The sequence below is a fragment of the Streptomyces sp. NPDC039430 genome, assembly GCF_055639435.1.
This window is the reverse complement of record NZ_JBVKAK010000002.1, coordinates 224,313-279,657: the sequence shown is the minus strand read 5'-3', so window position 1 is coordinate 279,657 and position 55,345 is coordinate 224,313. Positions and strand designations below refer to the sequence as shown.

54 protein-coding genes and 1 pseudogene (1 of these 55 running past the window's edge) are annotated in these 55,345 nt (G+C 70.0%); 21 read left to right on the top strand and 34 right to left on the bottom strand.

Annotation, left to right across the window (positions count from 1 at the left end; all coding sequences use genetic code 11):
* From ACZ7LS_RS06245 to ACZ7LS_RS06210, 8 genes are all read right to left on the bottom strand, one after another.
* On the bottom strand, nt 1-465 hold the start of the coding sequence (locus ACZ7LS_RS06245; RefSeq protein WP_385132190.1) for an ABC transporter ATP-binding protein. Its footprint begins 1,182 nt before the window's first position; the window shows 465 of its 1,647 coding nt (coding positions 1-465); its start codon is at nt 463-465; the stop codon falls past the left edge of the window.
* A gap of 307 nt (nt 466-772) precedes the next feature.
* Nucleotides 773-1,822 carry a BMP family lipoprotein gene (locus ACZ7LS_RS06240; protein WP_382520677.1) on the bottom strand — a complete coding sequence of 350 codons (1,050 nt, stop codon included), beginning with the start codon at nt 1,820-1,822 and terminating at the stop codon, nt 773-775.
* 147 nt (nt 1,823-1,969) lie between these two features.
* A complete protein-coding gene (locus ACZ7LS_RS06235) occupies nt 1,970-3,199 on the bottom strand; it encodes an amidohydrolase (RefSeq protein ID WP_382520734.1) in 1,230 nt (409 codons plus the stop codon).
* Between the two features lie 202 nt (nt 3,200-3,401).
* Nucleotides 3,402-3,530: a hypothetical protein gene (locus tag ACZ7LS_RS06230; RefSeq protein ID WP_382520676.1), complete on the bottom strand. Its 129-nt coding sequence runs from the start codon at nt 3,528-3,530 to the stop codon at nt 3,402-3,404.
* Between the two features lie 84 nt (nt 3,531-3,614).
* A complete protein-coding gene (locus ACZ7LS_RS06225) occupies nt 3,615-4,721 on the bottom strand; it encodes a hypothetical protein (protein WP_382669295.1) in 1,107 nt (368 codons plus the stop codon).
* Between the two features lie 4 nt (nt 4,722-4,725).
* Nucleotides 4,726-5,652 carry an N-acetylneuraminate synthase family protein gene (locus ACZ7LS_RS06220; RefSeq protein ID WP_382520672.1) on the bottom strand — a complete coding sequence of 309 codons (927 nt, stop codon included), beginning with the start codon at nt 5,650-5,652 and terminating at the stop codon, nt 4,726-4,728.
* A gap of 9 nt (nt 5,653-5,661) precedes the next feature.
* On the bottom strand, nt 5,662-6,876 hold the full coding sequence (locus tag ACZ7LS_RS06215) for an acylneuraminate cytidylyltransferase (RefSeq protein WP_129770713.1): 1,215 nt from the start codon (nt 6,874-6,876) through the stop codon (nt 5,662-5,664).
* A 119-nt stretch (nt 6,877-6,995) separates the two neighbouring features.
* On the bottom strand, nt 6,996-8,318 hold the full coding sequence (locus ACZ7LS_RS06210; RefSeq protein WP_382520670.1) for a DUF6716 putative glycosyltransferase: 1,323 nt from the start codon (nt 8,316-8,318) through the stop codon (nt 6,996-6,998).
* Nucleotides 8,319-8,526: 208 nt separating this feature from the next.
* Here ACZ7LS_RS06210 and ACZ7LS_RS06205 point away from each other — a divergent pair, with 208 nt between their 5' ends.
* Nucleotides 8,527-9,507 carry a glycosyltransferase family 2 protein gene (locus ACZ7LS_RS06205; protein ID WP_382520669.1) on the top strand — a complete coding sequence of 327 codons (981 nt, stop codon included), beginning with the start codon at nt 8,527-8,529 and terminating at the stop codon, nt 9,505-9,507.
* Nucleotides 9,507-10,874, top strand: coding sequence for an alpha-2,8-polysialyltransferase family protein (locus ACZ7LS_RS06200; RefSeq protein WP_382520667.1), 1,368 nt, complete (start codon nt 9,507-9,509; stop codon nt 10,872-10,874). The genes ACZ7LS_RS06205 and ACZ7LS_RS06200 overlap by 1 nt, the downstream gene beginning before the upstream one ends.
* Before the next feature lie 91 nt (nt 10,875-10,965).
* Here ACZ7LS_RS06200 and ACZ7LS_RS06195 read toward each other — a convergent pair whose 3' ends face one another.
* The 3 genes from ACZ7LS_RS06195 to ACZ7LS_RS06185 form a co-directional block, all read right to left on the bottom strand.
* Entirely contained in the window at nt 10,966-13,131 is a 2,166-nt protein-coding gene (locus ACZ7LS_RS06195) for a polysaccharide pyruvyl transferase family protein (RefSeq protein ID WP_385131998.1), read from the bottom strand.
* Nucleotides 13,128-14,690: a hypothetical protein gene (locus tag ACZ7LS_RS06190; protein WP_382669281.1), complete on the bottom strand. Its 1,563-nt coding sequence runs from the start codon at nt 14,688-14,690 to the stop codon at nt 13,128-13,130. The genes ACZ7LS_RS06195 and ACZ7LS_RS06190 overlap by 4 nt, the downstream gene beginning before the upstream one ends.
* A 168-nt stretch (nt 14,691-14,858) precedes the next feature.
* Entirely contained in the window at nt 14,859-15,533 is a 675-nt protein-coding gene (locus tag ACZ7LS_RS06185) for a TetR/AcrR family transcriptional regulator C-terminal domain-containing protein (protein WP_382520732.1), read from the bottom strand.
* A 29-nt stretch (nt 15,534-15,562) separates the two neighbouring features.
* Between ACZ7LS_RS06185 and ACZ7LS_RS06180 the strand changes: the two genes are divergently transcribed.
* A complete protein-coding gene (locus tag ACZ7LS_RS06180; RefSeq protein WP_385131995.1) occupies nt 15,563-17,110 on the top strand; it encodes an FAD-dependent monooxygenase in 1,548 nt (515 codons plus the stop codon).
* 119 nt (nt 17,111-17,229) lie between these two features.
* Nucleotides 17,230-18,183 carry a helix-turn-helix transcriptional regulator gene (locus ACZ7LS_RS06175; protein WP_385131992.1) on the top strand — a complete coding sequence of 318 codons (954 nt, stop codon included), beginning with the start codon at nt 17,230-17,232 and terminating at the stop codon, nt 18,181-18,183.
* A 98-nt stretch (nt 18,184-18,281) separates the two neighbouring features.
* Here the strand turns inward: ACZ7LS_RS06175 and ACZ7LS_RS06170 are convergent, their stop codons facing one another.
* From ACZ7LS_RS06170 to ACZ7LS_RS06155, 4 genes are all read right to left on the bottom strand, one after another.
* Nucleotides 18,282-18,794: a hypothetical protein gene (locus tag ACZ7LS_RS06170; RefSeq protein ID WP_382520657.1), complete on the bottom strand. Its 513-nt coding sequence runs from the start codon at nt 18,792-18,794 to the stop codon at nt 18,282-18,284.
* Nucleotides 18,795-18,932: 138 nt separating this feature from the next.
* Entirely contained in the window at nt 18,933-19,427 is a 495-nt protein-coding gene (locus ACZ7LS_RS06165; protein ID WP_385131989.1) for a hypothetical protein, read from the bottom strand.
* Nucleotides 19,428-19,469: 42 nt separating this feature from the next.
* Entirely contained in the window at nt 19,470-20,825 is a 1,356-nt protein-coding gene (locus tag ACZ7LS_RS06160; protein ID WP_382520654.1) for a putative sodium/potassium/calcium exchanger, read from the bottom strand.
* A 13-nt stretch (nt 20,826-20,838) separates the two neighbouring features.
* Complete coding sequence (locus ACZ7LS_RS06155) at nt 20,839-21,243, bottom strand: hypothetical protein (protein WP_382520653.1); 405 nt, start codon at nt 21,241-21,243, stop codon at nt 20,839-20,841.
* A gap of 288 nt (nt 21,244-21,531) precedes the next feature.
* Here ACZ7LS_RS06155 and ACZ7LS_RS06150 point away from each other — a divergent pair, with 288 nt between their 5' ends.
* On the top strand, nt 21,532-21,885 hold the full coding sequence (locus tag ACZ7LS_RS06150; protein WP_382520651.1) for a DUF4333 domain-containing protein: 354 nt from the start codon (nt 21,532-21,534) through the stop codon (nt 21,883-21,885).
* Here the strand turns inward: ACZ7LS_RS06150 and ACZ7LS_RS06145 are convergent.
* From ACZ7LS_RS06145 to ACZ7LS_RS06130, 4 genes are read right to left on the bottom strand one after another with little or no spacing between them, the layout of a single operon-like run.
* The gene (locus ACZ7LS_RS06145; RefSeq protein WP_382669264.1) at nt 21,848-22,063 is read right to left on the bottom strand and encodes a DUF397 domain-containing protein; all 216 of its coding nucleotides are present in this window, start codon (nt 22,061-22,063) and stop codon (nt 21,848-21,850) included. The two genes, ACZ7LS_RS06150 and ACZ7LS_RS06145, sit on opposite strands and share 38 nt — an antisense overlap.
* Nucleotides 22,064-22,116: 53 nt before the next feature.
* On the bottom strand, nt 22,117-22,320 hold the full coding sequence (locus tag ACZ7LS_RS06140) for a DUF397 domain-containing protein (RefSeq protein ID WP_385131984.1): 204 nt from the start codon (nt 22,318-22,320) through the stop codon (nt 22,117-22,119).
* 53 nt (nt 22,321-22,373) lie between these two features.
* A complete protein-coding gene (locus tag ACZ7LS_RS06135) occupies nt 22,374-22,577 on the bottom strand; it encodes a DUF397 domain-containing protein (RefSeq protein ID WP_385131982.1) in 204 nt (67 codons plus the stop codon).
* The gene (locus tag ACZ7LS_RS06130) at nt 22,564-23,388 is read right to left on the bottom strand and encodes a helix-turn-helix domain-containing protein (protein WP_385131979.1); all 825 of its coding nucleotides are present in this window, start codon (nt 23,386-23,388) and stop codon (nt 22,564-22,566) included. Before ACZ7LS_RS06130 ends, ACZ7LS_RS06135 begins: the two co-directional genes overlap by 14 nt.
* A 129-nt stretch (nt 23,389-23,517) precedes the next feature.
* On the opposite strand from ACZ7LS_RS06130, the gene ACZ7LS_RS06125 reads away from it, so the two are divergent.
* Nucleotides 23,518-23,991 carry an ATP-binding protein gene (locus tag ACZ7LS_RS06125; RefSeq protein ID WP_382520642.1) on the top strand — a complete coding sequence of 158 codons (474 nt, stop codon included), beginning with the start codon at nt 23,518-23,520 and terminating at the stop codon, nt 23,989-23,991.
* On the opposite strand, the gene leuE is transcribed toward ACZ7LS_RS06125, so the two are convergent.
* The 3 genes from leuE to ACZ7LS_RS06110 form a co-directional block, all read right to left on the bottom strand.
* Entirely contained in the window at nt 23,974-24,666 is a 693-nt protein-coding gene (gene leuE / locus ACZ7LS_RS06120; RefSeq protein WP_385131976.1) for a leucine efflux protein LeuE, read from the bottom strand. The two genes, ACZ7LS_RS06125 and leuE, sit on opposite strands and share 18 nt — an antisense overlap.
* A gap of 112 nt (nt 24,667-24,778) precedes the next feature.
* Entirely contained in the window at nt 24,779-25,330 is a 552-nt protein-coding gene (locus ACZ7LS_RS06115) for an AAA family ATPase (protein ID WP_382669255.1), read from the bottom strand.
* A 127-nt stretch (nt 25,331-25,457) separates the two neighbouring features.
* Nucleotides 25,458-25,826: a VOC family protein gene (locus ACZ7LS_RS06110; protein WP_382520637.1), complete on the bottom strand. Its 369-nt coding sequence runs from the start codon at nt 25,824-25,826 to the stop codon at nt 25,458-25,460.
* 62 nt (nt 25,827-25,888) lie between these two features.
* Between ACZ7LS_RS06110 and ACZ7LS_RS06105 the strand changes: the two genes are divergently transcribed.
* Nucleotides 25,889-26,341 (top strand): MarR family winged helix-turn-helix transcriptional regulator, encoded by a 453-nt coding sequence (locus ACZ7LS_RS06105; protein ID WP_382969195.1) that lies wholly within the window; start codon nt 25,889-25,891, stop codon nt 26,339-26,341.
* Nucleotides 26,342-26,802: 461 nt separating this feature from the next.
* Here ACZ7LS_RS06105 and ACZ7LS_RS06100 read toward each other — a convergent pair whose 3' ends face one another.
* Complete coding sequence (locus tag ACZ7LS_RS06100) at nt 26,803-27,561, bottom strand: SDR family NAD(P)-dependent oxidoreductase (RefSeq protein WP_382520633.1); 759 nt, start codon at nt 27,559-27,561, stop codon at nt 26,803-26,805.
* A gap of 149 nt (nt 27,562-27,710) precedes the next feature.
* Here ACZ7LS_RS06100 and ACZ7LS_RS06095 point away from each other — a divergent pair, with 149 nt between their 5' ends.
* The 5 genes from ACZ7LS_RS06095 (at nt 27,711) to ACZ7LS_RS06075 (ending at nt 32,767) form a co-directional block, all read left to right on the top strand.
* Nucleotides 27,711-28,364, top strand: a complete 654-nt coding sequence (locus ACZ7LS_RS06095; protein ID WP_382520631.1) for a TetR/AcrR family transcriptional regulator — start codon at nt 27,711-27,713, stop codon at nt 28,362-28,364.
* Nucleotides 28,365-29,132: 768 nt separating this feature from the next.
* Complete coding sequence (locus tag ACZ7LS_RS06090) at nt 29,133-30,257, top strand: tyrosine-type recombinase/integrase (protein ID WP_385131971.1); 1,125 nt, start codon at nt 29,133-29,135, stop codon at nt 30,255-30,257.
* Nucleotides 30,254-30,589: a helix-turn-helix domain-containing protein gene (locus ACZ7LS_RS06085; protein WP_385131969.1), complete on the top strand. Its 336-nt coding sequence runs from the start codon at nt 30,254-30,256 to the stop codon at nt 30,587-30,589. The genes ACZ7LS_RS06090 and ACZ7LS_RS06085 overlap by 4 nt, the downstream gene beginning before the upstream one ends.
* Nucleotides 30,586-32,127, top strand: a complete 1,542-nt coding sequence (locus tag ACZ7LS_RS06080; RefSeq protein WP_385131966.1) for a hypothetical protein — start codon at nt 30,586-30,588, stop codon at nt 32,125-32,127. The genes ACZ7LS_RS06085 and ACZ7LS_RS06080 overlap by 4 nt, the downstream gene beginning before the upstream one ends.
* A gap of 118 nt (nt 32,128-32,245) precedes the next feature.
* Nucleotides 32,246-32,767, top strand: a complete 522-nt coding sequence (locus tag ACZ7LS_RS06075) for a hypothetical protein (RefSeq protein ID WP_385131964.1) — start codon at nt 32,246-32,248, stop codon at nt 32,765-32,767.
* Nucleotides 32,768-32,825: 58 nt separating this feature from the next.
* On the opposite strand, the gene ACZ7LS_RS06070 is transcribed toward ACZ7LS_RS06075, so the two are convergent.
* The 3 genes from ACZ7LS_RS06070 to ACZ7LS_RS06060 all read right to left on the bottom strand — a co-directional run bounded on the left by ACZ7LS_RS06070 (nt 32,826) and on the right by ACZ7LS_RS06060 (nt 36,195).
* Nucleotides 32,826-33,182, bottom strand: a complete 357-nt coding sequence (locus ACZ7LS_RS06070; RefSeq protein WP_385131961.1) for a hypothetical protein — start codon at nt 33,180-33,182, stop codon at nt 32,826-32,828.
* Nucleotides 33,183-33,388: 206 nt separating this feature from the next.
* The gene (locus ACZ7LS_RS06065; RefSeq protein ID WP_382520629.1) at nt 33,389-34,990 is read right to left on the bottom strand and encodes an acyl-CoA mutase large subunit family protein; all 1,602 of its coding nucleotides are present in this window, start codon (nt 34,988-34,990) and stop codon (nt 33,389-33,391) included.
* Between the two features lie 251 nt (nt 34,991-35,241).
* Nucleotides 35,242-36,195 (bottom strand): class I SAM-dependent methyltransferase, encoded by a 954-nt coding sequence (locus ACZ7LS_RS06060; protein ID WP_385131958.1) that lies wholly within the window; start codon nt 36,193-36,195, stop codon nt 35,242-35,244.
* Nucleotides 36,196-36,592: 397 nt separating this feature from the next.
* Here ACZ7LS_RS06060 and ACZ7LS_RS06055 point away from each other — a divergent pair, with 397 nt between their 5' ends.
* Nucleotides 36,593-37,516, top strand: coding sequence for a L,D-transpeptidase family protein (locus ACZ7LS_RS06055; protein ID WP_385132186.1), 924 nt, complete (start codon nt 36,593-36,595; stop codon nt 37,514-37,516).
* A gap of 323 nt (nt 37,517-37,839) precedes the next feature.
* Here ACZ7LS_RS06055 and ACZ7LS_RS06050 read toward each other — a convergent pair whose 3' ends face one another.
* From ACZ7LS_RS06050 to ACZ7LS_RS06020, 7 genes are all read right to left on the bottom strand, one after another.
* The gene (locus ACZ7LS_RS06050; RefSeq protein WP_385131955.1) at nt 37,840-39,117 is read right to left on the bottom strand and encodes a hypothetical protein; all 1,278 of its coding nucleotides are present in this window, start codon (nt 39,115-39,117) and stop codon (nt 37,840-37,842) included.
* On the bottom strand, nt 39,117-39,854 hold the full coding sequence (locus ACZ7LS_RS06045) for an RNA polymerase sigma factor (protein ID WP_385132184.1): 738 nt from the start codon (nt 39,852-39,854) through the stop codon (nt 39,117-39,119). Before ACZ7LS_RS06045 ends, ACZ7LS_RS06050 begins: the two co-directional genes overlap by 1 nt.
* Before the next feature lie 386 nt (nt 39,855-40,240).
* Nucleotides 40,241-41,680: an ATP-binding protein gene (locus ACZ7LS_RS06040; RefSeq protein ID WP_385131952.1), complete on the bottom strand. Its 1,440-nt coding sequence runs from the start codon at nt 41,678-41,680 to the stop codon at nt 40,241-40,243.
* A 380-nt stretch (nt 41,681-42,060) separates the two neighbouring features.
* On the bottom strand, nt 42,061-42,564 hold the full coding sequence (locus ACZ7LS_RS06035) for a DUF6183 family protein (RefSeq protein ID WP_385132181.1): 504 nt from the start codon (nt 42,562-42,564) through the stop codon (nt 42,061-42,063).
* Between the two features lie 70 nt (nt 42,565-42,634).
* Nucleotides 42,635-43,243, bottom strand: coding sequence for a hypothetical protein (locus ACZ7LS_RS06030; RefSeq protein WP_382520613.1), 609 nt, complete (start codon nt 43,241-43,243; stop codon nt 42,635-42,637).
* Nucleotides 43,244-43,368: 125 nt separating this feature from the next.
* Complete coding sequence (locus ACZ7LS_RS06025; RefSeq protein ID WP_385131949.1) at nt 43,369-43,899, bottom strand: hypothetical protein; 531 nt, start codon at nt 43,897-43,899, stop codon at nt 43,369-43,371.
* A 193-nt stretch (nt 43,900-44,092) separates the two neighbouring features.
* On the bottom strand, nt 44,093-45,718 hold the full coding sequence (locus ACZ7LS_RS06020) for a beta-N-acetylhexosaminidase (RefSeq protein WP_385131947.1): 1,626 nt from the start codon (nt 45,716-45,718) through the stop codon (nt 44,093-44,095).
* 590 nt (nt 45,719-46,308) lie between these two features.
* On the opposite strand from ACZ7LS_RS06020, the pseudogene ACZ7LS_RS06015 reads away from it, so the two are divergent.
* From ACZ7LS_RS06015 to ACZ7LS_RS05980, 8 genes and pseudogenes are all read left to right on the top strand, one after another.
* Nucleotides 46,309-46,797 (top strand): annotated as a pseudogene (locus tag ACZ7LS_RS06015) (2-oxo-4-hydroxy-4-carboxy-5-ureidoimidazoline decarboxylase); the annotation flags it as partial.
* Nucleotides 46,798-47,199: 402 nt separating this feature from the next.
* Nucleotides 47,200-47,580 (top strand): succinate dehydrogenase, cytochrome b556 subunit, encoded by a 381-nt coding sequence (gene sdhC, locus ACZ7LS_RS06010; protein WP_356515869.1) that lies wholly within the window; start codon nt 47,200-47,202, stop codon nt 47,578-47,580.
* A gap of 10 nt (nt 47,581-47,590) precedes the next feature.
* Entirely contained in the window at nt 47,591-48,082 is a 492-nt protein-coding gene (locus ACZ7LS_RS06005; protein WP_030351578.1) for a succinate dehydrogenase hydrophobic membrane anchor subunit, read from the top strand.
* Between the two features lie 19 nt (nt 48,083-48,101).
* Nucleotides 48,102-49,856: a succinate dehydrogenase flavoprotein subunit gene (gene sdhA / locus ACZ7LS_RS06000; RefSeq protein ID WP_382520604.1), complete on the top strand. Its 1,755-nt coding sequence runs from the start codon at nt 48,102-48,104 to the stop codon at nt 49,854-49,856.
* Nucleotides 49,856-50,644 (top strand): succinate dehydrogenase iron-sulfur subunit, encoded by a 789-nt coding sequence (locus tag ACZ7LS_RS05995; RefSeq protein ID WP_129770744.1) that lies wholly within the window; start codon nt 49,856-49,858, stop codon nt 50,642-50,644. Before sdhA ends, ACZ7LS_RS05995 begins: the two co-directional genes overlap by 1 nt.
* Before the next feature lie 157 nt (nt 50,645-50,801).
* Nucleotides 50,802-51,377 (top strand): hypothetical protein, encoded by a 576-nt coding sequence (locus tag ACZ7LS_RS05990; RefSeq protein WP_382520602.1) that lies wholly within the window; start codon nt 50,802-50,804, stop codon nt 51,375-51,377.
* 100 nt (nt 51,378-51,477) lie between these two features.
* Complete coding sequence (locus tag ACZ7LS_RS05985; protein ID WP_385131943.1) at nt 51,478-52,173, top strand: response regulator transcription factor; 696 nt, start codon at nt 51,478-51,480, stop codon at nt 52,171-52,173.
* On the top strand, nt 52,166-53,338 hold the full coding sequence (locus ACZ7LS_RS05980; RefSeq protein WP_385131940.1) for a sensor histidine kinase: 1,173 nt from the start codon (nt 52,166-52,168) through the stop codon (nt 53,336-53,338). Before ACZ7LS_RS05985 ends, ACZ7LS_RS05980 begins: the two co-directional genes overlap by 8 nt.
* 28 nt (nt 53,339-53,366) lie before the next feature.
* Here the strand turns inward: ACZ7LS_RS05980 and ACZ7LS_RS05975 are convergent, their stop codons facing one another.
* A complete protein-coding gene (locus tag ACZ7LS_RS05975) occupies nt 53,367-54,086 on the bottom strand; it encodes a VanZ family protein (protein ID WP_385131937.1) in 720 nt (239 codons plus the stop codon).
* Between the last annotated feature and the right edge of the window lie 1,259 nt (nt 54,087-55,345).

Here is a 55,345-nt window from a genome sequence, read left to right as displayed (position 1 = left end):
GTCGGCGACCCCGAGGTCCTCGACGAGCGCGTCGGGGCGTACGCCGAGGCCGTACGCGTCGGAGATCTCCTTGATCTTCTTACGGGCCTTCGCGCCGATGCCGTACAGGCTCTCGCCGCCGAGGACGACGTTCTCCAGGACGGTGAAGTTGTCGGCGAGCATGAAGTGCTGGTGCACCATGCCGATGCCGCGCGCGATGGCGTCGGCGGGGCTGGCGAACGCGGCCTCCGCGCCGTCGACGGTGATGGTGCCCTCGTCCGGCTTCTGCATGCCGTAGAGGATCTTCATCAGGGTCGACTTGCCCGCGCCGTTCTCACCGACCAGGGCGTGGACCGTGCCCTTGCGGATCGTGATGTCGATGTCGTGGTTGGCGACAACGCCGGGGAATCTCTTGGTGATGCCGCGCAGTTCGACTGCGGGGGGACTGCTGGACGGACCGCTGGGCGGGCTGCTGGACGCGTTGATGACGCACTCTCCTTGGCGGGAAAGGAGTGAAGGCGGGGGTGAGTGGCAGGCGGGGTGAAGTTATCGCGCCGGAGGGTCGTCTACACGCGTAGCGCTGCCGAATCGTAAGGCGGGGGGCCGGGAGCGGCCTGGGGGTGACCGGGCGGTGACCGGGTGTTCGTACGCCGGACGCTCGCGCCGGTCGTACGCCGGGCGGTCCCGCGCCGGGCCGTACACGCGGGGGTCGGTGCGCCCGGGGCCCGGGGCGACGGCGTACACCGTCGCTCCGGGCCCGCGGGAGGTACCACCGCGCGGCCGGACAGGGCCGTTACGGCGTGGTCTTGACGGTGATCTTGCCGTCCACGATGTCCTTCTTCGCCTTCTCCACCGCGGCGACCACATCGGTCAGCTTGGTGTAGGCCGGGTTGGAGTCGGCCAGGCCGACGCCGTCCTTGTCCAGGCCGTAGCGGATCTCACCGGACTGCGGCGAGCCGTCCTTGACCGACTTGATCAGGTTGAACACCGAGTCGGCGACGTCCTTGGTGACCGAGGTCAGGATCTGGTCCTTGTAGGCGGCCAGGCCCTTCTGGGCGTACTGGTCGGAGTCGACGCCGATGGCCCACTTGCCGGCCCCCGCGGTGGCCTCGATCGAGCCGGAACCGGCGAGACCGGCGGCGGCGTAGACCACGTCGGCCTTCTTGTCGAGCTGTCCCTGCGCGGCGGCCTTGCCCAGGTCGGGCTTGGAGAAGCCGTCGAAGTTCGGGGGCTGCGTCAGGTACTGCGAGAGGACCTTGACCGACGGGTCGGTCTCCTTGACGCCCTGCGCGAAGCCGGCCTCGAACTTCTTGATCAGCGGGGTCTCGACACCGCCGATGAAGCCGACCGTCTTGGACTTGGTGACCTTGGCGGCGGCGACGCCGGCGAGGTACGAGCCCTGCTCCTCGTTGAAGACCATGTTGGCGATGTTCTTGCCGGTCACCGAGGAGTCGTCGATGATGCCGAAGGTGGTCTTCGGGAACTTCGGCGCGACCTTCTTGATGGCCGGCGCGTACGCGAAACCGACGCCGATCACGGGGTTGTTGCCGGAGCGGGCCAGCTCGGTCAGCCGCTGGACCTTGTCGGCGTCCGACTCGCCCTCGGAGGGCTCGGCGGCGCTGCCCTTTATCTTCAGCTCGGTCTCGGCCCTGGACAGACCGGCGAAGGCGGCGTCGTTGAACGACTGGTCACCGCGGCCACCGATGTCGTAGGCGATGGCGGCGCCGGCTTCCTTGGAGTCGGAACCGGCGTCCGACGACGACTTGTTGCCACACGCGGTGGCGGTGAGCGCGAGTGCCGCTGACGCGACACCCACGGTGGCGATCCTGGTGATCCGGCGCAAGGGAGGCTCCTTCAACCTGACCGAAGCGCCTCGGCTGGCGCTGGTTTCGCGGCGATCGTAACGCGCGTAGATGTCAGATAAAGACCCGTACGGAAGCCGTTATCGGATCGTCGCGAACGGAGGGCGAGCCGAAGGTGTCAACGCCGGTTACAAACGGTTGCCGTCGATCAACGCGGCGGCCGTGAAAAGCTCCACGCCGACCTGGATCGCCTGCTCGTCGACGTCGAAATCGCCACGATGCAGGTCGTACCGGGCCTGGCTGCCCGGCGTCCGTACGCCGAGCCGCGCCATCGCGCCGGGCACCTGTTCCAGATACCAGGAGAAGTCCTCTCCGCCGAGGCTCTGCTCGGTGTCCTCGATTGCGTACGATCCGCGGCGCGCGGTCTGCGCGGCGCGCAGCAGCTCCGCGACGACCGGGTCGTTGACCACCGGCGGCACACCGCGGACGTACTCGATCTGCGACTTGGCGCGGTGGAGCGTGGCGATCTCGTCGATCGCGGCGTGCACCAGGTCCGGTGCGTCGCGCCAGGCGGCCAGGTCCAGGCAGCGGACGGTGCCGGACAGCTCGGCGTGCTGCGGGATGACATTGCAGGTATGGCCGGAAGCGATCCGTCCCCAGGTGACGGAGAGCCCGGAGCGGGCGTCGACCCGGCGGGCGAGCAGCGCGGGGACATCGGTGGCCACCCTGGCGGCGGCGGTGACCATGTCGGTCGTCAGATGGGGGCGCGCGGTGTGGCCGCCGGGGCCGTCGAGGCTGATCTCCAGCCGGTCGCAGGCGGAGGTGATGGGGCCGGAACGCAGTCCGATCAGCCCGGCGTCGACCTTGGGGTCGCAGTGCACGGCGATGATGCCGCCGACGCCGTCGAGGACGCCGGACTCGATGGCGTCGACGGCACCGCCCGGCAGTACTTCCTCGGCGGGCTGGAAGATCAGCCGTACGGCGTTGGGCAGCTGCCCCTGCCGGTCGAGTTCGGCCAGAACCAGTCCGGCGCCGAGCACGGCGGTGGTATGGACGTCATGCCCGCAGGCGTGCGCCCGGTCGGGCACGGTGGAGCGGTACGGGACGCCGGTCTTGGTGTCCGGGATGGGCAGCGCGTCGATGTCGGCGCGCAGGGCCAGCATGGGGCGGGCGGGGTCGGGCGTCCCGATGTCACACATGAGCCCGGTGCCGCAGTTGAGCACCCGCGGCACGAGACCGGCCTGCTCAAGCCGGTGCTTGAGCGCGGCGGTGGTACGGAATTCCTGGTTGCCCAGCTCGGGATGCATATGCATGTCCCGGCGGAAGGCGATCAGCTCGGCACGGAGGGTTTCGGGCAACGTGCCGGGCAGCGCGGCTTCCGCTTCCGCGGGCAGGTCGTTCTCGGATTCGCAGGACATCAACTGGCTCACCTGTTGAAGACTAGGCCCCTTCAGTGATCAACCAGCCCTGGATCAAGAAAATTTCAGCCACACAGGCCAAGAAACCGAGTTCCGGCGTGCATGAGGCGCGGACAGAGCGGGTATACCGCGCCATCCTCGCGATCCGCGCGGCGCCGGCCGGCGATCGGGCAGGTGCGGATCGCCCGATCGTCATGGACGGTCACAGGTCATCGGGCAGGATCCGGACATGGGTGTACCGGCCGCCGAGCCGTCGGACCGTCCGGACGTCACGGAGGTCCCGGGTCAGGACCGCGTCCGTGTCGTACTCGGCCGCCGGGGCGACGTTCACGGCGGTGCAGGTTGTGCACCACCCGCGTGGGCCGGCTCGGGCCGCGTCCGTGGACGCGGTCCGGGCCGGAGCGGCGGGCGCGGGTCAGGCCGGGGAGGGCAGTCTCGGGAGGCGGTGGATGTCGCGGGCCGTGCCCGTCACGCCCGACAGGAAGCCCTGGGCGCGCGGGCTGGCCGTTTCCTTCAGCCATTCCGGGGCGATGTCGCAGACCGCGACGCGTACGCCCGTCCCCGCCAGGGCCAGGGGCAGGGTGTGGACCACCGTGGAGGGGAAGCTCAGGACCGTGCTGCCGATCGGGCCGCGGCGGGCGATCACTTCCAGGGGGAGGTCCGGGCGGACGATCTCCAGGCCCGTGACCGTGTGGAGGCGGTGCAGCTTGTCCACGTCCTCGCGGCGGTGCGCGAAGTAGCGGGTGGCGCCGTGGGTGCGGGCGAGGGCCGTGACCGCCTCGATGTACTGGTCCGCGTCGACCACGCCCGTCTCGACCAGCGATGTGCCGACCATGTCCGCGCCCGCGGCTATCCGGGGCGGCCCGAAGGTGGCCCGGGTCCACTCGAAGCGGTTGGCGGTCACCGTGATGCCGGCCGGGATCTCCTCGACGGGCATCGAGGTGAAGACCTCGACCGTGCGGCCGTCCGACGGGGAGAGCCGGCGCCGCGCGGCCGCGGTGACGGGCGCGAGGACCAGTTCCCGCGGCCCGCGGCTGCCGCGCCGGTGCCAGCGCACCAGCCGTTCGCCGCGGGCGATCTGCCCGATGAACTCCAGCGTGGCCGTGCCGTCGTCCACCACCGTCAGCGCCTTGCCGCTGACCAGGGTCAGCAGCAGTTGTACGTAGCGGGAGAACGGGTCTCCGATGACTATCCGGCCGGTCTTGCGGAGCAGCGGGGTCAGTTCCCGCAGCGTCCGCAGGGGCGCCCCCGCACCACCGCGCGCCTCTTGCCAGCGCACGGTGAAACCCTCGTCACGGGCCAGCTCCGCCATCCGGCGGAGCTGGCCGCGCGACATGGGATCGGTGGGCGACAGCACGACGACGGTGAGGGCGTCACCGGTCGCGCTGGCTCGCGCCCACTCCAGCACATTGAGCAGCTGGACCGGGCTCTCCACGAATGCGATCGCGTCGGCGTTCCCGTCGGCGCTGCCGCCGACGGTCGCACGAGGGTGCGGGGAGCGGCCCCCGCCGGCACCGGTCATGGCGTCAGACCGCCACCGGCTCGGTGGCCTCGGCGACGACGCCCGCGACGCGGCGGAGCTTCTTCATCGGGCCGAGCTCCGACTCGTAGACCTTCTTGACACCGTCACCGAGGGACGCCTCGATGGTGCGGATGTCGCGGACGAGGCGCTGGAGGCCCTGCGGCTCGACGGAGGCGGCCTGGTCCGAGCCCCACATGGCGCGGTCGAGGGTGATGTGACGCTCGACGAAGACGGCGCCGAGGGCGACGGCGGCGAGGGTGGTCTGGAGACCGGTCTCGTGGCCGCTGTAGCCGATCGGGACGTTCGGGAACTCGGCCTGGAGCGTGTTGATCACGCGCAGGTTCAGCTCCTCGGCCTTGGCCGGGTACGTCGACGTGGCGTGGCAGAGCAGGATGTTGTCGCTGCCCAGGACCTCGACCGCGTGCCGGATCTGCTTCGGCGTCGACATGCCGGTGGAGAGGATGACCGTACGGCCGGTGGCGCGCAGGGCGCGCAGCAGCTCGTCGTCGGTGAGGGAGGCGGAGGCCACCTTGTGGGCGGGCAGGTCGAACTTCTCCAGGAAGGCGACGGCCTCGGTGTCCCACGGGGAGGCGAACCAGTCGATGCCGCGCTTCTTGCAGTGCTCGTCGATGGAGCGGTACTCGTCCTCGCCGAACTCGACGCGGTGGCGGTAGTCGATGTACGTCATCCGGCCCCAGGGGGTGTCCCGCTCGATGTCCCACTGGTCGCGGGGGGTGCAGATCTCCGGGGTGCGCTTCTGGAACTTGACGGCGTCGCAGCCGGCGTCGGCGGCGGCGTCGATCAGGGCCAGGGCGTTGTCCAGCTCGCCGTTGTGGTTGATGCCGATCTCACCCGTGACGTAGACCGGGCGGCCGGGTCCCGCGGTCCGCGTGCCGAGGGTGCGCAGGCGCGAGGTGGAGTTGGTGCTCATGGAGCGTCCTTACTTGTTGAGGGTGGGGGTGTGGGGGGTCTGGAGCCCCGGCCCGAGGATCCAGGCGGCGATCTCGCGGATCGCCCCCTCGCCTCCGGGTGTCGTGGTGACGGCACGCGCGGCGGCGCGTACGGCGTCATGGGCACTCGCGACGGCCACCGGCCAGCCGACGAGTCCGAAGCACGGGAGGTCGTTGACGTCGTTGCCGACGTAGAGAACCCGCTCGGGCGCGATTCCGTGCTCGTCGCACCACTGCTTGAGCGCGACGTCCTTGCGGTCGATGCCGTGCAGCACCGGCACCTGGAGCTTGCGGGCGCGGGCGGCGACGACCGGGTTCTGTTCGGTGGAGAGGATGAGCAGCTTCAGTTCGCTGCGGCGCAGCGCGGCGATGCCGAGCCCGTCGCCGCGGTGCACGGCGACCATCTCGCGGCCGTCCGAGTCGACGAAGACCTTGTCGTCGGTCTGGGTGCCGTCGAAGTCGAGGACGACCGCGTCGATGTCGTCGTACGTCGGCAGGACGGCCGGGTCGAGGAGCGGGGCGAGCGCGCGGGCGCGGGCCAGGTCGTGCGGGTCGTCGATCTCCAGGACCCGGGCGGGGTCGGTGGTGACGAGCGCGGTGTGGCCGAAGAAGCGGTGGTTGGCCTCGCGGAAGCCCTCGGCGCGCATCGCGTAGGCGGCGCCGGTCTCCAGGTACTCCTGGGGGCGGTCCTGGCGGCGCGGCCGGTTCGACTTGTCGTGGTTGACGCCGTAGCCGCCGGAGGCCCCGGCGTCGGCGCTGCCCGCGCTGTCCCGGCGCCAGATGAAGCCGTGGGTCGGCGCGACGGTCAGCGCGCTGTCCGCGCCGTCCTCGGTGACCGCTCCCGCGACGCCGTCCAGGTCCTCGGCCGTGATGAACGGGCTGGTGCACTGGACGAGCAGGACGACCTCGGCGGTCTTGCCGCGCATCGCGCCGTAGGCGTCCATCGCGTGCAGGACGGCGGCCTCGCTGGTCGCGGTGTCCCCCGCGATCGCGGCGGGGCGCAGCACGACCTCGGCGCCGGCGGAGCGCGCCGCGTCGGCGATGGCCGCGTCGTCGGTCGAGACGACGACGTCGGTCACGCGCCGGGCCGCCAGGCAGGCGCGGACGGCGCGCACGACGAGCGGTACGCCGCCGACGGGGGCGAGGTTCTTGGCGGGTACGCCCTTGGATCCGCCGCGTGCGGGGATCACCGCGAGGACGGTCATCTGTTCTCCTTGGTCCGCGGATCGGTCTTCCGCGGCTCGTTCATCTGCGGCTCGGTCATGCGCGGCCCGTTCGGCCGCGGTGGGTGGTGTGGCCGGGTCCTGTGCCGGCGACGGCCCGGTCACAGCTCGCCCATGCGGCGGATGACGGGCGCCACGCGCTGCACGCCGTGGCGGTAGGCGCCGCGCGCGGCGCCCCGTACGGCCTCGCGCACCACGCGCCTGACCCCGCGGACATCGCCCTCTGAGGCCCGCGACGGCAGTGGAGTCCCGTCCACGGCCAGGTGGTAGCGGGCGAGCAGCGGCGGCAGGTATCCGGGCGCGGTGGTGGCCGTGTAGTACGGGCTGATCTCGGGCAGGTCCGGTCCGTCGAGCAGCCCGGCCACCCGCTGCCGGGCGCCGTCGAAGGCCGACGCGTACGATCCGTCGGCGGCGACGCCCTGCCGGTCGCACCAGACCGCGTCGGGGCGCGGGCGCCCGCCGCCGTCCAGCTGGTCCCAGGACGCCAGACAGCCCGAGCCGATGAAGTGGTGGTTGCCGAGCGGCTCGCGGACGCCGAAGTCGGTGAGGATCGCGGTCGGGATGCGCCGGTGCAGGGATTCGAGCGCGGCCGTCGAGGAGACGGTGACCAGCAGGTCCGTACGGTCCAGGACCTCGCCCATGTTCCCGTACACCATGCGGAAGTTGGGCGGCAGGCCGCCGGGCACCTTCTCGGCGAGGCGCTGGTACGGGAACTCCTCCACGTGCGTGGTGTGCTCGCCCGGCTTGCTGCGCAGCTTCAGCAGCACCTCGCGGCGCGGGTGGAGCCTGGCGTGCTCGACGAGGCGCCGCAGCAGATACGTACGGTCGGCGCGGCTCGCCGGTACGGAGGGCTGGGCGGCGAAGACGACGGTGTCGCGGCCCTCCTCGGGGACGTACCGCTCACCGCCGAGGAAGGGCAGCGCGGCCTCGGTGACCGAGGAGGCGTCGGCGCCCACGCCCTCGTAGACGGCGCGGAAGCGCTGCGCGTCGTAGCGCGAGTTGGCGAGGACGACATCCGCGCCGTGCCGCAGCAGCAGCCCGTCCGAGAGCTTCTCGTAGACGACTCCGACGTAGCCGGTGACGATCACGGGCCGGTGCGCCATCTTGAGGGCGGCTATCCCGTGCAGCATCGCCTGTACGGCGCCGCCGACGAGGGCGAGGACGACCATGTCGTACGACTCCTCGCGGAGCGTGCGCAGGAAGTCGGTGCCGGTCACCTCACGCAGGGCGTCCGCTTCCGCGCCGACCTCGGCGAGCTGTCTCGCGGTGGGCGTGGCTCGTCCGCGCAGGAGAAAGCCGCTGAGCTCTATGGAGCGGTCGTCCGGCGCGATGCGGCGCGCGGTGAGCGCGCCCCACTTCCACCGGGTGTCGGAGTCGGCGAGCACGGCGACCCGGACCGCTTGACCGCTGATACGTGATGGCACGACGTGGACGTTAGAAAGCCATTCCGTTTGTCGCCCCAACTCAATGGCAATAAAGGGTTAACAGCACATCTACGAATGGCGACGCGGGCCCGGAACGGACAGAAAACGGCCGGGATGCGGGCGGCTTCACCATTCCGCCATTCTTCGTTCACCTTCCATGCGTCCGGATGTCAGGCGGCATGACTCGGCTCCGCCTAGCGTCACGCAGGTGGTCAAGCTCTCTGTTGTCGTGCCGTTCTACAACGTGCAGACATACGCCCTCGAAACCCTTAGAAGCCTGCGCGCGAACAGCCGCGAGGACTTCCAGTTCCTTCTTGTCGACGACTGTTCGACCGACGGGACCCCGGAGATCCTCGAACAGGCGGCGCGCGACCTTCCGGGGGCGGTCCTCCTCAGACACGAACAGAACGGGGGGCTGGCCACCGCGCGCAATACGGGTCTGGACGCCGCGGACGGGGAGTACGTCACCTTCCTCGACGGGGACGACTGGGTGGCGCCCGGCTACTACGAGCAGGTGCTCGCCTCCATGGAGAGGCTGGGCTGCGACTTCGTCCGTACCGACCACGTCCAGTTCACGGCCAGGGCCAGGACGATCCACCGCGTCCCGGTCGGCCGGCGCGACGAGGTGCTGTCGCCCCGCGACGCGATCCTGCCCGCCGACCGCTCCACCTCGGTCGACTATCCGTACGCCTGGGCGGGCATGTACCACCGCAGGCTCGTCGACCGCGGCCTCGTGCACTTCACGGACGGACTGCGGACCGCCGAGGACCGGCCCTGGATCTGGCGGCTGCACCGCGAGGCGGAGTCCTTCGCCGTGCTCGGACTGCTCGGGACCTTCTACCGGCGCGGGGTCGCCTCGTCGCTCACCCAGATCGGCGACGTACGGCAGCTCGATTTCATCCGCGCCTTCGACCAGGTCATCGAGGAGACCGCGAAAGACGCGGAAGCGGACCGCTTCCTGCTGAAGGCCGTGCGCACCTACTGCGCGATCATTTCCCACCATCTGGCGTCGAAAGAGCGATTCGAACCGGCCGTGGCGCGGCAATTGCGCGCGATGAGCGCCGCCGCTCTGAAACGACTGCCTCAGGACGTCTTGAAGGAAGCGCTGGATTCGATGGACCTGGACCGCTCGGCCCGGCTGCGCCGCCTGCGAAGGCGGCCCCTGACCGCCGGGAAGGCGGCAGCGTGATGGCGTCGTCGTCCCTCTTCCCGAGCGCGTCCGCGGCCGCGCGTACGACGCAGGTCTTCTGCGCTTCCACGCTCTACGGAGCGGCCACCCTGGCCGCCGCGATCGACGCCGGGCTCTTCCCCGCGGCCCACCGCCGGCTGCTGGTCGTCTGCAACAACGCGGGCTCGCCCGAGCTGACGCCCTCGGTCGACGAGATGCCGGGCTTCGAGCAGCTGCGCGACCGGTTCGACGACCTCGTGTCGTGGAACGAGACGATCGCGCCGTTCCACCCGGGCAGCTGGTCCCCGCGCGCAGACGACGTACCCCTCTGGGAACGCCATCTGCGGCTGGCCTGGCGGCTCGGGGACGACGACGTACGGCTGATCGTCGAGTCGATCCAGGTCAACCCGGCGCTCGCGATCGCGCAGATCTTCACCGGCGCGCCCATCGAGGTGTACGCGGACGGGCTGATGAGCTACGGGCCCACCCGCTCGAAGATAGAACCGCTGGTCGGCGAGCGGGTGCGCAGACTGCTGCACCTCGATCTCGTACCGGGGCTCAAGCCGCTCCTCCTCACCGAGTTCGGTGTCGGCCCCGAGCTGGTGCCGACGGACGCCTTCCTGCGCGTGCTGGACGAACTCACCGACGCCGAGCGGAACTTCGACACACCGTCCGAGCCCCCGGCGCTGCTCCTCGGCCAGTACCTCTCCGCGCTCGGGATCCTCTCCGAGCGCGAGGAGGAGGAACTGCACATCCGGATGGTGCGGGGCGCGGTCGCCAAGGGCCACACCCAGGTGGTCTTCAAGCCGCATCCCACGGCCCCGGCCGCCTGGTCGCGGCAGCTGGAGCAGGAGGCGAAGAAGCTCGGCGCCGACCTGACCATCCTGGACAGCCCGGTGCTCGCCGAGGTGCTCTACCGGCGGCTGAAGCCCGCGCTGGTGGTCGGCTGCTTCTCGACGGCGCTGTTCACGGCGTCCGCGTTCTACGGCATCCCGGTGGCGCACACGGGCACGGAGCTGCTGCTGGAGCGGCTCGCCCCGTACCAGAACAGCAACCGCGTGCCGGTGACGATCGTGGACGCGCTGCTGCCGTCGCTGGACGACGACGACTCCGTCACCCACCGGCCGGACCCGCTGATCGCGGACCTGGTCGCGACCGTCGGCTACGCGATGCAGCACCAGATCTACCCGGGGCTGCGCCCCGCGGCGGAGAAGTACCTGTCGGAGCATCTCGACACGCACACCTGGCGCTACTTCAAGCGGCGCCGGCTCACGGCGCTGGCGCTGCCCGGCGCGGTCCCGGCGCAGCTGGCCCGTATCCCGCGCAACGCGACGGCCCGGCGGATGGTGCGGCGGGCGCGGAAGCTGCGGCGGGCGGTGCTGCGGTAGGACTGCGAGGACCCTGGTCGCCGGACGGGACGAGATGCGTCGCCCGTCCGGCGAGGGTCTCCGGCGAGGGCCGGGGGCCGGGGGCCGGGGATCAGGCCGTGCGGTCTTCGGGGGTCTGGGCGGTGGTCCCCAGGATCGCCCGCAGCTCCGCCGCGTTCGCCTGCGTGACCTTCCACAGCTCCCGCTGTCTGCCGTGTACGTCGGCGACGGACGCGGCGTGATCGTCCAGCAGGCCGAGCGCCCGCTCCGTCAGCACCGCCCCGAGGTTCTTGTCATGGACGGAGACGCCCCACTCCGGGCGCTCGATGTCGGACAGGAAGTACGCCATCTTGGGGTGCGAGATCAGGCTGATGATCGGCGTCCCGCAGCCGAACGGGATCATTCCCGCGTGCCCCCGCATCCCGATCACCAGCTTCGTACGGGCGTAGAGGTCGCGGATCTCGTCGTTCCCGGAGTCGTACATCGGGATCACCGGCAGCGAGATGCCGTGCTCGCGCCGTAGATCGAACGCGATCCGCTCGTCGTCCACCGAGTGCGCCACGCACTTCACCTCGGCGTGACCGCCCAGCGCCCGTATCGCCTTGGCCAGTTCGGCGAGGAAATGCCCGTAGTCATGGCCGAAGCGCAGCCCTGCCCGGTCGTAGGCGGCGTTGATCAGGACGGTGTTCTCCCGGTGCGCGGGGTCGGTCCAGCCCTCGACCAGCTGCCGGGTGACGGTGGTCGGGCAGGGCTGGAAGCGCACCTTCTCGTGCAGTTCCGCGGGCAGCAGCGCGCGGACCTTCTCGATCGAGCCGTGGTTGCGGAGCCCGAAGAAGGCGGACCGTTCGACGAGCCGGCGCAGACTCGCGTGGAAGCGTTCGCGCCGGTAGGACTGTCCGTCGAAGGCGTTGAAGCCGACCGCGTACACCATCACGGGCACGTCGATCCGGTCGAGCAGCGCGTCGGGGACGTTCCACTGCCAGGCGCTGTTCCCGTTGGGCGCGGTGTCCGGGATGAACAGCCCGCCGCCCCCGATCACCAGCCCGCGCCGGGCGTTGACCCGCTCCAGCGCGGCTTCGTCGAAGAGCCGGTGCGCGTGGATCGAGTGCCAGCGGCGGGGTCCGGTGTCGGGGCCGAACGTGAGCCGTACGGACTCGGGCAGCAGCTTGTCCCCGGCGTTGCCCTGCTGCGGCATGTAGTACGCGACATGGGCGAGCTGGTCCTCCGCCGCGCCCTCGCGCGGGTGCGGCAGCCCGGCGGGCGCGCCCGCCGTACGGCGCTGCATCTGCCGCGCCCCCCGGTGGGTGGGGTCGGCGGAGAGCCCGTTCATGGCGTGGCGCTGCGCCGTGGTGTCGTCGCCGTGGATCCAGGCGATCTGGGCGAGCCGGGCGAAGGCGGTGGCGGCGCGCTTGGGCGCGGCAGTGGCCAGCAGCAGCTGGGCCTCGGCCTCCTCGTAGCGGGACAGGCTCATCAGGGCGTGCCCGAACACCTCGTGCGGCCATGCCTCGTTCACCGGGATACGGACCGATCCCAGCAGGTCGGCGGCCTCCTGGAACTCGCCCGCGCCGATATGGGCGAGCGCGACGCGGCGGGCGGTCTCGACGTCTCCGGTGCGGGCGACGTGCGGGGTCCCGTAGTGCACGATCAGATCGTGGTGGGGGGTGCCGTTCAGCGCGAGGTAGGCGGCGTGCAACTCGGCGTCGGAGAGGTCGTACGCGCTCCGGTCGTCCTCGGAGTCGCCGATCGGGGCCTCGCCGCCGGGTTCCGGGGCCGTCTCCGCGTGGTCGCGCTGGATGACGAGGGTGTCGCCGGGCGTGAAGGCGACCGCCCCCTCGCGCAGCCGCAGGAGTGCGCCGAGGTCGCCCAGGACGACCGTGCGCGGATCGAGGACGATCACGGTGTCGTACGCGCGGAGCACGGTGGCGTAGTCGCCGGTGCGGAACGCGTCGCCGCGCGGGCCCGTTCCCGCCGGGCGCAGCTCGGCGCGCGGATGGACCGCGTGGATACGGGCGACGGAGGCGGCCGGCAGAGCGGGCCCGCTGTGCAGGACGACGAAGTCCTCGCACACGCCCGGGTTGGACAGGGCGAGGCTGCGCAGCAGGGTCAGGAGGCCGGGCACGTCGTCGTCGCCGCCGACGAGCGCGGCGAAGGCGATACGGCGTTTGCCGGTGAGCGAGTCCGCGCTCTTGGGGCTCGCGGTGATGGGGCTCGCGGTCGCGGGGCTGGGGGTCGCGGCGCTCGGGGGCACAGGGCTCGGAGTCGCGGGGCTGGGGGTCATCTCAGGGAAATCCTCATGTCGTTGACGCTCTGGGCGCGTTCCATGACCCATGCCTTCTCGCTGGTCCGCTCGCGCTCGGAGGTGACGGGTACGCGCATCGCTCCGGGCAGACGGTGGACGCCGCTCTCGTAGAAGTCGAAGCCGAACAGATCGAGCGCCGGGCTGACATCCAGGAAATCAAGGAGCCAGAGGGTGTTGAACCCGCTGGTCGGGACGGAGGGCCAGGCGTCCCAGTCGACCCCGCCGAGATGGCGCAGCGGCCAGCGCACCGACTCGTCGGTCACATACCGCTGGGCGCCGGGCACCAGCCGCTCGCGCAGCGAGTAGCTCCACTTCTCCGCGGACCCGCCGAACACCATGCGCGTCGTCACCGGCCGGTCCCAGTTGAAGCCGTGCTCGTGCGCGGTGGCGTGGAGATCGGTCCGCGTACCGGTGGCGGGCGCGTCGATCCGGTACGAGCTGAACCGTACGACCAGGTCGTACGCGTCGATCTCCGGCCCCAGCGAACCGCGCCCGAGGCTCTCGGAGTTGGCCACCAGACAGACGGACTTGCCCGCGATCAGATTGCGCAGCTCACCGACGCCGATCCAGTCGACCCCGCCGAGGGTGGGATCGGTGAGGGGCGGCCGCATCCGGTTCCTGCGCTGTTCCGCGTAGTGGCCGATGAGTTCGCGCAGCCCGGAGGCGTCGCCGTCGGCGGCGGCGACGCGCAGGTCGAGGTAGTGGCCGACGGCGTTCTGCAACTCCCCGACCGGGTGGCGGTCGCGGCCCATGGCCAGCAGCGCGCCGACGAGTCGCGGCTCGGCCTGCGTACGGTCGCCCTTGTCGTGGAGGCGCAGGCCCTCCTCCCACACGTCCCGCACCTCGGCGGCGGAGGCGGGCGCGGTGGCGAACTCCTCGGCGCGCGGGCACTCGCGGGCGAGCAGCCGGAGCATGTCCTCCTGCTGCCGGGCGGCTGTCCGCAGCCCGGCGAGGCGGGGGGCGACGCCGTACCAGTCGGTCTCGGTGAGCGCGAGGTAGCGCTCGTACGCCTCGACGGCCGCCTGCTCGTCACCGGCGGCCTCCAGGGTCCTGGCCCGCAGCCGCCAGCCGGCCCGGGAGCTGCCGCGCTCGGCCAGGACGGTGGCGCTGATGAGCAGGGCGAGCGCCGGTTCGCCGCCGTCGCCTTCGCCGTCGCGTCCGCCGCCGTCGCCGCACTCCAGGGCCGCGGTCCCGGCGGCGAGCAGCGCGTCGAACAGCTCGTTCCCGGCGGGCTCGGAGGCCGCGGAGGCGTGGGCCGAGGCGTGGACGTCCCGGAGGCGGCGCAGCTTCGCGGCGAGATCGGCGCGTTTGCGGTCGTTCTCGGTACCGGCGGCCGCGAGCCTGTCGCTGTGCACCGCGCAGGCGCGCAGGCACTCCTCCAGCTCTTTCGAGTCCCTGGGAGGCGTACCGTCCGGTGGCGCGGTGGCGGTGCTTCCGGCGTTTCCGCTCCGTCCGCCGCCCCCGCTCCTTCCGTTCCTCGCGTTCTCGGCGTTCTTACCGCCGCGCCATCTCGGCCACAGTCTGCGGGCCTTCGTCATGCTGCTCCCGGCGTCTACTGCCCCACGGACAGATGGTGAGTGGGTGACAGGGTAGGAAATCTCTCCGCCCCGGAGGTGAACTCACACCGTCGGTAAGGGGAACGAAACGCTTCGGACATCAGGGGCTGGTAAGGCGACTCTCCGCGACGGAGCGTGACCGGACAGGGTTCAGGCGTCGGACGGCCGCACGGTGAGGGCGATCCCCGCCACGACCGCCGCGAGGCCGCTCTCGAAGCCCTCCTCGTGATTGCCGAAGATCTCCTCGCCCGCGCCGGCGGCCAGCGGATACGCCGCCAGCCGTTCGGCGCGGGCGGCGAGGTCGATCCCCTCCGCGCCGGTGGCCGTGCCGGTGGCGGTGGCCGCGACCGGGAACATCGACTGTTCCTCGATGACGTAACCGATGGTGTAGCTGTACGCGGTGAACCAGGCGCGCGCCGCCGTCCGCGGGGTGAATCCGGACTCGGTGAGCCCGCGCAGATGGGCGTCCATGGTGACCGCGTAGCCGGTGTCCGTGAAGTGCGTACCGCTGTAGACCTTGGCGCCGTCGCGGTACCGCAGCAGATGACCGCGCAGCCCGCGCATCGCCGCGGTGAGCCCGTCCCGCCAGTCGGGGGCGGCGACGGCGGGCAGGTCGGCCGCCATCCGCCGGAACATCTCGGTCGCCATCTCGTCGAGCAGCGCCTGCTTGTCCTTGAAGTGCCAGTAGAGCGCGGGCGCCTTGACGCCGAGTTCCGCGGCGATGGCGCGCAGGGTCAGCCCTTCGAGGCCCACCTCGTTCAGCAGCCGCAGCGCGGTGCGGGCGACCAGCGTGCGGTCCAGTCGTGTCGTAGCCACCTTGACAATCTAACAGCGTTAAGCACATCCTCGATCTCATGGAACTTAACAACGTTAAGGACGCGGGTGCCGCCGCCGGTCCCGTCGCGGTGGTCGACGTACTGATCGCCGGCGCCGGCCCGACCGGCCTCGCCCTCGCCTGCGATCTGCGGCGGCGCGGGGTCTCCGTACAGGTCGTGGAGCGGGCCGCGCGGCTCTTCCCCGGCTCGCGCGGCAAGGGCGTCCAGCCGCGCACGCTGGAGGTACTGGACGACCTGGGCGTCGTGGAGCGGATGCTCGCGCACGGCGGCCCCGCGCCCGTCGGAATGGTCTGGCTGAATGGTGAGCGGCAGGGCGAGCACCGGATGTTCGAGGAGACGCGGCCGACGGCGGCGGAGCCGTACGCGGGCCCGTGGCTGGTGCCGCAGTGGCGTACGCAGGAGATCCTGTACGCGCGCCTGCGGGAACTGGGCGGGGACGTCGCCTTCGGAACGGCGCTGACCGGCCTCACGCAGGACGCGGACGGGGTGACGGCGGAGCTGTCGGCCGATGCCGGAGCGGCCGGGGTGGCGGCGGCCGGGGTGGCGGCGGCCGGAACAGAAGCGGTCGGCACGGGGGCGGCCGGCGCGGCCCCGGGACGGACCGTTCGCGCGCGGTACGCCGTGGCCGCCGACGGAGGCCGCAGTAGCGTACGGAGCCTCCTCGGCATCGGCATGACCGGCGAGACCGTCGACCCGGCGCCGATGCTCGTCGCGGACGTCCGGATCCCCGCGCTCGACCGGCTGAACTGGCATATCTTCCCCGCCGAGGACGGCTCGTTCCTCGCCGCGTGCCCGCTCCCCGGCACGGCCGACTTCCAGCTGACCGCCCAGTTCAAGGACGGCTCCGCGCCCGACACCTCGGCGGCGGGCGTACGCGCGCTGGTCGCCGCCCGCACGCATCTCGCCGCGTCCGAGGTCACCGACGTGCTCTGGTCCTCGGACTTCCGCCCGCGCGCGGCCCTCGCCGACCGCTTCCGGGACGGCCGGATCTTCCTCGCGGGCGACGCGGCCCATGTCCACTCACCGGCGGGCGGCCAGGGCCTGAACACCAGCGTCCAGGACGCCTACAACCTGGGCTGGAAGCTCGGCCAGGTGCTGCGTCACGATGCCCCGGCGGCCCTGCTCGACACGTACGAACAGGAGCGCCGGCCCGTGGCCGCCGAGATGCTCGGCCTGTCGACCCGTATCCACCGCGGCGAGGCCGGGCGTGGCGCGGCCACCCGCCAACTGGGCCTCGGCTACCGCGAAGGCCCGCTGTCCACGGGCGCGGCGGGCGCCCTGCGCGCCGGCGACCGCGCCCCCGACGGCCCGCTGCCCGACGGCACCACCCTCTTCGACACGCTGCGCGGCCCGCACTTCACCCTGCTCGTGGTGGGCACGGACGCCGAACTCCCGCCGCTGGACCCGGAGCTGGTCCGGGTGCGCGAGCTGGACGCGTACGCCCCGTACGGCAAGGGCGTGTTCCTCGTCCGCCCGGACGGTTACGTGGGGTGGGCGGGCGACGACGCGAGGGGCCTGGCGGAATGGCTGCGGGGGGTGGGGGCATCGGTGGCCCGTTACGCGTGAGACCGGGAGCGCGGGGCCGTACGCCGGGGCCGTACGCGCGGCCGGTCGTACGGGCGGCCGGCCGTACGCGGGCCGGCCGTACGGACCCCGGGGCACAGGCTGCCCCTTAGGCTGCCCTTGTGATCGGCACCTCAGCGAGACTGCTGCGGCTGGTCTCGCTGCTGTCGACGCGACCGTCGTGGACCAACGGCGAGCTGGCCGAGCGTATGGACGTCACCGAACGCACCGTCCGGCGGGACATCGCCAAGCTGCGCGACCTCGGCTACCGCGTCGATTCCGAGCCCGGCCCCTGGGGCGGCTACCGGCTCAGGGGCGGCGCGAAGGTGCCGCCCCTGAGCCTGGACGACGAGGAGGCGCTCGCCGTGGCCGTCGCCCTGCGCGAGGCCGCGCTCAGCGGTGTCCTCGGTGGCGACCAGGCCGCGCTGTCCGCGCTGTTCAAGCTCCAGCGGCTGCTGCCCTCGCACATCGCGGACCGGCTCGGCGAGCTGAACGAAGCCTTCGTCCACACCCCCCGGCCCGACGACCGCCAGGTCTCCCCCGGCGTACTGCTGGAACTGGCCGACGCGTGCCGGCGCGGCGAACGCGTCCGGCTGTCCTACCGCGACCGGCAGGAGCGGGCCACCGTACGGGACATCGACCCGTACCGTCTCGTACGGACCGGCCACCGCTGGTACGTCGTCGCCCTGGACATCGCGCGCGGCGAATGGCGCACATTCCGCGCGGACCGGGTCGCGGAGGCCCATCCGACCGGGGAGCCGGTGAACCTCGTCGACCCTCCCGACGCCGCCCTGCTCGTCTCCCGCATGCTGACCAGCGGCTATCCGCTCTATGCGACCGTCCGCCTCCCCGTCCCCCTGGACGAGGCCCTGCGGCTCGTCCCGCCCAACCTCGGCACGCACCAGGCCGACGGCGCGAACGCCACCCTCGTCACGATCGGCGGCACCGGCCCCGACGAACTCGCCGCATGCCTGCTCTGCCTCGCGACCCCGTTCCGCGTGCTGTCCCCGGACGAGGTACGAGAGGCAGTGCGGCGCCGCCTCCGGGCCCTGCTGGACGAGAACGAACAGGACTGACTCCTCGCGCTGAGACATGCGAGGTGTCCGAGTGTCCGAAATGCCCGAGGAAGGCGGTCAGCGGGACAGGCGTCCGGCCGTCACTCAGGCCGCCAGGCTCACAGCTTGCCGCTGATGACTCCGCGCCAGGTCCATCCCGCGCCCAGAACGGCGTCCTGAAGAGGGTCCTTCAGCTCGGAGCTGTCGAAGTTGAACGTCTCGGTCGCTTCGCTGTCCCCGTCCTCGCCCCCGCCGAGCGTCCAGCGCTTCGAGACCGTCTGCACCTGGCCGCGCTGGGCATCGGCCGCGAGGGCGAGGCTGGGGGTGTCGCCGGCCCACGAGACCTCGTACTGCTGGTCGAGCGAGCGGACTTCGTTCTTCTCCGGGACCAGGCGCATACGGACCTGGAACACGCGGCTCACCTGGGTGCGGACGAAGAACGTCTGCCAGGCCGGGTCCAGGACGCGCCACTCGGCCACCAGATCGGCACCCTCCTCGCGGCCGTCCCGGATGACATAGGGGACGTCAGGGCGGTTGAGGCCGAGCAGAGCCGCGTGGACCTCGGCGGCGGATCGCGGGGCGACACCGTCGGCGGGGCGCTTGGTTCCGGTCAGCTTGTCGAAGAGTCCCATGAAATCAACCTATGAGGAGTCGGTTTGCCGGTGCAAGGTCTGCCGGTGCAAGGTCTGCCGGTGCAAGGTCTGCCGGTTCACGGTCTGCCTGTGCAAGGTCTCCGGGGCACGGTCTGCCGGTACGAGGGTGCGTCCGCGCTAGGAGGCCGCGGTGTCCGGGCGGACCGTGCGCACGAAGTCCTGGAAGTCGCTCACGACGGAGGGGTGTTGGGACGCGGTGGCGGTCAGGACCAGGCGGATCACCGCCCGCTTCTGCGGATCGGCGACGTCCAGCATGGACAGGTACACCTGGGACTGGACGAGGTCGCGGGGTACGCCGCCGACGACGGTCGACAGGGCCAGCGTCTGCGTGAAACCGGGCGCGTCCGCGGAGCCGATCTCGCGGCGTCCGGCGACCTCGACCGACGTGGTGGCCTGGCCCAGGCGCTCCACGGACACGTCGGCGATCTCCGCCAGCGTCGCCGCGTCCGGCCGGTAGTCGCCGTCGATCGTGATGTTCGCGTTGAATCCGGCGTCCGGTCGCGGATGCAGCGCGACGAACGCCGCGCCCGGTGCGCCGACTTCATCCGGCCGTGCGGCGCGCCAGCCTTCCGGCAGTTCGAACTCGATCGGTACGGGCAGGGTCGTGGCCATCTCGGGGCCTCCTTACTACGGCAACGGGTGTGCGAACGTACATCAGAACAGGCCACCGACCGCACTGCCGAACGCCCCGGCCGCATCGCCCACGGCACCAGCCGCGTCGCCGATGGCGTTGGCCGCGTCGCCCGCCGTGTCGGCGATCTTCCCCGGGTCGACGGTGACTTCGAAGCCGACCTCGCCGCCGAGCCCGACGGCGACGCCCGTCTTCGCGCCGATGTGCCACTTGCCGTCCGTGCCCTTGCCGAACGTCGCCTCGGCCTCGGCCCCGATGCCGGCCCAGCCCTCGACCGTCGCTCCCGCCCCGATGCCGCCGATGTCCGCGCCGCCTCCGGCGCCTGCCTTCGCGCCGGCGAACGCTTCCGCACCGGCCTGCACACCCTCAAGACCGACCCCGGCGTTGATGCCTGCCTCGGCGCCCGCCTTGGTCTCCGCCCGTCCGTACACCCCGACGGGGCCGGCGTCGGCGGTGCCCTTGGCCGAGGCCTCGGCGCCCGCGAAGGCACCGGCCTCGCCCCTGATGCCCTCGTTGGTGATGCCGCCGGCCGCGGAGGCCTTGGCGCCCACGTACGCTTCGGCCTCGCCCGCGAGCTTCATCGGGCCGTTGGTGAGGGAGCCCTCCGCGCTCGCGCGGCCGAGGTCGGCGTGCGCCTCGGCCTCCGCCAGCTTGCCGCCCGCCACGTCGGGCCCGGTGGCGGATGTCCCGGTGCCGGGGCCGGAGGCTTCGGACTCGCCCTCGGCGACCCACCCGTCGGGCTTCGTCGAATCCTTGGGTTCCGGTTTGCCCGCCTTCGCCAGGTCGCCCTCGGCCTGCGCGTTGAACCCGCCGATCCCGATGCCGTCCGTCGAACCGTCGCTCGTCGCGCGGCTCAGCGCCCGCTTCACGCTCTGGTCGGCTTCGTCGACGGCCTTGACCGCCTTGGCTATCTCGTCGGTCCAGCCCTGCGCCTTCTCCCGGGCGTCGGCCTGCAGCCGGGGGTAGTCGGGGTCGTGATGGAGGGCGTACTTCTCCTGTTCGGAGAGGTTGTCGTACCCGACGTAGGTCGCCTTGCCGGAGCTGTCGACCTTGTAGTCCTTCTTCTCGGCGTCATGGACCAGGTCCTTGACCGCCTTCTGCAACCGGGTCAGCTCGGTGTGCGCGTCCGTGAGGAGGCTGGCGATGGCCAGCGCCTCCTTCTTGGCCGCGCCGTACTCGAAGGCCGTGGCCGAGGCGTACTGCTGCTGCGCGCCATAGGCGAGCCCCTGCCAGTTCCCGTTGCCGAGAACGCCCTGCACGTTCGTCTCGTAGGCGGTCTTCAGCTCACCGAAGCGCTCACCCATCTTCTTCCACGCCGCGGACACGTCCGTGAGCGAAGACAGGTCGGCCGTCATCACGTCCTGATAGTTCAGCGTCATGGCCGCTCCCCCGTCACATACCGTCGAAACTGCTGGGGGGCCGTATCGCGTCGGCCTGCGCGCCTACGGCGGTGTCCTGGTTCAGGAGGTTGTTCTTGGCGCCGTGCAGCCCGTTCAACTCCACCTGCAACCGGCCCATCAGCCGGTTCGCCTGCCCTTGCCAGGCGGTCAGCGCGTCGGAGGCACCTTGGTCCAGGGCCCAGCCGGAGAGACCTTTCAGTCCGGTGTCCTCCTTTATCAGGGGACTCGCGGGGGCCACGGGGCCGACGAACAGCGGCCGCACCGCTCCCCCGCCCGCCGCCATGCGGGAGGCCACCTGGGTGTCCGGTATCAGGTCCTGTTCCATGTAGTTCGTCGCGCGCTTCTTGTCGCTGGACGAACTGGCGAGTACCGGCTCGCCACCGTTTCCGGATCCCATGGGCAACCCCCGTTGCGTTCATGCTTTGAAGCGTGTCGTGCACCTTATCGTTCGCTTCCGCGGCCGAGACGCCCCACCCGTGGCCTGAAACAACTCACGCACAAGTCATGCACACATGGGGACGTTTGATGGGGTGACGGGGAGAAACGAGGGACCGCGGAGAGAGCCGCGCATCACGCTGAACCGATCCTTCGCCAAGGGGAGTCGCGCGATAGCCTTGCCCGGCGCGCGGAGAGCACCACTGCTTCCTGCCGCTTCGTGCCAAGATCCCCCAGACCGGAGTCCACCATGCCCGCAACCCGGCTGTCCGCAGCGACGTCGATCCTCTCGGCCGCGGCCGCCAGTGCGCTGCTCGTCGGCTGCTCGGCCTCGGTCGACGTCGGTACGACCACGCCGAAGATGTCCACGGAGAAGCTGGCCACCACGGTCGCGGAAAAGCTCGCCGCCACGACGGGCCAGCCCAAGCCGAACATCACCTGCCCCGAGGACCTCGCGGGCAAGGTCGGCACCACCACCCGGTGCACGCTCACGGCGGACGACGGCAGCACCTTGGGCGTCACGGTCAAGGTGACCTCTGTCGAAGGAGACCAGATCAACTTCGACATCAAGGCCGACGAAACGGCGTCCCCGGCCCCGAACTGACCGCCGCGACGAACACGGACCACCCGGCCGCCGGAAACACCAGTACGGGGCCGTGCGGGCTCTTGGAGTCGCGGACCGGGACGTCGGGGTAGCCGTCGGCTACTTCGAGGCAGTCGCCATTGCTGCCACCGCTGTAGCTGGACTTGCGCCACCCAAGGACGTGTTCACTGCTGCGCATTCTCGTACTCCTCCGCTACGGCCCTGACAGGGCCAACGATGCCGACGCGGCTCTCAGAGGGGGAACTCGCCGTCCCTGACCGCCGCGACGAACACGGACCACCCGGCCGCCGGGAAGAACAGCGCGGGGCCGTGCGGGTTCTTGGAGTCGCGGACCGGGACATCGGCGTAGCCGGCGGCTACTTCGAGGCACTCACCCTGACTGCCGCCGCTGTAGCTCGACTTACGCCATCCCACGACGCGTTCACTGCTGCTCATGCTCGTACTCCTCCACTACGGACCTGACAGCGCCAACGATGCCGACGCGGCTCTCAGAGGGGGAACTCGCCGTCCCTGACCGCCGCGACGAACACGGACCAGCCGACCGCCGGAAACACCAGTACGGGGCCGTGCGGGCTCTTGGAGTCGCGGACCGGGACATCGGCGTAACCGTCGGCTACTTCGAGGCACTCACCATTGCTACCCCCGCTGTAGCTGGACTTACGCCACCCCACGACGCGCTCACTGCTGCTCATGCTCGTACTCCTCCGCTACGGCCCTGATCAGAGCCAGCGACTCTTTGCCCGACAACGCATCACCTAGAGCCAGATCGTAGGACGACTGGCAACTCCCCACCAGGGCCGGATCATCGATCAAGTGCCCTGTGTGCAAGCCCTCTACGTACGCGATGGGCGCGGCGTCCTCGAAGTTCATCAGGTAAAGCATGCTCTCCATCAGCGCATGTTCTCCCGCCCCGAACGGCAGCACATGCAGTCGCAGGCGCCCTGATTCGGCCATGCCCGCGACCCTGCTCAACTGGTCTGCCATGGTGGGCGCTCCCCCGACCCTGCGCCGCAGTGCCGCCTCATCCAGCAAGGTCCACGCTACGGGGCCTGATCCGTTCTCAAGGAGCTGGGCACGCTCCATACGGCTGACCACAAGGCGGTCAAGCTCGTCGGCCCGATGGTTCGGACGGTACGCCCGGAAAACGGCGCGCGCGTACGCGTCCGTCTGGAGCAACCCGGGGACAAGTGACGCTCCGTACTGCCGGATCTCCGTCGCCTGCCGTTCCAACTCGGCCACCACCGCGAAATGATCGGCGTACTTGGAGTCGAGGTCCTTCAGCCACCGGGCGAAAAACCCATCCGTTCCGAGCGTGAGATCGATACGGCGCGCGTCATCCGGGCCCGGCAGTCGCCGCCCCGCCTCGAAGTGGCTGATCAGCGTCGGCGAGCACACCACGCCCTCGCTCAGCGCCTCCTGCGTCATGTCCGCCGCCACGCGCCGGATCTTCAGCTCCTCCCCGTACTTCTGCCGAGGCGTCCGTGGTTTGCGGGCGTCCGCCATGGGATCAACTCCCTCACTTGAACTACGCGTTGTCAGGCCGAAACCTCTGGAAGCGTAGCGGCGCAAGCAACACGCTGTGAGTTATTCGTCACAGAACGAAGTGACTCGCGTACGTGTAAGGAGCGTCTGATGGACCTGAACCACGAGCCCCGCGTCGTCGTGCTGCGGTGGAGCAGGCATCCCAGTTGCGTCGGGCTGGCGCGGCTGGAGTTGCGGAAGGCGCTCGTCGGGTGGGGGCTGGCGGCGCTGGAGGACTCGGCCGTGCTCGTTCTCTCCGAACTGCTCACCAACGCCGGGCGTCACGCGCGGGTGTCGCCGGGACGGGAGATCGAGACGCGGTACGTCGCGGAATCCGCCGGTCTGCGGATCGAGGTGCACGACGCCTCGTCCGACAAGCCCGAGCAGCGGATGCCGGATCTGGACGCGTGCGACGGCAGGGGGCTCGTGCTCGTCGCCGCGCTCGCCGACCGGTGGGGTGTCAGTGACCGGAACGGGCCCGGGAAGGTGGTCTGGGCGGAGTGGTCGTACGTCCCCCCGCACCCCGTTCCCCCCGCCGCCCCCACCACCCCCGGCGGTCCGCCGTCGTCAGGCGCTGCTCAGTGACAGCTTCACCGCGAAGCCCAGGAACAGCGCGCCCGCCGCCGATGTCATCCCCGCCGAGAGGCGCTTGCGGCGGCGGAAGGTGGCGGCGAGGCGCGTGCCGCCGAAGATCAGGGCCGACAGATAGAGGGCGCTGGCCGCGTTCGCGAGGAGTCCCAGCACGACGAAGGACAGCGCGGGGTGCGCGTAGCCCGGGTCGACGAACTGCACGAAGAAGGAGATGAAGAACAGAATCGCCTTCGGGTTGAACAGGCTGATGACCAGCGCCCTGCGGTACGGCCGCTCAGCCGGCGTCGGCGAGGAAGAGGAGGCGGAGGAGGAGGCCGAGGCGGACGCTGACGCTGACGCCACCGCAGCCTCCGCGCGCTCGTGCCGGCTGCGCCACAGCGACCAGGCCGCGCGCATCATCCCGATCGCGAGCCAGGTCAGATAGCCGGCACCGGCGAACTTCACGATGCCGAACGCCAGCTCATTGGCCTGGAGCAGCGACGCGACACCGGCGGCGGAGAGCACCATGAGTATGGTGTCGCCGCACCAGACGCCCGCCGCCGCGGAATAGCCCGCGCGTATCCCGCGTCTGGCCGCGACCGAGAGCACATAGAGCGAGTTCGGCCCCGGCAGCAGAACGATCAGTACGAGGCCCACCAGATAGGTCGGCAGATCAGTCACACCCAGCATGGCCGGAGTGTCGCACATGCGGACCAACTACCCGCACGTGTGTCCCATCCAATGGACTCCTGGCCCCGGCGAAGACCTCAGCGGGCGCCCGCAGAGCCCTGTTTGGCCACCCTCACGGGATGCGCCTTTGCTCGTCACCAGTCGTCGTGGTGACGTTGAGCCACTCCCGCGCCGCCCGCGGCGTGGCCAGGCGGATGACGTCGAGGGGGGCGAACCGGGGGTCGGCGCAGCGGGTGGCGATATCAGCCCTGCGGCGCGCGTACTGCGACCAGGCCCACCAGGCGGGGTGGTCGGCCGTGAACCAGTCGCCCACGGTTTCGACGTTTCCACCGAAGATCCGGCGGCGGAACAGGGTACGGGCCACCGACCGGCGCAGGACGCGGCGCATGATCACCGGGCGGGAGTAGTCGAGCCAGACGATGGTGTCGGCTCGGGACCACAACAGGTCTCGGACCTGCGGGTGACCGAAGGAGTCGATGATCCAAGAGGGGCCGGAGCTGATCCGCGTCACATCCTCGAACAGGCGTGGGTTCTCCTCCCATTGGGGCCCGGCGATGGCCAGCGCGTCCATCTCGTGGAAGGGGATCGCGATGCGCTCGGCGATCGCGCGGGCCAGCGTGGTCTTGCCCGCACCCGTGCTCCCGGCGACCAGTACTCGTTTCATCGGGGAAACACTCTTCACCAGCGCACTCAAGGTCAAGTGGCTTATCGCGGAAGTGGGTGCGCCGGGGCCCGGAGCCGCCAGGGTCGAGCAGCTGTCGGCCGGCCACTTCCAGGCCTGGGCCGGCCGATCAGACGCGGTCGTGGAGGGTGACCTGGTAGCCGTCGGGGTCGGCGAAGGTGAATGTCCGGCCGAAGGGGCCGTCGACCGGCGCGGAGACGATGGTGTGGCCGTCGGCGACGAGAGCGTCGTGGATGGCCTGGACGTCGGTGGCGTGGAGCCAGATCGCGGCACCGATGCCGGGCTGAGCGACGGACGCGAGATCGGTGCCGGGAAGGACATCGCGGAGTGCGAACGCGATCGGCTTCGTCTCGAAGACGACGGCGTGCGGAGGTCCGGCCTGCGAGCGGACGAGGCCGAGGTACTGCTCGTAGAACGCCTGCGAGGCGTCGAGATCGCGCGCTTGGAGCGAGATGAAGTCGGGGCCGGTGGCGGGCATGGTGATGCTCCTTCTCTTCGTGTCAGCTTTCTGACACAGGCAATCTATGTCAGAATCCTGACATGAATCAAGACGGTGTCGATCTGGAGACGTCACTGGGCTACCTGCTGAAGGAGGCGTCGAGCGTCCTGCGCTCGGCCATGGAGGAGGTGCTGCGGCCGCTCGGGATGAGCGTGACGCACTACTCCTGCCTCGAACTGCTGGCTCAACGGCCGGGCTTGTCGAACTCCGAGCTCGCGCGGGGCGCGTTCGTGACACGGCAGTCGATGAACGTGCTGCTCCAGACCCTGGAACGAGAGGGCTACGTGACCAGGCCCGCGGAGGCTCCCGTCGGGAAGGTTCTTCCCACGCGGCTCACGCCTCGTGGCCGGCAGAGCCTGGAGAAGGCGACCGTGGCGGTCCGGTCCGTCGAGGTCAGAATGTTGTCCGGCATGACCGAGACCGAGCGGTCAGCCGCGTTCCGGATCCTGCGGAGCATGATCCATTCCCTGCGCGATGGCCCCGACGGTCCCTAGCCCGTTCCCCGGCGCACGTCCCGTCCCGCCCGGACAGGAGCGCGGCCGGGCGTGAAACCCGTGCCGGCGGCCTCGAAAACCGGCAGACCCGACTACTACACCCTCTTCTGCGGCGAGCCGGTCAAGTCGTGTGACCGTCGCGGGCTCGGCGCGCATCCGGCCTCGGGGAACATCGGTACAGCGGTCGGCGCTGAGAACGATCATGGTCGGCTCGCACACCGGCTGGAGGCTCCGCCGGGGGGATCCGGGACGCCTACGAGTACCACGAGTACGAGGACTCGGAGTGGTCTCGGCGGTTCCGTACGTTCCCGCACGGGCGGGCGTGGACGCACGCCGAGGGGCCGAAGGCGCTGTTCGCGCCGGCCGCCGACGCGGACGACCGGCAAGTGAACGTGGAGCCGCTGCCGCCGCGCGAGGTCGACGACAAGGCTGGCGCCGCCGGCCTGGCGTCGCCCGGTCGCTCAGAGGAGGGCGCCACCGGAGACCTCGATGCGCTGGGCGGTGACCCAGCGCAGGCCCTCGGAGGCCAGCGTGGCGATGGCGTCGCCGATCTCCTCAGGTTCGCCGACGCGGCCGAGCGCGGTCTGTCCGGCCAGAACCTGGCGCGTCTCGGCGTCGTCCCGCATCGCTCCCCCGTTGAAATCGGTGGCGGTCGGTCCCGGGGCGATGGAGTTGACCCGGATTCCGCGCGGGCCGAGTTCTGCGGCGAGGGTGCGGCTCAAGGCTTCGACGGCGGCCTTCGAGGCGGAGTAGACCGAGGTGGCGGGGCTGGTATGGCGGGTCAGTGACGTCGAGACGTTGATGACGCGGCCGCCTCGGGCCAGCAGCGGCACAAGTGACTGGACGAGGAAGAACGTGCCCCGGACGTTGGTGCCCATCACCGTGTCGAAGTCGTCGATCGTGACGTCCTCCAGCGGTCCGAAGATCCCCACTCCCGCGTTGTTGACCAGGATGTCGAGCCGCGAAGTACCCCAGCGCTCCAGCTGCTCGCTCAGTTCGGAGGCGAAGGACGCGAAAGAGGAGACGTCGCTGATGTCGAGCCGGAGAACAGCGGCAGTCCCACCCACCGCCCGCACCTGTTCCACCGTCTTCTCAGCCCCGGCCGCGTCACCGCGGTGGGTGACCAAGACCCGCACCCCGCGTGCGGCCAGAGCGATGGCCGCGCCGCGTCCGAGGCCGCGATTCGCACCGGTCACCAAAGCGGTCCTATCGATCGTCATGAACTGTTCCTCCAGCGCGCGGCTACGGGGTATTCTCCCGGCGCCACAGATACGATGCGAGTCACTCGACTCGCCTTGCTCTCGTACCGTAGGCACGACCATCGATGCGAGTCAAGCGACTCGCCTCGGGTCTGCGGCATACTGTCCGCATGGCAGCAGAACTCTCCGCACACCACCGCAGACTCGCTCAGCAGAAACGCGAGGCGATCACCACCGCCGCCACAGAACTGTTCTTGGATCGCGGCTACGACGGCACCTCACTGGCCCGGATCGCCGAAGCGGCCGGGGTCTCGAAGTCCACCCTGTTCAAGCGGTTCCCCACCAAGGCGGCCCTCTTCGAGGCCATCGTCGCCGAGTCCTGGCAGCGTGACGCCGGAGACGCCGCCGCGCGGCCACAGACCGGAGATCTGCGCTCCGGACTGACAGCCGTCGGCCACCGCTATGCCGACCTGGTCGGCCGGCCCGGCATGACAGCCCTGTTCCGGATCGTCATCGCCGAACTGCCTCGTTTCCCCGAACTGGGACGGATGCAGTTCCAGCTCGGCAAACTGCCCTACTTCACCTCCGTTCAGCACTACTTGGAATCCGAGCACGAGGCGGGCAACGCTGATGTCCCGGACGCGGCGAGCGCCGCGAACCAGTTCCTCGGCATGATCGCCAACTACGTCCTGTGGCCCCGCATGCTGCTGACCGACTGGAACCCCACTGCCTCCGACATCCACGACGCCGTCGAACAGGCCGTCCAGACCATGCTCGCCAGATACTCCCCGACCCGCCGGCCTGACCCGAAGCCGGAACATTGACACTGGCGCGCGATGCCCGGCATCCGCGACACCTCCGCTCAGCGGCGCCACCACTCAGCGGCGGCTGTCGGTAGACGATCGTTGCCGACAGGCGGCCGACGCCTCCAATGAACCCGTGCAATCCGGAGGTTCGCGGCGGCTCGAATCCCATCAGATCCGATGGTGATTGCTGACAGGGTTGACGACGGGCAGGGGCCGATCCTCCACCCGCTCCAGCGGCCGAAGTTCCGCGACCTGCTCACCTACGCGAGGCCGGGCGACACCGTGCACATCTCCGGGATGTTCCGCCTCGTACGAGGCACAGGGCACATCCCCCGACGTGCTCGACGTCCTCCACCGCGAGCAGCTGGCCCTGCGCATCCACGACGGCGCGTTCTCCACGACGGCGCGTTCTCCACGACGGACCTCACCGCCCGCCACCCGCGCACCGGCGAGCCGCTGTCCACCGTGAAGTTCATGGTGCAGACCGCGTCAGCACGCTCGCGCCGATCGGACCATGATCGTTCTCAGCGCCAACGGCTGTACCGATGTTCCGACCGCCGCCAATTGCATCGGATGCGAACTCGCGACAGTCGGCGAATCTCCTGGAGAGGCAAGGGCAATCACCCTGCGGACCTGCGGACTTGAGCGTGGTCTCTGACGGTGACGATACCCGCGTCTCGGACCTCATCGTGGTCCACGTAGGGGGCTGACCTCGGACTTCTCCAGCGACTCGCATAAGATGCGGTTTTCTCGCATCTAATGCGAGTCGCGGAGGGTGGTGAATCGGTGGGGATCAACGGGTCGATACCGGGGGCGGCGGGGCTGCACCTGGTCGACGGGGTCGCGCTGCTGCGGCCGGAGGAACAGGTTTTCAAGGCGATGCTGACCGGGTTCGCCAACCAGCAGCTTGCGCGGAATCTAGCCCGGACGACGGTGGAAGGCAGGGAGAACACGGTCAAGGCGTTCACGGCCTACGTGAACACCTATCCCTGGCTCTGGACGCCGGCGATGGTCGACGAGTGGCTCGGTGACCTGCGTTCGCTACGGGACCTGAAGCGTTCCACGATCCGCTCGTACTCGGAGGCCGTACGGGCGTTCTGCCACTTCGTCACCGATCCGCTCTACGAGTGGACGGCCACCTGCGAGGAGCGGTTCGGGACCCACCCGGTCCAGGTGGTGCACGAATGGAACACCGCGGTGCACGTCCAGGACAACGAGGCGGACGCCAAGAAGCGCGCGTTCACCAAGGCCGAGCTGCACGACTTCTTCGCACACTGCGACGACGAGGTCGCCCGCATCCGGGCCTTCGGCCGCAAGGGCTGGCTGCCCGCCTTCCGTGACGCCACGCTGTTCAAGACCGCCTATGCCTTCGGGACGCGCCGCAACGAGACACGCATGCTCGATGCCGCCGACTTCGGCCGCAACCCGCACGGCGGCGAGTTCGGCGAGTACGGCCGCTGCCAGGTCCGGTTCGGCAAGGCCAAGAAGGGCTCGCCGCCCAAACGCCGCGGGGTGCTGACCGTCTTCGACTGGACACCGGACGTCCTGGACGAGTGGTTCACCGAGGTCCGCCCGCTGTTCGGCACCGACAACAACCCGGCGGCCTGGCCCTCCGAGCGGGGACTGCGGATCGGCTGCCAGCGCCTCAACTCCCGCTTCATCGCCTACCGCAAAGCTCTCGGTCTGGACGACGGGCTCGACTTCCACTCCTTCCGCAGGTCCTACGTCACCCACCTGATCGAGGACGGCTGGGACCCGCGCTTCGTCCAGGAGCAAGTCGGCCACGAACACGCCAGCACCACCTCGCTCTACACCTGCGTGTCTTCGGACTTCCGCACCCGCACCCTGCGGCGGCATCTGGATTCGACCATCACCGCCGCTCTCCAGACCCAGACCGGGAGGCAAGCATGAAACGCAAGGTCGGCTACACCTGGCGGCTGCGCGAGGCCATGGCCCAGCACCAGATCTTCACGGCCACCGAACTGGTGCCGCTGCTGCGCGAACGCGGCATCGACCTGTCCGCCTCCCAGGTCCACCGCCTGGTGTCCGGCACTCCCGAACGACTGTCGCTGCTGGTCATGGCCGCGCTCTGCGACATCCTGTCGTGCACCCCGGCCGATCTGGTGGCCACCACCGCCGAGAACGCCGGCGTCCGCAAGACCGCCACCGGCGATCTCCCCACCCCGCCTTCGAACGTCGCGAAGCTCCGCCCTCGCGCGGCCCGCATCCTTCCCGACGCATGACCCGCCCCTACGCCACCGACGAACAGTACGAACGCTGGTTCATGGCCGATTGCTGCCGATGCGGTCTTCGCAGACACAAGGCCGGCACCTGGCCCGACGGATACGTCTGCCGAACCTGCTCGGACCGCGCCGTCCGGACAAGGGGCACCTGCCCGGGATGCAGCGAGGACCGGGCCCTTCCCGGGCTCCGCCCCGGTGACGGGGCTGCGATCTGCACCACCTGCGCCGGCTTCTCCCAGACCTTCGACTGCTCACGCTGCGGCTTCGAGGGCAAGCTCCTGCGCGGTCGGCTCTGCGAACGCTGCACGCTCACCGACCGGCTCACCGCGCTTCTCGACGACGACACCGGACGCGTCCGTCCCGCACTGGTCCCGCTGTTCGACTTGCTGGTGACGATGGACAAGCCCGGAAGCGGACTGGCATGGCTGGACATGCGCCGCAGGCACCTGGGAAACGCCTCTCACCTGCTTCACCGGCTCGGCCAGGGCGAGATCCCGCTAACCCACGACGCATTCCACGAACTACAGCCCTGGCGGGCCGCCTCCCACCTGGAAGAACTCCTCGTGGCCTGCGGAGTCCTGCCCGCGGCCGACAAGCACCTCTGCTCCTTCCAGCGCTGGCTCCCCAGCCACTTGGCCGACATCGCCGAACCCGAGCACACCAAGACGATCAGGCTCTTCGCGACCTGGCACGTCCTTCCCGGGCTGCGGGCCCGCGCCGAGCGGAGCCACATCACACCCAGCATCCGACGCTTCGCCAGCGAACAGATCAAGTACGCGACCGCCTTCCTGCAATGGCTCGGCGAGCGGAACGCCACCCTCGCGTCATGCGGCCAGGTCGACATCGACGCCTGGTTCGCCGAGAACGCCGAGCACTCCCGCACCCGCCTGAGAGGCTTCCTCAACTGGGCCATGCAGGGCCGTCACTGCCGACGTTCCCTCGCCATCCCCGCAATGAAGATCTCCCGCCGGCCCGCACTGAGCGAAGACGAACGCCTCGTCGCCCTGGGAAAGCTTCTGACCGATACGGAGATACCGATGCGACTCCGCGTTGCCGGGGTCATCGTTCTCCTCTACGCACAACCGCTGAGCCGCGTCGTCCGGCTCACCCTCGACGACGTCATCCGCGACGGCGACGCCGTGCTGCTACGACTCGGTGAGCCGCCCTCGCCCGTTCCCGCGCCGGTCGCCACCCTGCTGCTGGACCACATCACGAACCGCGACAACATGAACACCGCCACCAACCCGGCGTCCCGCTGGCTCTTCCCCGGCCGCCGAAGCGGCCAGCCGCTCGGCCCCAACCACCTGTCCGCGCTCCTGAACAAGGTCGGAATCTCGATCGCCGCCGCCCGCGGCGCCGCCATCCGGCAGCAACTCCTTGAACTTCCCGCACCCGTCGTCGCGGAGGCTCTCGGTTACCACGACAAGACCACCAGCCGCCTCCGCAACGAGAACGGCGGAACCTGGAGCCGATACGCCCCAGGAGATCATGCAAGGTCACCAGCGGGCTGGATTCCTCGGGGAACCGGCGACAGCTGAATAGGTGAGCCCACCAGTAACGGCCGGAGACCTGCGACCAACCTGATGATCATTTCCGTAATGGAAACCTGACGATTCGACTTGACACCTAGCCAGCCGTAATGGAAATCTTACGGCCATGAAGACGACCCTTGAGTACGACGGGCATGTGTTCAGCACCCGGGATGTGCTGGACGAGTCCGACCCTGAGTTCATCGTTCCTGTGGGCTTGGTGGCCGCGTGCAGCTGCGGCTGGCTCGGCGCCTCCGCCGCTCCCGGCATGGAAGGGAAGGGCGGCTATCAGGGCGGTGAGGCACACGTGATCACGGACGAGGAGGGCGAGGCCGAGCGGGCAGCAACGGCCGAGTGGCGCGATGAGCACATCATCTTCATCGAAGACAGCGCCATCCCGGCAGCCCTCGCCAAGCACATCCGCGACGTCGGTGAACAGCTTGACGCCCTGATCCAGGCGGACAAGCCGATGGCCGCCCTGGCCGCGATCCGCCTGTCGGAGGGCAACTTCGCACGCCAGGCCCGCGACGCTGCCCTCCGCGCCAGCTACCTGGATCACTCCTGGTCGCAGATCGGCGAAGCGCTCGGTATCTCCAAGCAGGCGGCGTGGGAGCGCTACGGGAAGGTCCGCCCCGAGGCTGGCCGGTGAGTGCCACGATCCTCGCCGAGGCCGAACGTATGAGGCCGAGGCCAGCCGACTGCACCTGCTACTCCGCAGGAAGGGGGCTCAACGGAATCTGCATCAACGCCCAGCGCGTGAAGGCCAGCAGAGCGTCGCCAGCGATGTCCTCAAGTCGGTCGAAGTCCTCCGGCAGCACGTCGAGCAGGAAGTGCTCGACCTCCCGGTCGGCTCGCTTGATCAAAACGATGGAGCGGTAACAGATCTTGGGGGGATGCTCAAGAAGGATCGCTCGCAGAGACCCCGTCGCATCGTCGGCTAGGTGCTGATCAAGCCATCCAGGCTCACGTCCCCTGCCGAGGTTAAGGCGCTCGCTCTTCGAACTCAGTCCCAACAGGTCTTGCTTGCTCACATGCTTGATCGCTTCGGGCACCTTCTCTGGCATGAGAGCAGGCTAGCCCTCGACGGCCAGAACGCGAGTTGCGCACAGCGCAGACCGTGCACCCTTGTGACGCCCCAGCACACACAGTGACTGCAACGACTCTCAGCAGCGGTACTCGCGACAGTTGAATACGCGAGCCCACCAGTACCGAGGCCGGTTTCCCTCCCCTCGCGGCGGTCGGCACGGGGGGGGCGACTCGACGCGCGATGTCAGCGGGCGTCGGTCGGTACGTACGTCCCCCACACCTCCCGCAGCGCGTCACAGACCTCCCCCACCGTCGCCCGCGCCGCCAGCGCCGTCTTCATCGGAGGCAGCACATTCGCCGTCCCCGCCGCCGCCGCGCGCAGTTCCGTCAGCGCGCGGTCCACCGCCGACCCGTCCCGGTCCGACCGCAGCCGCGCCAGCCGGGCCGCCTGCCGGGCCTCGATCGCCGGGTCGACGCGGAGCGGCTCGTACGGTTCCTCCTCGTCCATGGTGAAGCGGTTGACGCCGACGACCACCCGCTCCCCGCTCTCCGTCTCGCGGGTGACGGCGTACGCGCTGCGCTCGATCTCGCTCTTCTGGAAGCCGCGCTCGATCGCCTCTACCGCGCCGCCCATCTCCTCGACCCGCGCCATCAGCGCCACCACCGCGTCCTCGACGTCGTCCGTCATGCGCTCGACGGCGTACGAGCCGGCGAACGGGTCGACGGTCGCGGTGACATCCGTCTCGTACGCCAGCACCTGCTGGGTCCGCAGCGCGAGCCGGGCCGAGGTGGCCGTCGGCAGGGCGATGGCCTCGTCGAAGGAGTTGGTGTGCAGCGACTGCGTACCGCCCAGCACCGCCGCCAGCCCCTGGACCGCCACCCGTACGAGATTGACCTCGGGCTGCTGCGCGGTCAGCTGTACGCCGGCGGTCTGGGTGTGGAAGCGCAGCATCAGGGACTTGGGGTCGCGCGCACCGAACTCCTCGCGCATGACCCGGGCCCAGATGCGGCGCGCGGCACGGAACTTGGCGACTTCTTCGAGCAGTGTCGTACGGGAGACGAAGAAGAAGGAGAGCCGGGGCGCGAAGTCGTCGACATCCATGCCGGCGGCGACGGCCGTCCGTACGTACGCGATCCCGTTGGCCAGCGTGAACGCGATCTCCTGCGCGGGCGTGGCCCCGGCCTCCGCCATGTGGTAGCCGGAGATCGAGATGGTGTTCCATCGGGGCAGTCGCGTGCGGCAGTACTGGAAGATGTCCGCCGTCAGCCGCAGCGACGGTTTGGGCGGGAAGATGTAGGTGCCGCGGGCGATGTACTCCTTGAGCACGTCGTTCTGGACGGTGCCGGTCAGGGCGGTGCCCGGCGCGCCCTGTTCCTCCGCCACCAGCTGGTAGAGCAGGAGCAGCAGCGCCGCGGGCGCGTTGATCGTCATCGACGTGGAGACCCGGTCGAGCGGGATCCCGTCGAACAGCACGCGCATGTCGTCGACCGAGTCGATCGCGACCCCGACCTTGCCGACCTCGCCGCTCGCGAGCGGCGCGTCGCTGTCGTAGCCCATCTGGGTCGGCAGGTCGAAGGCGACGGAGAGGCCCGTCGTGCCGTGGGCGGTCAACTCCCGGTAGCGGGCGTTGGACTCGGCGGCGGTGCCGAAACCGGCGTACTGGCGCATCGTCCATGGCCGGCCGGTGTACATCGACGGGTAGACCCCGCGGGTGAAGGGGTACGCGCCCGGCTCGCCGAGCTTCTCCGCCGGGTCCCATCCCGCCAGCGCGCCGGGACCGTAGACCGGTTCGATGGGCAGACCGCTCTCGGTCAGCCGCTCCCTACGGACGGGTTCGCGTGCCATCTGCTCTGCTCCCTGCCTCCGCTGACGGTCCGTCATGACCGGCCGGTCATGACGGACTGTAGCGGCGGGTGTACGGCGGGCACGTGGCACACGCGGGCAGGGGGCGCATCCCGCACGGGGCACATCCGGAAACCCGGCCGGGCGTCCCGTACTGGTACGGCGGTACGTCCCGCACTCGTCTTACCGGCACGTCCCGCACCAGTACTGGACGTACCGCCGTACCAGTACAGGACGTACCGCCGTACCGGCCCTCAGCCCTGGAGCCGCGCCCTGCTCCGCGCCCGGCTGCGCTGCACCGCGCGGGTGATCACGGGCGGCAGCACATCGATCGCGACGCGCCGCACCTTGGACCTGGTCGACCTGCGCCGGGGCGCGGCGGGTGCCGGGGCGGCCGCGGCCACCGGCGCGGCCGGCTTCTCCGGCTCGGGCTCCGGCTTCGGCTCCACGTAGTACTTGGAGTAGGGGAAGTCGGGCGCCTTCATACCGCGCGACCTGAGCCGCACGATCCGGTGCCCCGCCGCCTGCTGAAGGCTCAGATCGCAGTCCGCGCGCTCCTGGGCCATGGCGATCAGTTCGTCCTGGATCGGCTCCGGGTCGTCCCAGGTGGCGTACAGCTTCTGGGTGCTCAGACAGATCGGGCGCAGACCGCGGTTGAGTACCGCCTCCCAGGCCGCGATGGAGACACCGGGGGTGTGCTCGGAGCGGAAGTCGTCGAGGACGACGATGCCGCCGGGCAGCAGGATGTCCCGGGCCGCGCCGATGTCCCCGTACACGTGCTCGTAGAGGTGCGAGGCGTCGATGTGGACGAACCGGCTCGACTTCGGCTCGACTTCGTCGGCGACCACAGAACTGGGGGCCTGGAGCACCCGCGGCAGCTCGTCGTGGAACGAGAGGTAGTTACGCTCGAACGCCTCCCGGGTCAGCGTCGCGTACGACTTCGCGGTCTCGGCGCCGTTGGCCTGGTCCGGCGCTTCGGACTCGAACAGGTCGCAGACGGTGAACTTCTCGCCGTCCCGGAGATGGTGGCCGAGGAAGATCGCGCTCTTGCCCATGAAGACGCCGAGTTCCAGCAGATCTCCGCGCTCGCCCCGCTCCTCCTGCCGGGTGAGCAGTTTCTCGAAGAGCACCTGGTCAAGCGGGGGAAACCAGCCCCGGACATCGTTGAGTTCGCTGGGGCGCGGCTTGTCTTCGTACGGGGTCGTCATGAGAGAACCTTCACGAGGAATCATCAGGAATCACGGATGATCGGGAATTACCGAAAGCGCACGGACGTACAAACGCACGAGCGCACGGACACACCAGCGAGCACTGCCACACCAGCGCACCAGCACGCTGGCGCACCGGCGCACCGGCGCGCTTCGGCAGACACGGATCACCGCCGGGCAGCCATGCGCGGGATCATGTCAGTCCGAACGGGCAGCATGGCCGGAAGTACTTTCACTTCGGGGAATCGCCTACTGGAATTCATCTCCTGGCAAGGGAAGATGACTCCGGGGCAGGATTCCTCGTCCGCTTGGGCAATCTCGCCCTGCGAAGGACCGTCTGAGGGAACACTGAGGAACGCATGCCATGAATCACGGGAGAAACGGGGGGACGCCGAAGATGCTCAGCGGATCCGTCCTACGCAGAGGGCTCGCGACAGCCGCCGTGCTGGCCGCCGGCGTCGGCTGTACGGTGCAGCCGGTCGCCGGTGGCAGGGCTGCCGACGCCAAGCCGGGCACCGTTCCCCTGCGGACGGAGGTCACCCCTCCCCCCGTACCGTCACCGTGGCCGTCGCCCACACCGCCGACGCCCTCCGCCGCCGAGACCACGACGGCCCCGGCGCCCACTCCCACGCCGCCCTGGACTTTCACGCCGGCCCCTGACCCGACGCCGAGCCGGACCCCGTCCCGGCCCAGGACGCTGATGGCGAACGGCTCGGAGAGCGAGCGGGTACGGGAACTCCAGGCCAGGCTCCAGCAGACCGGTCACTTCGAACTCAACCCGACCGGCTACTACGGCTCCATCACGGTCAACGCCGTCACCTCCTTCCAGCAGGACCGCGGGCTGACCGCCACCGGCGCGACGGACGCCCTCACCTGGCAGCGGCTGGTCGGGCTGACCAGGAATCCGACCCGCGCCGAGCTCCACCCGCCCACCAGCAGGCCGGTCGCCAAGCCCGATCCGGAGTGCCTGAAGGGCCGCGTGATGTGCATCAGCAAGAGCAGCCGCACGCTCACGTGGATGATCGACGGCAAGGTCGAGTCGGCGATGGACGTGCGCTTCGGCTCGCAGTACACCCCGACCCGCGAGGGCGCGTTCTCGGTGGGCTGGAAGTCACGGGACCATGTCTCGACGCTGTACGACACCCCGATGCCGTACGCGATGTTCTTCAGCGGCGGCCAAGCGGTGCATTTCTCCGCCGACTTCGCGGCCCGCGGTTACGAGGGGGCCTCGCACGGCTGCGTGAACGTCCGGGACGAGAAGAAGGTCGCCTCGCTCTTCGACCAGGTCCGCACGGGCGACAAAGTGGTCATCTACTGGTGACGGGCCCGGTGTACGGGACGAGAGGTGGCGCGGGCGGGACCGGGGGAACGTGTCCCGCCCGCGCCGAGTGCGCTGAGCCGCAGGTACGGGGGGAACCCCGGCTCTATGCGCGGCCGATGACCAGTCGGCTCACTCTGTACTGCGTCGCGGCCCGAAAAAACGTCACACCTGATCTCCCGGAATCGTAAAGCTCCAGTTCAGGAGGGTGTGGGGGGCTATTCGTCAGATCCCGTGTCCGCGCCTGAACAGGCCGCGATCATGGCCGGATCCGGCTCCTGGCCCGGGACGCGGTCGGGCTCCTGGCCCGGGACGGCGGTGCTGGGTTACGGGACCGGTGTCCCGCTCGGCGTCGACGTCCCGCTCGGGGTCGGCGTCCCGCTCGACGTCTGCGTCCCACTCGGCGTCGGGGTCGGCGGCGTCGGCGTCACACTCGGAGTCGGGACCGGGTCAGGGTCAGGGTCAGGGACCGGGGTCTGCGTCGGGGGCTCGAACGGCGCGGGCGTCCAGTTCGGGGGCGGCGGGGGTGCTTGGTGCGTGGGCACGCCCGGCGATCCCACGAACCCTCCGCCGCCCCCCTTCCCACTGTCGCCCTCGCCGTCGTCGCCCCCGTCGTCCTCGCCCCTGCCTCCGTTGCCGGTCTGCCCGCCCTTGTCGCCCTTGCCACCCTTGTCGTCCGGGCCGTTCTTGATGTGGTCGCGCAGGTCGCCGTCCAGCAGCCGTGCGCAGAACCGCGCGGCCCCTTCCGGCCCCTTGGCCGCCGACTCCAGGGCCTTCTTGCGCTGCGGGTCGAGCACCCCGGCGTGGTAGGCGCGGCAGACCTTGACGGTCTTCTTGGACCACTCCTCGGACGCGGTGTCCGAGATACGACCGGGCCACGGGTCCGTGCCCGTCCCGTTCTCGCCGCCGTCCCCGTCCGCGTCCCCGTCCGTCTCACCACGGTGTTCACCCTTGAGCGCGCCACCGCCCCCGGAGGCCCGCGAGGGCGAGGGCAGGAACGGCGAGGGCCGTTCCGTCACGGTCCCGCTCGGGGTCTCCGAGGGGGTGGCCGGGTCCCGGCTCCCGTCGGGCGATCCGGAGACGAGCGGCTCCGGAGAGGTCACCGTCGAAACGGAGTTGACGGGGACCGGGTCGTGTCCGTCGCCGAAGATCGGGGGCAGTACGCCGACGCCCGCCGCGACCACGATGCCACCGAGCGCACAGCCGGCCACCGCCGCCGCGAGTCCCCTGCGCATGGGGCGGGCGAACCGCGGCGCGCGTACGGCACCGGGCGCCAGCGCGATACGTACCGTACCGAGCAGATTCCCGGCGCCCGCGCCCGCGCCCACGGCCTCGCGGCCCCGGACGGCCTCGCGCGCGCCACCGCTCTCGGCCACCGCTTTACGGAAAGCGGCCAAGGCGGCGGCTTCGCCGGGAAGTTCCTCTTCGCATGTTTCGTTCGCGTATGTTTCGTTCGCGTATGTGACGGCGCGCATGTCACGGAGGACCTGGGAGAGCTGTTCCGACCGTGCCCGGACGTGTTCGTCCCCCGCCTCGACAGGCTCACCGCGCAGCATTCTCTCCGCCGCGTCCCTGTCGAGCCACGGGTCTCGCTCGTCAGCCATCACATGTCCTTCTGCGTCCGCAGGCGCGAATCCGTCACACCCGCGGAGGCCCCGGCTCCGGGCCGCACGGTGCGCTGAGGCGGTACGCCGCCGAGTCCGCCGTCCCGACCCGGGGAGCCCGGGGACACTCCGGGAGCGGTGCCGGTACCAGGAGCGGTGCCGGAAGCGCCGGGGTGCTCGGGCCCGTCGTCGGCGTCCAGCAGTTCGGCGAGGCGTTTGAGTCCGCGGTGCGCGGCCGTCCGTACCGCGCCGGGCCGTTTGCCCAGCGCCTTGGCCGCGGTCTTCGCGTCGAGTCCGACCACCACGCGCAGGACGACGGCCTCGGCCTGGTCCTGCGGCAGCCGCGCGATCAGCGCCATGGTCCGGCCGGTGGCGAGTGCTTCCATCGCCTCGTCCGCCGTGTCCGAGTCGGCCGCTTTCCCGGTCAGTTCCGTCTCATCGGCGCCGATCGCGGGGCGCCTGCCGCGCATCCGTATGTGATCGAGGGCGCGGTTCCTGGCGATCCGGGCGGCCCAGCCGCGGAAGCGGTCGGCGTCTCCGGTGAAGCGGTCGAGATCGCGGGCGATCTGCAACCAGGCCTCGGAGGCCACGTCCTCGGCGTCCGGCTCGCCGACGAGAGTCCTTAGATAGCCCAACAGCCGCGGTTGCACCGCGCGGTACACAGTACGGAAGGCGTCCTCGTCCCCGTCCTGTGCCGCGAGCACCGCGGCGGTCAGCTCCGCGTCGTCCCCCAGCACTCCCACAACCTGTCCTGAAATCGCGGCTGGTCACTGGCCGCGCCGCCCCACGCGAATCTGCACGCTACGGCCTTCCCGGGCCCGCGTCCATGACTTGTACAACCTGCAACAACCCGCTGACGTTCTGCGGTGTGACAGAAAACGCATCGGTGGCGCTGATATGAGTACGGGGCCGTAACGCGGCTCCGCCGGACGGCGACCGGGGCCTCTCCTGTGGGGGGTGGCGGCCCCGGTCGTCCTCTCCTCGCCCCATGCGAGAACCACGCACATGCGGGCGAACGGATCCGGTCATCGCGAAACCCGTGCCTGCTGACAACACTCCAGCCGCTCCGGCCGCCAACCTGCCGTGCTACCTGGCCTCATGCCAGGCCCGTATGCCGTCGCGGCTATCGAGGCTGCCACGCCCGTACGAGGTCCTCCGGCCCCCAATGCGCGGCGAGCGGCAGATCATCGGTCACCCCACAGCGGGAGACCGCGACCAGTGGAGTGTCCAGGGCGGTACCGGGGACGGCAAGCATGTCGCGCACCAAGGCGTCGTACTCATGACGGCCGAAGGGCTGGGTCTCCAGCCACTTGACCGACCCGACGAAGGACACCCGCCGGGCCACCGGCTCGCGGTCTGCGCCGACGAGGTCGATCTCGGGATTGTTCCGACGGTTCCACCAACCGCCGATGGCCTCGGTCTCGGGCCACTCATCATTGGGCATCAGACGCAGCAAGGACTCGCGGATCAGTGGCTCGATCGCTCGCCCGCGCCACGTGGTCCATGACCGCTCGATGCGTTCCAGTGCCACGTCACCGCGGCCCCGCTCGATGAGTGGGATCGCGCGTGCCAGGAACGCCAGCCAGAACCGCAGATACGGGTCGGCGATCCGGTAGCGCTTGTTCTTGCTGTCCGGCTTGGCCGACAGGGGGAGATCGGCAGCCAGGACTCGCTTGGCCTGCAGCGTGGCCAGCAACGGGGAGAGCGTGCCGGACGGCAGAGCGCTGGCGCCGCCGGCCTGGGCCGCGATTGCGCTGAACGTGCGCTCACCACTGCCAATCGCTTCCAGTACGGCCCGTGAATGCGAAGCCTCGGGGAATTCGCCCAGCAGGGACAGTTCGCCGGCCACCAACAGGGGCGAGAGGGAATTGGCGACCGACGCCTCCAAGAAGGCCGTACGCCCCATCCCCGGCCGCCATGACTGCACGATCTCGGGGAATCCGCCAGTGATCAACTGAGCGTCGACGGCCCCCGCGGCGTCGAGTTGGGTCATGGCCTGCACGTCGGCCAGGTTCAGGGGATGGACGGTCATTTTCGCTGCCCGGCCGAAGAACGGGCGTCCGTACGACTGCAGTGCCTCCATCACCGATGTATCACTGCCAACCAGCAGCAGAAGCACGGGCTTGGAGGACAGGTGACGGTCCCAGACAGTCTGGAGCGCGCCCTCGAATTCCTGATCCTGCTCGACCAGCCAGGGCACCTCGTCGATCACCGCGATGCTGGGTGAGTCATCGGGCACCGCGAGCGCCAGCGAGCGCAGGGCCTGGTTCCAGTCCTGTGCCTGAAGGCCGGCGACCAGCTCCGCCCCCGGCAGCAGCGACTGCGCGAGCGTCGCGGCAAAGTCGGCGCGCTCCGTCACAGGGTTGCGCCCGCGGGTGGCCTGGAACACCACGTACGGCGTTCCCGAGCGGTCGCAGAACTCCTGGACCAGTCGCGACTTCCCCACTCGACGTCGGCCCGTCATGATCACAGCCCGCCCCCGAGTGGCTCCGACACCCTCTGCCACTGTCCGGTACTGCTCGGCCAGCAGCTCAAGATCTCCGGCCCGGCCTTGGAACTCCACGACGCACCCCTGAGCGATTAACGCAGATGAATTCTTACGTAGATTGAATCTTACTTTACCAACGCCAGGACCAAGATCTACCGCGCCCGTGCCCCGTCAGGAGCTTCGCGTGCTGCCACCCGGCGGCGATCGATCTGTCCACCGCGCACCTGCGCCACCTACGCGCAGCTCGCGACCGGATGCGGCATCAAGATCGTCACCGTCCACCGCTGCATCCGTCGAGCGATTGTCATCCTGGACGAGGAAGCCGGGGCCGGCGATGTCGGAATGCGGGGCGAGGAACCGCTGCAGCCGGCCGAACGCCTTTCCGTGTGCCGCCAGAACCCGGTGCGCGTCTGGCGGGCACACGGCCTCGGTTCCCATCGAGTGCGCTTCCGCCCTCAGTCGGTATCGGCAGCGGTCAGGACCGCGATCTCCTGACCGCCCGGCCGAAGGGCGGCCACGGCGAGATCCCAGGCGACTTCGTGGAACCAGTCGGAGACCGGGGCGAGGCGGAACCAATGCGTCCGCTGAACCAGCCCCGCCGTCTCGGCCGGCGGGGTATCGGCCGGGACGCCGGTGAGGCCGGCGAGCGAGCGCCACGCGGCGAGCCGTCCATACGCGCCGTGCGGGCCGGAGCCGTAGGCGGAGCGAAGGGCAGCAGCAGTGAGGAGGACCCGCAGCACCGTGTCCGAGGTCGCAGGAAACACTCGGGCCGGTACCTCCCCCTCAGGCCACGCCGTCAACGGAAGCCGCTGGAAGACGGCCGTGAAGTCGTCCGGTGACACTGGATCCGGAGACCAGAACTCCTGTACCGCGAATACCCCGTTGGACTCCGAACACCACGGCCTTCGAAACGCCGATGGCACCTGGAGCGGCTGGGGGCGCGTGAGTAATCTGCCCACCGGTTTCGAGCCGAACACCGTATCCACGGCGCCCGGTCCGCGAGCCCCCCGCGGGCCGGTGCGCGTTCGCTCAGCTTTCCGCCCGTGCGCGGCGTGAGACCACCGCGCGCAGCACCCGCTGTCCCTCGGTCGACAGGTCCAGGGCCCGGCGCACCCCGGCGGCACCCGCCGTCTCGGCGAGGATCTCCAGGATCGCGATCTGGCGCCGCAGTTCGCCGGCGGCCAGCGGCCCGATCCCGTCCGTGCTCTCCGCGCCGTCCGCCGCGTCCGTCACCGCGCCGGTGTCCTCGCGGCACCGCGCGAGCCGTTCCGCCGCGGCGGCGGGGCCGCCCTCGCCCGCCGGGTCGAACTGCTGGTGGATCTCCAGCGCGACGACGGAGCAGGTGTCGGCCCAGGTCCGCAGCGGACCGGCCGCCCACTCCGAGGGCGCGGCACCGAGCATGGTCCGTACGAGCGCGGTGGTGACGTCGGGGGCGGGCCCGCACACGGCGTCCAGGGCGTCCCTCGACGCCGACAGCCGCTGCGTCCAGTCCCCTTCGCCGCTGACGATCCCCGCCCACAGCGGCCGCAGGACCTCGGTCTCCTCGGCGAGCAGCGGCAGGCACCGGTCGAGGCAGGCGAGCCCGCTCGCGGCGAGGCCGCGCTCGTCCGCCTCTGCGATCAGCTTCACCAGGCTCATTCACGTCTCCCGTCACGGACGCAGTACTGCCCCCTTGCCCCCTACTGCGTCGAACGGCTGGAATTCGTCACTCGTAGATCGTCCGGAGCGCGCCCTCGACTCGCTCCGGACGGGCCGAACACTCGCTATACGCGCGGTTTTTCCGGTACGCCCGGGATTCCGAGCCCGTCGAGAAGGCGGAAGAATAACTCCTCGGCGAATGATTCCGGCCGCTCCAGGCGCAGCACTTCGAGGAGCGCCCCGGGCGCCACGGCGGCGCTCACCGCGCTGCCCGCCTCCGTGGCCCAGGCGACGGCCCGGCGCGTCGCGTCCTCCGCCGACAGGAAGAGTTCTTCGAGGAGCATGTCGTTCACGGCGAGATGGCGGGCCATCGGCTCCCGTGCCAGACAGGCGTACCAGGACCCGCTCTCGGGAGCCGCCGCCTCCACCGCCACGCATTCACTGCCCATGACGAAGCCGAAGAGCACCGGCGATCCCATGGCCCTGGCCAGTCCGCCCATGTCACCTATGTCGGGCTCGCTGGGGTGCCGCCACACCTGCCAGCCGTCCGACCGCTGCTGATGGAGCGTCAGGCTGTCGCGTACGGCCGCCAGCGCCGGCTGCTCGGCGAGCGGGCGCTCGCTCCCGCCCACGACGAAATAGCCCCAGAAACCCATGTTCCGCTCCCCCGTATCCACGCATACGCGGGCTACAGCCTCGCCCGGCCCGTAGGACACGGCGCCCGGGGGGCGCGGATCCGTCACAAGGCCGCCACTTCTCGCCCACAACGAACGGCGCGGCAGGCACCGTCACTCCCGCGCCTGCCGCGCCCCCGTACCCGATACCCGTACCCGTACCCGTCTCAGCCGGTCATCCGGCGCTGGACACCTTCGCCGCCAGCGACTGGAACGCGCTCCAGCTCAGCGTCGGTCTGGCCGGGTTCCACAGCTTCTGGGACGTGGCCGCCAGCGGCAGCCTGATCCCGTTCGCCACCTGGTCCTGGGTCTGCGCGTTCGGGAAGTCGCCCCAGACCGCGAACAGACCGCCCTGGATCTGCTTCGAGTACCGCTCGGGCACCGGCGTCGTCCCGCGCAGGACCAGCGGGGTCCACTCCTCGTAGATCCGCTTCCCGGTCGGGTAGATGAAGTTGTTCGGCTGACCGAGCACGTAGTACAGGTACTCGTCGTTGAAGTTCACGACCTTGCGGCCCTCGTTCAGATACTCCACGGGAGGCCGGGCCCCGATCTCCCGCCCCGTCCAGTACTGGACTTCCAGGGCCGGATCGGCCTTCACGACACCGCCCCTGAAGAGGCCGTCGTTCCAGACCTTGACCTTCTTCTTGTACGGAGCGAGCGCCGCGGCCCGGTCGTTCGTCCAGGCGGTGGTCAGATCCTTGAGCGTGGCGTTCGGCCCGTACTTCTGGACGGCGAGCTTCGCCAGCTTCGGGTACGACGCCTCGGGGTTCGGCACCACCAGCGCCTGGTACTCGTCCGCGCCGAGGTTCCAGTACGGACCGTTGAACAACTGGGCGAACTCGCGGTCCAGTTCGTCGATGAGCTTCGCCGCCGCGGGCTTCGAGATGTCGATCGCGCCCTTCGTGGGCACCCCGTTCACGTTGCGCAGCTGGAGCGAGGGGTAGGCGCGCAGGACCGCTCCCAGATGTCCCGGGGAGTCGATCTCGGGGACGACGGTGATGTGCAGCTGTTCGGCCAGCTCCAGGATCTTCTTGACGTCCGCCCTGGAGAGGTGCTGCGGGGAGACGATCTCCGGGTGGGTCCTGGACTCGATGCGGAAGCCCTGGTCGTCGGAGAAGTGCAGCCCCAGCTGGTTGAGCTTGAGGTCGGCCATCTCGCGCATCCGGGCCTCGATCCAGCCCGGCGTGTAGTACTTGCGGGCGATGTCGAGGTTCAGCCCGCGCTGCGGGCGGGCCGGGCTGTCCTGGACGACCCCCTCGGGCATCACGCCGTCGGCGCGTATGGACTGCTTGAGCGTACGGGTGCCGTAGAAGACCCCGGCCTGACCGGGGCCGGTGATCCGCACCCGGCCGTCGCTCGTGGTGAGCGTGTACGACTCGGCGGAGCCGCTGCCGCTCTTCAGCGCCAGCTCGACATCGCCGGCCCGCGCCGCGACCGCGCCCCGGTAGCCGATCTTCAGCTCCTTGGCGAGCAGCTTGCCCTCGTCGGCGAGACCCTCGCTGCCCTTGGCTATGACGACCCCGCTGTTCGAGGCGGGTCTCCAGCCGGGACCGCGCGCCGCCTCGTGCTTCCGTACGGAAGGTATGCCGCGTGGCGCGGAGGACAGCGGATACGACCGTGTGGGTGACGGCGTGGGGCTCGCGGCGGAACGGTCCGCCCGGCCCGAGGCGGCCGCCGACTGCGACCGCGCGTCCCCCGGTGAACCTGACCCCGTGCCCGTGGAGCCACACGCCGACACCGAGACGGCGGCGGCCAGCGCGACGACCGCTCCAGCGGCTCGGGCACCCTTTGATGGCGACATCACTCAAACCTCCTGTGTGCGGCTGTCCACGAAAGTGCGACATGATTACGGCGAAGGTCGCACGGCGACGTCCATCTCGCGCGTCGAAACTCTCCCATCCGGGTGAAAATCGCGCATCCGTCGGACGCCTTCCGCAGGGCGTCGATAACGTTTACGACGCATTTGCCACTCCGTGCTCAACCGCACCGCGCCTGAGCACGTCTGCCAGTACGTCTGCGCCCGTACGTCTGTCCCTGTCGCCTGTCCCTGCCCTGTCCCCGTCGCCTGTCCTCTGCCGTCACGTCCGTCCATCGCGTGCCTCACGCACTGCGTATGTCGCGCACTGCGTATGTCGCTTCACTTTTGTCACACCGCAGCCGTCACACCGCAGCCGTCCCGCCGCGTTCGAGGAGCCCACGCTGTCCCGCGCGTCCCACACCGGCCATACGACCAGCCATACGACCGGCCACATGACCTGCCCTGCGAACATCCCCATGACCGCCCCCATGACCGCCCCCATGAACGACCCCGCCGACGGCCGCACGAACGCCCCCGACATGCCCGTGGACGTCCATGGGGATGTCCACGGGCATGTCCACGCGGACAGTCTCATGAACGGCCTCATGAACGGCCTCCGCCGTTTCAACGCCCTCCCGCCGGGCATCGCCGAGGCCGCGCTGCTCGCCTGCTGCGGCAGCCGCCGCTGGGCCCAGCGGATGGCCGCGCACCGCCCGTACCACGATGTCGACTCGCTGCTCGCGGCCGCCGACGAGGCGAGCTACGACCTCTCCCACGCCGACCTCGCCGAGGCGCTCGCCGCCGAGGCGTCCTCCGGGCCGCCCCACAGCGCGCCCGCCGCGGCCAGGACGGCGCTGCGCGCCGCGCACGCCGCGTACGAGAGCAGCTTCGGCCACGCCTTCGTGATCAGTCTCGACGAGCACCGCCCGGAGGAGTACCTCGACCAGGTGCTGGCCGGTATCCGCGCCCGGCTCGCCCACGAACCGGACCACGAGAGATCCGTCTCCGCCGACGAACTGCGCCGACTCGCCCGGGGACGGCTGGCCCGGCTGCTCGTCTCCGGTCCCTCCGCAGGAGCCACCGGCCCCAGCGCCGGAGCCACTGGCCCCACCGCGGGAGCGACCGGCCCCACCGCGGCAGCCACCGGCCCCACCGCGGGAGTGCCCGGCCCCACCACCGGCGCCACCAACCTCGCCTCCGGAGTGTCCGGCTCCGGCCTCACCTCCGGCACGGCCGGCTCCGCCCCCGCAGACTCCGCCGCATAGTCCGAGTCGGGCGTTCAGACCGCCCCGATAGCCCGTCCGTGGCTGTTTGATTGCCTGTTTGATCACACCTATGGGCCCCCGGGCGAACGAACCGACAAGTCGTCGCTACGATGGCCGGGGCCGGTGGACCGTACCCGGCCGGGCGCGACCGACACCACTGTGCTTGATTGAGTAGAAGATGGCGGCCGGCCCCGATCCCCGCTCCCGGAGGGTTTTTCCGTGCCGGCTGGAACGCTGTACCGCGGCCGGGAAGGAATGTGGTCGTGGGTGGCTCATCGAGTCACCGGCGTGCTCATCTTCTTCTTCCTGTTCGTACACGTGCTGGACACCGCTCTCGTCCGTGTCTCACCCGAGGCATACGACGACACCGTCGCCATCTACAAGACGCCGGTCGTGGCGCTGCTCGAGTACGGCCTTGTGGCCGCCATCCTCTTCCACGCGCTCAACGGCCTGCGCGTCATCGCCGTGGACTTCTGGTCCAAGGGCCCGCGCTACCAGAAGCAGATGCTGTGGACCGCCGTGGGCATCTGGTTCATCCTGATGGTCGGCGCCCTCTACCCCGTGCTCGGCCACGCCGTGCGCGAAGTCTTCGGGAGCTGAGAGTCCGCCGATGTCTTCCAACAACGCAGTCACCGAGACCTCTTCCGCGATCGGCGTCGTCGAGGGCGAGAGCCTGTACGACGTCGATCACCCGGCGCCCGTCATCGAGGCGCCGCGCCAGCGGACCAACAAGACCCCGAAGGCGACCCGCGGCAACTTCGAGATGGCCGCGTGGCTCTTCATGCGGCTGTCCGGCGTCGTGCTGGTCGTGCTGGTCATCGGCCACCTGTTGATCCAGCTGGTGCTGGACGGCGGCGTGTCCAAGATCGGCTTCGCCTTCGTGGCCGGCCGCTGGGCCTCGCCGTTCTGGCAGGTCTGGGACCTGCTGATGCTGTGGCTGGCGATGCTTCACGGGGCGAATGGCCTCCGTACGATCATCAACGACTACGCGGAGCGCGCCAACACGCGTCTGTGGCTCAAGGGCCTGCTGTACACCGCCACGGTGTTCACCATCCTTCTGGGCTCGCTGGTGATCTTCACCTTCGACCCGAACATCCGCTAAAGCCGGGGCTGACGAGACAATGAAGATCCATAAGTACGACACCGTCATCGTCGGCGCCGGTGGCGCCGGTATGCGCGCGGCCATCGAGTCGACCAAGCGCAGCCGTACCGCCGTGCTGACGAAGCTGTACCCCACCCGGTCCCACACGGGCGCCGCGCAGGGCGGCATGGCCGCCGCGCTCGCCAATGTGGAGGAGGACAACTGGGAGTGGCACACCTTCGACACGATCAAGGGCGGCGACTACCTGGTCGACCAGGACGCCGCCGAGATCCTGGCGAAGGAGGCCATCGACGCGGTCCTCGACCTGGAGAAGATGGGCCTGCCGTTCAACCGGACCCCGGACGGCACCATCGACCAGCGCCGCTTCGGCGGCCACTCCCGTAACCACGGCGAGGCGCCGGTCCGCCGGTCCTGCTACGCCGCGGACCGTACGGGCCACATGATCCTCCAGACGCTGTACCAGAACTGCGTCAAGGAGGGCGTGGAGTTCTTCAACGAGTTCTACGTCCTGGACCAGCTGCTGACCGAGGTCGACGGGGTCAAGACGTCCGCCGGTGTGGTCGCGTACGAGCTGGCCACCGGCGAGATCCATGTCTTCCAGGCGAAGTCGGTCATCTACGCGTCCGGCGGCACCGGCAAGTTCTTCAAGGTGACGTCCAACGCGCACACCCTGACCGGTGACGGCCAGGCCGCCTGCTACCGGCGCGGGCTGCCGCTGGAGGACATGGAGTTCTTCCAGTTCCACCCGACGGGCATCTGGCGCATGGGCATCCTGCTCACGGAGGGCGCCCGCGGTGAGGGTGGCATCCTGCGCAACAAGGACGGCGAGCGCTTCATGGAGAAGTACGCGCCCGTCATGAAGGACCTCGCCTCGCGCGATGTCGTCTCGCGCTCCATCTACACGGAGATCCGCGAGGGCCGCGGCTGCGGTCCCGAGGGCGACCACGTCTATCTGGACCTGACGCACCTCCCGCCGGAGCAGCTGGACGCCAAGCTGCCCGACATCACCGAGTTCGCCCGTACGTACCTGGGCATCGAGCCGTACACGGACCCGATCCCGATCCAGCCGACCGCGCACTACGCCATGGGCGGCATCCCCACCAACGTCCAGGGTGAGGTCCTCGCGGACAACACGACGGTCGTTCCCGGTCTGTACGCCGCCGGGGAGGTCGCGTGCGTCTCGGTGCACGGCGCCAACCGGCTGGGCACCAACTCGCTGCTCGACATCAACGTCTTCGGACGCCGTTCGGGCATCGCGGCCGCCGAGTACGCGGCGAAGAGCGACTACGTCGAGCTTCCCGAGGACCCGGCGTCGCTGGTCGAGGCCCAGGTCGAGCGGCTGCGGAACTCCACGGGCAAGGAGCGGGTCGCCACGCTGCGCCTGGAGCTCCAGGAGTGCATGGACGCCAATGTGATGGTGTTCCGCACCGAGCAGACGATCAAGACGGCGGTCGCGAAGATCGCCGAGCTGCGCGAGCGCTACCTGCACGTGTCCGTCCAGGACAAGGGCAAGCGGTTCAACACGGACCTTCTGGAGGCCATCGAGCTGGGCAACCTGCTCGACCTCGCCGAGGTGATGGCGACCTCGGCCCTGGCGCGCAAGGAATCGCGCGGCGGTCACTACCGCGAGGACTACCCGAACCGCGACGACGTCAACTTCATGCGCCACACCATGGCGTACCGCGAGGTGGGCGACGACGGCACCGAGTCGATCAGGCTCGACTACAAGCCGGTCGTCCAGACCCGCTACCAGCCGATGGAGCGTAAGTACTGATGGCTACCCCGACCATGGACAAGCTGGAGGCGCTGGAGGCGGACTCCACCTCCTCGCACCTCATCGCGGTGACGTTCCGGATCCGCCGCTTCAACCCGGAGGTCTCCGCCGACGCCGTGTGGGAGGACTTCCGGATCGACATCGATCCGAAGGAGCGCGTGCTCGACGCCCTCCACAAGATCAAGTGGGACGTCGACGGCACGCTCACCTTCCGGCGCTCCTGCGCGCACGGCATCTGCGGCTCCGACGCGATGCGCATCAACGGCCGCAACCGGCTGGCGTGCAAGACGCTGATCAAGGACATCATCTCCACGGACAAGACCGGGGCCGTCAGCAAGCCGGTCACGATCGAGGCCATAAAAGGGCTCACGGTCCTCAAGGACCTGATCGTGGACATGGACCCGTTCTTCCAGGCGTACCGCGATGTGATGCCCTTCCTCGTCACCAGCGGCAACGAGCCGACGCGCGAGCGGCTGCAGTCCGCCGAGGACCGCGAGCGCTTCGACGACACCACCAAGTGCATCCTGTGCGCGGCGTGCACGTCGTCCTGCCCGGTGTTCTGGAACGACGGGCAGTACTTCGGCCCCGCCGCGATCGTGAACGCGCACCGCTTCATCTTCGACTCGCGTGACGAGGCCGGGGAGCAGCGGCTGGAGATCCTCAACGACAAGGACGGCGTGTGGCGTTGCCGCACGACGTTCAACTGCACGGACGCCTGCCCGCGCGGTATCGAGGTCACGAAGGCGATCCAGGAAGTCAAGCGCGCGCTGATCACGCGCCGCTTCTGAAGACGCGCCGCTTCTGATCACGCACCACTTCTGAACACGCGGGTCCGAGCGCTGGATTCCGGAGGGCTCGTTTCTGTAGGTACGTCATACAGAAACGGGCCCTTCCGTGTCAGGATCGATCCTGTCGACAGGCCCAGGGGAACGGGGAGATGACGAGATGACTGAGCCCAATCCGTACGCGGACGGGGAGTACAAATGGGGGCCGACACCGGGCACCCCGCCGGCCGGTGCGCCGGGGGTCCCGGAGTACGACTTCCCCAACCCGACACTCGCCGACGGAGCACCGGGCGGCACCGCGGGCTACGGCTACCCCGGCGCCAACACCGCCCCGGGGTACGGCTATCCGCAGTCCGGCGCCCCGTACCCGGTACCGACGGGCACCCCCGGCACGCCGCTGGTGTCGATCGGCGACATCACGGTCGTGGGCGACTCGATCATCACCCCGTCGGGCACGCTGCCGCTGCGGGGCGCGGTCTGGAACGCGACGGACATGTCCCGTACGGAGGAGAAGATCCCGACGCACGCCATCATCCTGGCCGTCGTCTTCTTCCTCTTCTGCCTGCTCGGGCTGCTCTTCCTCCTGATGAAGGAGAAGACGACGACGGGCTTCATCCAGGTCACGGTCACCAGCGGCGGCAGGCACCACTCGACGATGATCCCGGCGAACCACGCGGGCACGTTCCAGATGGTCATGGGCCAGATCAGCTACGCGCGGTCGCTCAGCGCGATGTGAGGCGGGGAGCCGTACCGCCGGTCGGGGCAGCGCGGTGCCGTCGGCACGTCCGCGGTTTTCGATACGCCGACGATACGCACCGGCTCGTAGCATCACGTGCATGCGCGTGCTGATCGTCGAGGACGAACCTTTTCTGGCGGAGGCCATCCGCGACGGCCTGCGCCTGGAAGCGATCGCGGCCGACACCGCCGGTGACGGCTACACCGCTCTGGAACTGCTGAGCGTCAACGCCTACGACATCGCCGTACTCGACCGCGACATCCCGGGCCCTTCCGGCGACGAGATCGCCGAACGCATCGTCGCCCGCGGCAGCGGCATGCCCATCCTCATGCTCACCGCGGCCGACCGGCTCGACGACAAGGCCTCCGGGTTCGAACTCGGCGCCGACGACTACCTCACCAAACCGTTCGAGCTGCGCGAGCTCGTCATGCGTCTCCGCGCACTCGACCGCAGACGCGCCCACAGCAGACCCCCCGTGCACGAGGTCGCGGGCCTGCGGCTGGACCCGTTCCGGCGCGAGGTCTACCGCGACGGCCGCTATGTCGCGCTCACCCGGAAACAGTTCGCCGTGCTCGAAGTCCTCATCGCCGCCGAAGGCGGTGTCGTCAGCGCCGAAGAACTGCTGAGACGGGCGTGGGACGAGAACGCCAACCCGTTCACCAACGCCGTCCGCATCACCGTCTCGGCACTGCGCAAACGGCTCGGCGAACCCTGGATCATCGCCACCGCGACAGGTGTCGGCTACCGCATCGACACGCGACCAGAGGCCGGAGACGAGGGGAGCGGGCGTGGATAGGGCACCCGGCCTGAGCATTCGCCTCAAACTCACCCTCAGCTACGCCGGATTCCTCATGCTCGCGGGCGTCCTGCTGCTCGCGGCGGTGTGGGTGTTCCTCCTGCGTTACGTCCCCGAGCGGATGCTCATCGACCCCACGGACATCCCCACGTACGGTGTGTTTCCCGTCCGGGCCAACCTCCTGCGCGTTTTCGCTCCGCGGGCGGCCGCGGTGCTGGCACTCCTCCTGGTATTCGGTCTCCTCGGAGGATGGATCCTCGCCGGCCGCATGCTCGCCCCGCTGACCCGCGTCACGGGCGCCGCGCGCATGGCCACGAACGGGTCGCTCTCGCACCGAATCCGGCTGCCGGGCCGTCAGGATGAGTTCCGCGAACTCGCCGACGCCTTCGACACGATGCTCGCCCGGCTCGAAGCACACGTCGCGGAACAGCGGAGATTCGCGGCCAACGCCTCTCATGAGCTGCGCACCCCGCTGGCGATCTCGAAGGCGCTTCTCGACGTGGCCCGCAGCGATCCGGACCACGACGCCGGCGAAGTCATCGACCGGCTCCATGCCGTCAACACCCGCGCCATCGACCTCACCGAGGCGCTGCTCCTGCTCAGCCGCGCCGACCAGCGGTCCTTCACCCGGGAACGGGTCGATCTGTCCCTCTTGGCGGAAGAGGCCAACGAAACGCTCCTCCCCCTCGCCGAGAAGCGCGGTGTCACCATCGAGACCTCCGGTGACATCACCCCCACGACCGGATCGCAGGCACTCCTGCTGCAGTTGACCACGAACCTCGTGCACAACGCGATCGTCCACAACCTGCCCGAACAGGGCACCGTGTGGGTCAACACCGGCGTCCGCCCCGGGACTGTGGTGCTCACTGTCGAGAACACCGGCGAGAAGCTCACCCCACAGCCGGCCCGAACACTCACCGAACCCTTCCAGCGCGGCACCGAACGCATACGCACCGACCACGCGGGCGTCGGCCTCGGGCTGGCGATCGTCAAAACCATCACGCACGCACACGACGGAGCGCTCACTCTCACCCCGCGCTCCGCCGGCGGGATGCGCGTCACTGTGGAAATACCCGCGATGCCCTCGCACCCGGCCGGATCAGACCCGGCGACGTCCGAGGAGGGGGCCGGCACCTCCGGCCGCCTCCAGCCGCCTGCGCGCTGACCCGCGTACACGACGTGCGGCACGCGGCTCAGCGTCCCGGTACCGGGGCCGGCCGAGGTCGGTCGGACGACGTTCCGGCCGCCGCGCGCCACCAGCGGCGCGACGCCAGCGCGGCCAGCCCGGCACCGGCGGCGTTGAGCAGTACGTCGTCCACGGAGGACACCCGGTCCAGCCGCAGGACGTACTGCGCGACCTCGATCAGGACCGAGCAGCCCGCCGCGAGTGCCAGGATCCTCGGCACGGACGCCAGCGCCGCGAACCGCAGCGGGGCGAGGAACCCGAGTGCCACGAACACCAGCAGATTGCCGACGATCTGGCCCGTCGCCCCGTCGTCGAGGATCGCGATCAGGTCCCGCAGTGGCACCAGGCTCACCCGACCGGGAACGACGCCGGCCCCTTCACCCGGCAGCATGGTGATCCAGACCCACGGCACCGTCCCGTAGACGATGCCGACCTCGGCCAGCGACATCCGCCACGCCGACGTGCTGCCGGCCGCGCTCCGACGGCGGGCCAGAGCCCATACAGCCAGCGCGGCCAACGGCAGTGCGGCCACGGTGAGGAATACCACGCCATTGAACGTGGCGACCCAGACGTACCACCCGGGCTCGCGCATCGGCATGGACAGCATCTTCAGTACGGTGTCGACCGGGCCGAACACGGCGATCGCGGTAGCGAGGACCGCCAGACCGACGAGCGTGATCGCGCGCGTACGGCGGGCATGTGCTGAGAGTGATGTGCTCTGATCCATGCCTTCACTGAAGACGGAAGGCTGTTGCGGTGGCGTACGCGATTCCCGATACGCCCGCGATACGCGACGCGAGGGCCCAGCTACGGCAGGTGCCGGCGGGTGAGGGGTAAGGGTGGGGGCCGCCCGGGGAAGCCCCCTTGTTCCGGGGGTCCGGTTGCCGACCGTAGGTCGGTGGGTGGGGGCGCGGGGGTGGAGTGGGGCAGCCCGGCACCGGCTCGGCGAGCAGGGGAGAGTGGGTAGTCGGGGCGCATGCCCCGCTGGTCCGGGAGGGTTCTTCGACGACCGGTCAGGACCGAGGGGTAACCGGGGTGACCCGGAATGGATCATGGCGGGTTGGGGCCGCCCCTCAGGCTTCAGTTTCGCGGCTCCGGGCCGGGCGTCAAGGGCGCTCCTCCGTCGCGTCGGCAAGCCGATGACCTTCGGTCCCCCTTGACCCCCGCCCCTCCACCGCAAGTGCAGCTTTGAGGGGGGCGGCCCGGGGGGAGGGGTCCCCGGGGAAGCACCCGTGTTCCCGGGCTCCGGTTGCCGACTGCCGCTCGGTGGGTGGGGGCGCAGGAGTGGAGTGGGGCGGCCCGGCACCGGCTCGGCGAGCAGGGGTGAGTGGGTAGTTGGGGCGCATGCCCCGCTGGTGAGGGCCCGTTGTCGGCTGCACCTGTAGCCCAAGGCGGACGATGGGGCCACCCGCCCCCTATGTCCCAGTTTGGCGGGCCTTTTGGAGGGTCCTCGGACCGGTGATGCGCCCTACGGCCACTTAACCTGGCACCACGGCACATCACGGCCCCTCAGAGAACCACTCACCGCCCCCTGAGTCACAGCCACCCCACCACCCACACACCCTCACCAGCGGGGCATGCATCCCTGCCACCTACCGGGGTCAACCCGCCGAGCCGGTGCCGGGCCACCCCACACCACTCCCGCGCCCCAGCAGACGACAGTGGGCCGACCGGAGGCCGTGGGGCGCCCTGAGGCCCGGTTAGCTGGCACCAGGACGCATGACCAGCCCGAGGACTCCCCAAAAGGCCCGCCAAACTGGGACATAGGGAGCAAGCTGCGGGTCTCGTCCGCCCCGGCCTACAGAAGCAGCCAACAACGGGCCCTCACCAGCGGGGCATGCGCCCCAACCACCCACCCACACCAGCCCGCTGAGCCGAGGCCGGGCCACCCCACACCACTGCCGCGCAGCCCCGCAGGGCCCACCGACCGGCAGTCGGCAACGGACCGACCCCACCAACGGATCCCCTCCGGGACCCCTCCCCCCG

Bases quoted from the DNA above. Each gene is read 5' to 3' on its own strand.
- ACZ7LS_RS06235 (WP_382520734.1), bottom strand. From the start codon at position 3,199: ATGTCCTGCGAATCCGAGAACGACCTGCCCGCGGAAGCGGAAGCCGCG.
- ACZ7LS_RS06225 (WP_382669295.1), bottom strand. From the start codon at position 4,721: ATGACCGGTGCCGGCGGGGGCCGCTCCCCGCACCCTCGTGCGACCGTC.
- ACZ7LS_RS06220 (WP_382520672.1), bottom strand. From the start codon at position 5,652: ATGAGCACCAACTCCACCTCGCGCCTGCGCACCCTCGGCACGCGGACC.
- ACZ7LS_RS06215 (WP_129770713.1), bottom strand. From the start codon at position 6,876: ATGACCGTCCTCGCGGTGATCCCCGCACGCGGCGGATCCAAGGGCGTA.
- ACZ7LS_RS06200 (WP_382520667.1), top strand. From the start codon at position 9,507: ATGGCGTCGTCGTCCCTCTTCCCGAGCGCGTCCGCGGCCGCGCGTACG.
- ACZ7LS_RS06195 (WP_385131998.1), bottom strand. From the start codon at position 13,131: ATGACCCCCAGCCCCGCGACTCCGAGCCCTGTGCCCCCGAGCGCCGCG.
- ACZ7LS_RS06190 (WP_382669281.1), bottom strand. From the start codon at position 14,690: ATGACGAAGGCCCGCAGACTGTGGCCGAGATGGCGCGGCGGTAAGAAC.
- ACZ7LS_RS06180 (WP_385131995.1), top strand. From the start codon at position 15,563: ATGGAACTTAACAACGTTAAGGACGCGGGTGCCGCCGCCGGTCCCGTC.
- ACZ7LS_RS06170 (WP_382520657.1), bottom strand. From the start codon at position 18,794: ATGGGACTCTTCGACAAGCTGACCGGAACCAAGCGCCCCGCCGACGGT.
- ACZ7LS_RS06165 (WP_385131989.1), bottom strand. From the start codon at position 19,427: ATGGCCACGACCCTGCCCGTACCGATCGAGTTCGAACTGCCGGAAGGC.
- ACZ7LS_RS06160 (WP_382520654.1), bottom strand. From the start codon at position 20,825: ATGACGCTGAACTATCAGGACGTGATGACGGCCGACCTGTCTTCGCTC.
- ACZ7LS_RS06155 (WP_382520653.1), bottom strand. From the start codon at position 21,243: ATGGGATCCGGAAACGGTGGCGAGCCGGTACTCGCCAGTTCGTCCAGC.
- ACZ7LS_RS06150 (WP_382520651.1), top strand. From the start codon at position 21,532: ATGCCCGCAACCCGGCTGTCCGCAGCGACGTCGATCCTCTCGGCCGCG.
- ACZ7LS_RS06145 (WP_382669264.1), bottom strand. From the start codon at position 22,063: ATGCGCAGCAGTGAACACGTCCTTGGGTGGCGCAAGTCCAGCTACAGC.
- ACZ7LS_RS06140 (WP_385131984.1), bottom strand. From the start codon at position 22,320: ATGAGCAGCAGTGAACGCGTCGTGGGATGGCGTAAGTCGAGCTACAGC.
- ACZ7LS_RS06135 (WP_385131982.1), bottom strand. From the start codon at position 22,577: ATGAGCAGCAGTGAGCGCGTCGTGGGGTGGCGTAAGTCCAGCTACAGC.
- ACZ7LS_RS06130 (WP_385131979.1), bottom strand. From the start codon at position 23,388: ATGGCGGACGCCCGCAAACCACGGACGCCTCGGCAGAAGTACGGGGAG.
- ACZ7LS_RS06125 (WP_382520642.1), top strand. From the start codon at position 23,518: ATGGACCTGAACCACGAGCCCCGCGTCGTCGTGCTGCGGTGGAGCAGG.
- leuE (WP_385131976.1), bottom strand. From the start codon at position 24,666: ATGCTGGGTGTGACTGATCTGCCGACCTATCTGGTGGGCCTCGTACTG.
- ACZ7LS_RS06115 (WP_382669255.1), bottom strand. From the start codon at position 25,330: ATGAAACGAGTACTGGTCGCCGGGAGCACGGGTGCGGGCAAGACCACG.
- ACZ7LS_RS06110 (WP_382520637.1), bottom strand. From the start codon at position 25,826: ATGCCCGCCACCGGCCCCGACTTCATCTCGCTCCAAGCGCGCGATCTC.
- ACZ7LS_RS06105 (WP_382969195.1), top strand. From the start codon at position 25,889: ATGAATCAAGACGGTGTCGATCTGGAGACGTCACTGGGCTACCTGCTG.
- ACZ7LS_RS06100 (WP_382520633.1), bottom strand. From the start codon at position 27,561: ATGACGATCGATAGGACCGCTTTGGTGACCGGTGCGAATCGCGGCCTC.
- ACZ7LS_RS06095 (WP_382520631.1), top strand. From the start codon at position 27,711: ATGGCAGCAGAACTCTCCGCACACCACCGCAGACTCGCTCAGCAGAAA.
- ACZ7LS_RS06085 (WP_385131969.1), top strand. From the start codon at position 30,254: ATGAAACGCAAGGTCGGCTACACCTGGCGGCTGCGCGAGGCCATGGCC.
- ACZ7LS_RS06080 (WP_385131966.1), top strand. From the start codon at position 30,586: ATGACCCGCCCCTACGCCACCGACGAACAGTACGAACGCTGGTTCATG.
- ACZ7LS_RS06075 (WP_385131964.1), top strand. From the start codon at position 32,246: ATGAAGACGACCCTTGAGTACGACGGGCATGTGTTCAGCACCCGGGAT.
- ACZ7LS_RS06070 (WP_385131961.1), bottom strand. From the start codon at position 33,182: ATGCCAGAGAAGGTGCCCGAAGCGATCAAGCATGTGAGCAAGCAAGAC.
- ACZ7LS_RS06065 (WP_382520629.1), bottom strand. From the start codon at position 34,990: ATGGCACGCGAACCCGTCCGTAGGGAGCGGCTGACCGAGAGCGGTCTG.
- ACZ7LS_RS06060 (WP_385131958.1), bottom strand. From the start codon at position 36,195: ATGACGACCCCGTACGAAGACAAGCCGCGCCCCAGCGAACTCAACGAT.
- ACZ7LS_RS06055 (WP_385132186.1), top strand. From the start codon at position 36,593: ATGCTCAGCGGATCCGTCCTACGCAGAGGGCTCGCGACAGCCGCCGTG.
- ACZ7LS_RS06050 (WP_385131955.1), bottom strand. From the start codon at position 39,117: ATGGCTGACGAGCGAGACCCGTGGCTCGACAGGGACGCGGCGGAGAGA.
- ACZ7LS_RS06030 (WP_382520613.1), bottom strand. From the start codon at position 43,243: ATGAGCCTGGTGAAGCTGATCGCAGAGGCGGACGAGCGCGGCCTCGCC.
- ACZ7LS_RS06025 (WP_385131949.1), bottom strand. From the start codon at position 43,899: ATGGGTTTCTGGGGCTATTTCGTCGTGGGCGGGAGCGAGCGCCCGCTC.
- ACZ7LS_RS06020 (WP_385131947.1), bottom strand. From the start codon at position 45,718: ATGTCGCCATCAAAGGGTGCCCGAGCCGCTGGAGCGGTCGTCGCGCTG.
- ACZ7LS_RS06005 (WP_030351578.1), top strand. From the start codon at position 47,591: ATGTCTTCCAACAACGCAGTCACCGAGACCTCTTCCGCGATCGGCGTC.
- sdhA (WP_382520604.1), top strand. From the start codon at position 48,102: ATGAAGATCCATAAGTACGACACCGTCATCGTCGGCGCCGGTGGCGCC.
- ACZ7LS_RS05995 (WP_129770744.1), top strand. From the start codon at position 49,856: ATGGCTACCCCGACCATGGACAAGCTGGAGGCGCTGGAGGCGGACTCC.
- ACZ7LS_RS05990 (WP_382520602.1), top strand. From the start codon at position 50,802: ATGACTGAGCCCAATCCGTACGCGGACGGGGAGTACAAATGGGGGCCG.
- ACZ7LS_RS05985 (WP_385131943.1), top strand. From the start codon at position 51,478: ATGCGCGTGCTGATCGTCGAGGACGAACCTTTTCTGGCGGAGGCCATC.
- ACZ7LS_RS05975 (WP_385131937.1), bottom strand. From the start codon at position 54,086: ATGGATCAGAGCACATCACTCTCAGCACATGCCCGCCGTACGCGCGCG.